Source organism: Aquabacterium sp. (assembly GCF_041909175.1).
Classification (GTDB): Bacteria; Pseudomonadota; Gammaproteobacteria; order Burkholderiales; family Burkholderiaceae_C; genus Aquabacterium.
In genome coordinates this window covers 1-43,312 of the sequence record NZ_JAYRDZ010000015.1, presented here as the reverse complement: position 1 = coordinate 43,312, position 43,312 = coordinate 1, and the positions used below count along the sequence as shown (strand labels likewise).

At 60.5% G+C, this 43,312-nt stretch carries 39 protein-coding genes and 2 tRNA genes; 24 read left to right on the top strand and 17 right to left on the bottom strand.

What is annotated here, in order from left to right; translation table 11 throughout:
• Positions 1–132 precede the first annotated feature (132 nt).
• The 7 genes from ACE3PH_RS15865 (at position 133) to ACE3PH_RS15835 (ending at position 7,642) form a co-directional block, all read left to right on the top strand.
• Positions 133–492, top strand: a complete 360-nt coding sequence (locus ACE3PH_RS15865) for a hypothetical protein (RefSeq protein ID WP_374320849.1) — start codon at positions 133–135, stop codon at positions 490–492.
• 163 nt (positions 493–655) lie between these two features.
• Entirely contained in the window at positions 656–1,066 is a 411-nt protein-coding gene (locus tag ACE3PH_RS15860) for a hypothetical protein (RefSeq protein ID WP_374320847.1), read from the top strand.
• Between the two features lie 49 nt (positions 1,067–1,115).
• Positions 1,116–2,051 (top strand): LD-carboxypeptidase, encoded by a 936-nt coding sequence (locus tag ACE3PH_RS15855; protein WP_374320845.1) that lies wholly within the window; start codon positions 1,116–1,118, stop codon positions 2,049–2,051.
• A gap of 30 nt (positions 2,052–2,081) precedes the next feature.
• On the top strand, positions 2,082–3,902 hold the full coding sequence (locus ACE3PH_RS15850; protein WP_374320843.1) for an extracellular solute-binding protein: 1,821 nt from the start codon (positions 2,082–2,084) through the stop codon (positions 3,900–3,902).
• A 1-nt stretch (position 3,903) separates the two neighbouring features.
• Positions 3,904–4,944, top strand: a complete 1,041-nt coding sequence (locus tag ACE3PH_RS15845; protein ID WP_374320841.1) for a microcin C ABC transporter permease YejB — start codon at positions 3,904–3,906, stop codon at positions 4,942–4,944.
• The gene (locus ACE3PH_RS15840; protein WP_374320839.1) at positions 4,944–6,005 is read left to right on the top strand and encodes an ABC transporter permease; all 1,062 of its coding nucleotides are present in this window, start codon (positions 4,944–4,946) and stop codon (positions 6,003–6,005) included. The genes ACE3PH_RS15845 and ACE3PH_RS15840 overlap by 1 nt, the downstream gene beginning before the upstream one ends.
• Positions 6,002–7,642: an ABC transporter ATP-binding protein gene (locus ACE3PH_RS15835; protein ID WP_374320837.1), complete on the top strand. Its 1,641-nt coding sequence runs from the start codon at positions 6,002–6,004 to the stop codon at positions 7,640–7,642. Before ACE3PH_RS15840 ends, ACE3PH_RS15835 begins: the two co-directional genes overlap by 4 nt.
• Here the strand turns inward: ACE3PH_RS15835 and ACE3PH_RS15830 are convergent.
• The 8 genes from ACE3PH_RS15830 to cydP are packed head-to-tail and all read right to left on the bottom strand — an operon-like array spanning position 7,585 to position 13,683.
• Complete coding sequence (locus ACE3PH_RS15830; protein ID WP_374320835.1) at positions 7,585–8,529, bottom strand: alpha/beta hydrolase; 945 nt, start codon at positions 8,527–8,529, stop codon at positions 7,585–7,587. The genes ACE3PH_RS15835 and ACE3PH_RS15830 overlap by 58 nt on opposite strands.
• Complete coding sequence (locus ACE3PH_RS15825; RefSeq protein ID WP_374320833.1) at positions 8,526–9,665, bottom strand: NAD(P)/FAD-dependent oxidoreductase; 1,140 nt, start codon at positions 9,663–9,665, stop codon at positions 8,526–8,528. The genes ACE3PH_RS15830 and ACE3PH_RS15825 overlap by 4 nt, the downstream gene beginning before the upstream one ends.
• 22 nt (positions 9,666–9,687) lie before the next feature.
• A complete protein-coding gene (locus ACE3PH_RS15820; protein WP_374320831.1) occupies positions 9,688–9,966 on the bottom strand; it encodes a cyd operon YbgE family protein in 279 nt (92 codons plus the stop codon).
• Positions 9,963–10,073 carry a cytochrome bd-I oxidase subunit CydX gene (gene cydX / locus ACE3PH_RS15815; RefSeq protein WP_374320829.1) on the bottom strand — a complete coding sequence of 37 codons (111 nt, stop codon included), beginning with the start codon at positions 10,071–10,073 and terminating at the stop codon, positions 9,963–9,965. Before cydX ends, ACE3PH_RS15820 begins: the two co-directional genes overlap by 4 nt.
• A gap of 17 nt (positions 10,074–10,090) precedes the next feature.
• The gene (gene petA, locus ACE3PH_RS15810) at positions 10,091–10,720 is read right to left on the bottom strand and encodes a ubiquinol-cytochrome c reductase iron-sulfur subunit (protein ID WP_374320827.1); all 630 of its coding nucleotides are present in this window, start codon (positions 10,718–10,720) and stop codon (positions 10,091–10,093) included.
• Between the two features lie 14 nt (positions 10,721–10,734).
• Entirely contained in the window at positions 10,735–11,874 is a 1,140-nt protein-coding gene (cydB, locus tag ACE3PH_RS15805; RefSeq protein WP_374320825.1) for a cytochrome d ubiquinol oxidase subunit II, read from the bottom strand.
• A gap of 22 nt (positions 11,875–11,896) precedes the next feature.
• The gene (locus ACE3PH_RS15800) at positions 11,897–13,468 is read right to left on the bottom strand and encodes a cytochrome ubiquinol oxidase subunit I (RefSeq protein ID WP_374320823.1); all 1,572 of its coding nucleotides are present in this window, start codon (positions 13,466–13,468) and stop codon (positions 11,897–11,899) included.
• Positions 13,465–13,683 (bottom strand): cytochrome oxidase putative small subunit CydP, encoded by a 219-nt coding sequence (gene cydP, locus ACE3PH_RS15795; RefSeq protein WP_374320821.1) that lies wholly within the window; start codon positions 13,681–13,683, stop codon positions 13,465–13,467. The genes ACE3PH_RS15800 and cydP overlap by 4 nt, the downstream gene beginning before the upstream one ends.
• A gap of 188 nt (positions 13,684–13,871) precedes the next feature.
• Here cydP and ACE3PH_RS15790 point away from each other — a divergent pair, with 188 nt between their 5' ends.
• On the top strand, positions 13,872–15,197 hold the full coding sequence (locus tag ACE3PH_RS15790) for a sigma-54 interaction domain-containing protein (protein WP_374320819.1): 1,326 nt from the start codon (positions 13,872–13,874) through the stop codon (positions 15,195–15,197).
• Positions 15,198–15,230: 33 nt separating this feature from the next.
• On the opposite strand, the gene fabI is transcribed toward ACE3PH_RS15790, so the two are convergent.
• Positions 15,231–16,019: an enoyl-ACP reductase FabI gene (gene fabI, locus ACE3PH_RS15785; RefSeq protein WP_374320817.1), complete on the bottom strand. Its 789-nt coding sequence runs from the start codon at positions 16,017–16,019 to the stop codon at positions 15,231–15,233.
• A gap of 226 nt (positions 16,020–16,245) precedes the next feature.
• On the opposite strand from fabI, the gene rimP reads away from it, so the two are divergent.
• The 8 genes from rimP (at position 16,246) to dusA (ending at position 27,257) form a co-directional block, all read left to right on the top strand.
• Positions 16,246–16,836 (top strand): ribosome maturation factor RimP, encoded by a 591-nt coding sequence (rimP, locus tag ACE3PH_RS15780; RefSeq protein WP_374320815.1) that lies wholly within the window; start codon positions 16,246–16,248, stop codon positions 16,834–16,836.
• Positions 16,837–18,312: a transcription termination factor NusA gene (gene nusA / locus ACE3PH_RS15775; RefSeq protein WP_374320813.1), complete on the top strand. Its 1,476-nt coding sequence runs from the start codon at positions 16,837–16,839 to the stop codon at positions 18,310–18,312.
• A gap of 66 nt (positions 18,313–18,378) precedes the next feature.
• Positions 18,379–21,360, top strand: coding sequence for a translation initiation factor IF-2 (infB, locus tag ACE3PH_RS15770; RefSeq protein ID WP_374320811.1), 2,982 nt, complete (start codon positions 18,379–18,381; stop codon positions 21,358–21,360).
• A gap of 95 nt (positions 21,361–21,455) precedes the next feature.
• A complete protein-coding gene (rbfA, locus tag ACE3PH_RS15765) occupies positions 21,456–21,839 on the top strand; it encodes a 30S ribosome-binding factor RbfA (RefSeq protein ID WP_374320809.1) in 384 nt (127 codons plus the stop codon).
• Positions 21,836–22,840, top strand: coding sequence for a tRNA pseudouridine(55) synthase TruB (gene truB, locus ACE3PH_RS15760; protein ID WP_374320807.1), 1,005 nt, complete (start codon positions 21,836–21,838; stop codon positions 22,838–22,840). Before rbfA ends, truB begins: the two co-directional genes overlap by 4 nt.
• 21 nt (positions 22,841–22,861) lie before the next feature.
• Positions 22,862–24,694, top strand: coding sequence for a translational GTPase TypA (typA, locus tag ACE3PH_RS15755; protein WP_374320805.1), 1,833 nt, complete (start codon positions 22,862–22,864; stop codon positions 24,692–24,694).
• Positions 24,695–25,031: 337 nt separating this feature from the next.
• Positions 25,032–26,171, top strand: a complete 1,140-nt coding sequence (locus ACE3PH_RS15750) for an enoyl-CoA hydratase/isomerase family protein (protein WP_374320803.1) — start codon at positions 25,032–25,034, stop codon at positions 26,169–26,171.
• A gap of 6 nt (positions 26,172–26,177) precedes the next feature.
• Complete coding sequence (gene dusA / locus ACE3PH_RS15745; RefSeq protein ID WP_374320801.1) at positions 26,178–27,257, top strand: tRNA dihydrouridine(20/20a) synthase DusA; 1,080 nt, start codon at positions 26,178–26,180, stop codon at positions 27,255–27,257.
• On the opposite strand, the gene ACE3PH_RS15740 is transcribed toward dusA, so the two are convergent.
• The 3 genes from ACE3PH_RS15740 to earP form a co-directional block, all read right to left on the bottom strand.
• Positions 27,240–28,232, bottom strand: coding sequence for a diguanylate cyclase domain-containing protein (locus tag ACE3PH_RS15740; protein WP_374320799.1), 993 nt, complete (start codon positions 28,230–28,232; stop codon positions 27,240–27,242). The two genes, dusA and ACE3PH_RS15740, sit on opposite strands and share 18 nt — an antisense overlap.
• Before the next feature lie 109 nt (positions 28,233–28,341).
• Entirely contained in the window at positions 28,342–28,896 is a 555-nt protein-coding gene (gene efp, locus ACE3PH_RS15735) for an elongation factor P (protein ID WP_374320797.1), read from the bottom strand.
• A 49-nt stretch (positions 28,897–28,945) separates the two neighbouring features.
• Positions 28,946–30,082: an elongation factor P maturation arginine rhamnosyltransferase EarP gene (gene earP / locus ACE3PH_RS15730; RefSeq protein WP_374320795.1), complete on the bottom strand. Its 1,137-nt coding sequence runs from the start codon at positions 30,080–30,082 to the stop codon at positions 28,946–28,948.
• A gap of 38 nt (positions 30,083–30,120) precedes the next feature.
• Between earP and uvrC the strand changes: the two genes are divergently transcribed.
• From uvrC to ACE3PH_RS15690, 8 genes are all read left to right on the top strand, one after another.
• Positions 30,121–32,100, top strand: a complete 1,980-nt coding sequence (uvrC, locus tag ACE3PH_RS15725) for an excinuclease ABC subunit UvrC (protein ID WP_374320793.1) — start codon at positions 30,121–30,123, stop codon at positions 32,098–32,100.
• A complete protein-coding gene (locus tag ACE3PH_RS15720) occupies positions 32,087–32,620 on the top strand; it encodes a hypothetical protein (protein ID WP_374320791.1) in 534 nt (177 codons plus the stop codon). Before uvrC ends, ACE3PH_RS15720 begins: the two co-directional genes overlap by 14 nt.
• 30 nt (positions 32,621–32,650) lie before the next feature.
• Entirely contained in the window at positions 32,651–33,217 is a 567-nt protein-coding gene (gene pgsA / locus ACE3PH_RS15715) for a CDP-diacylglycerol--glycerol-3-phosphate 3-phosphatidyltransferase (protein WP_374320789.1), read from the top strand.
• A 196-nt stretch (positions 33,218–33,413) separates the two neighbouring features.
• Entirely contained in the window at positions 33,414–33,686 is a 273-nt protein-coding gene (locus ACE3PH_RS15710; protein WP_374320787.1) for an HU family DNA-binding protein, read from the top strand.
• 26 nt (positions 33,687–33,712) lie between these two features.
• Positions 33,713–33,788, top strand: a tRNA-Val gene (locus tag ACE3PH_RS15705).
• 98 nt (positions 33,789–33,886) lie between these two features.
• Positions 33,887–35,830 (top strand): peptidylprolyl isomerase, encoded by a 1,944-nt coding sequence (locus tag ACE3PH_RS15700; RefSeq protein ID WP_374320786.1) that lies wholly within the window; start codon positions 33,887–33,889, stop codon positions 35,828–35,830.
• Positions 35,831–35,866: 36 nt separating this feature from the next.
• Positions 35,867–35,942 (top strand) — tRNA-His (locus ACE3PH_RS15695).
• Positions 35,943–36,058: 116 nt separating this feature from the next.
• Positions 36,059–37,363 carry a DUF6538 domain-containing protein gene (locus ACE3PH_RS15690; protein WP_374320784.1) on the top strand — a complete coding sequence of 435 codons (1,305 nt, stop codon included), beginning with the start codon at positions 36,059–36,061 and terminating at the stop codon, positions 37,361–37,363.
• A 62-nt stretch (positions 37,364–37,425) separates the two neighbouring features.
• Here ACE3PH_RS15690 and ACE3PH_RS15685 read toward each other — a convergent pair whose 3' ends face one another.
• From ACE3PH_RS15685 to ACE3PH_RS15665, 5 genes are read right to left on the bottom strand one after another with little or no spacing between them, the layout of a single operon-like run.
• Positions 37,426–38,109 (bottom strand): hypothetical protein, encoded by a 684-nt coding sequence (locus ACE3PH_RS15685; protein ID WP_374320782.1) that lies wholly within the window; start codon positions 38,107–38,109, stop codon positions 37,426–37,428.
• A 24-nt stretch (positions 38,110–38,133) separates the two neighbouring features.
• Positions 38,134–40,143, bottom strand: a complete 2,010-nt coding sequence (locus ACE3PH_RS15680) for a hypothetical protein (protein WP_374320780.1) — start codon at positions 40,141–40,143, stop codon at positions 38,134–38,136.
• A gap of 21 nt (positions 40,144–40,164) precedes the next feature.
• Positions 40,165–41,751, bottom strand: a complete 1,587-nt coding sequence (locus tag ACE3PH_RS15675) for a hypothetical protein (protein WP_374320778.1) — start codon at positions 41,749–41,751, stop codon at positions 40,165–40,167.
• Between the two features lie 18 nt (positions 41,752–41,769).
• On the bottom strand, positions 41,770–42,291 hold the full coding sequence (locus ACE3PH_RS15670) for a hypothetical protein (RefSeq protein ID WP_374320776.1): 522 nt from the start codon (positions 42,289–42,291) through the stop codon (positions 41,770–41,772).
• A 9-nt stretch (positions 42,292–42,300) separates the two neighbouring features.
• A complete protein-coding gene (locus ACE3PH_RS15665; protein ID WP_374320774.1) occupies positions 42,301–42,594 on the bottom strand; it encodes a hypothetical protein in 294 nt (97 codons plus the stop codon).
• Positions 42,595–43,312 lie beyond the last annotated feature (718 nt).

The window sequence follows — 43,312 nt, the reverse complement described above, 5'->3', positions numbered from 1 at the left end:
GTTGATGGGGCCACTTGGTAATGTCCCGCCCGCAGAGTTCGAGGCAAACTACCACCAACAACGCGCTGGTCAGGCCGCGACCGTCTGACTTAAACCAACTGGCCTCTGCGAAACCCGGGGCGCTTCACATTGATGAACACCCATCTGGTCGAGCATGCCGTGGTGTGTGGTGATGGGCGTCACTATGTGACGGCCTTGCTGACCCTGATGCCCGACGCGCTGGCGGCATTCGCGAAGCACCACCACCTGTCTGGCGCCGACCTGTATCACCACCCCTTGGTGTTGGCCGAGTTGCAAAAAGGGGTTGATCACGTGAATGCCAGCAGTGCGCGGGTGGCGCAGATCCGCAAGTTCTCGGTGCTGATGCAGTCGTTTTCGATCGAGTCCGGTGAGCTGACGCCGACCATGAAGGTGAAGCGCCGCGTGGTGCTGGATCGCTACAAGGAGGTCATCGACACCATGTACAGCGAGACACCTCCCGAGCACGCCTGAAACGGGAGAACCCGCGGGTGCTGGCTGTGATGTTTTTCACACTTCATGTAGCCACCCTGCGGGGCGTTTTCAAACGCTCACAGTTCTTGCGCTTGTACCTCTGCCTGGCTTGTGGGGTGCTCCGATAACTTGAGGGTGTCGTCCTACCCTGTTGGAGTTCATCATGAGTGCAAATGGTGTCTGGTTCGGAGTGCTTGCTGTGACGTCCATGTTCGTACAGAGTTCGGCTCGAGCCGAGGTCATGGACGAGTCCCGTCGCCACTACGCGGCTGAGGTGTACAGCGCCTCGCCCGAGTGGGTGCACGACCGTCGTCCGCAACCGTTGCTGCGTGCTGTGGTGGTGCTGCGCAACAAGCTGGATGCCTCGGGCCACTGGCGCACCGAAGTCATGCGGGGCAATGAGCAGCAGCCTGAGATGGTGGCTCGTGCGATTGAATCAGCTCACCGCGTTCACCCGGAAAGGCTGCCTGACTCGGTGCGAGAAAAGCTCATGCGCGAGGGCGTCATCGAAACCTGGTTGTTTGATAACGACGGCCGCTTTCAGGTGCGCACACTCGCCAAGGCACAACAGTGAGCAAACGCTCGTAGACTCAGGGTTTTGCACCTGAGTTTGCGAGGGTTTTGTGGGTCAATCCGTTGTCCTCTTCAGTCCGGCCGGTATCGTTGCCAAGCCGCCCGCGGTCAGACGCGCCGCCAAGCGCCTGAAAGCGCTGGGTTTCGAGGCCAGCATTGACGAGTCGGCGTTGGCCCGCTCGCAGCGTTTTGCCGGTGACGACGAGGTGCGCCTGGCAGCCCTGCATCGCATCGCCGATGCGGCTCCTGACATCGCCTTGGCCACCCGGGGTGGCTATGGTCTGATGCGGCTGCTGGACCGCATTGACTGGAAGCGCATGGCGCGCAGCGTCGAGAAGGGCGCAGCCTGGGTTGGCCACAGCGATGTCACCGCCTTGCAACTGGCGGCACTGGCGCACGATGCCGCAGGCCCGGCGAAGGTAGAAGAGGGCGTGACAGCCGGTTTCTGGGCCGGCCCCATGGCCTGCGATGATTTCGGTCGTGATGACAGCCCGGAGGGCGGTGATGACGTCACCCAGGACTGTTTCGTTGAAGCCATGACCGGCGAATTGGAGGCCATTGGCTTCCGCACCGAGGCCGGTTTTGACGGTCTGGATGTGTCTGGTCGACTGTGGGGCGGCAACCTGGCCATGGTGCAGGCGCTGCTGGGTACCCCACACTTCCCCAAGATCAAGAATGGCGTGCTTTTCCTGGAGGACGTCAATGAGCACCCTTACCGCATCGAGCGGGCGCTGCTGCAATTGCATCAGGCTGGCGTGCTCGACAAGCAGAAAGCCATCGTGCTGGGGGCCTTCACGGACTTCAAGCCGTCTCCGCTGGACCATGGCTACAAGCTGAAGACCGCCATCGACTATCTGCGCACGCAGACCACAACGCCCATCCTGACCGGGCTGCCGTTCGGCCATGTGCCGGTGAAACTGTGCCTGCCGCTGGGCCGCAAGGTCGAGTTGGTGGTGCAGGGCCGCGACACCATGATGTTCTGGTAGCCTGTGGTGGTGCGAAGCGTGAAGGGTGTCATGGGGCGATTCGGTGTCTTGCGTTGGCTGGGCGTTGCTTTGCTGGCTTTGGCATGGCTGCCCGCGGCGTGGTCGGCCCATGCCTATGCGCAGTTTGGCGACATCAAATACCCGGCCGGCTTTCACCATTTCGACTACGTCAACCTGAAAGCGCCCAAGGGCGGCGACTTTTCGCTGGTGGCACCGGTCATCGCCAACAACTTCGACAAGTACAACCCCTTCACACTCAAGGGCACCTCGCCACCCGGCTTGACCACCCTGATGTTCGAAACCCTGCTGACGGGTAATTTCGAAGAGCCGAGCACCGCCTATGGCCTGCTGGCTGATGATGTGGCGGTCGCGTCTGATGGTTTGTCGGTGACCTTTCACCTCAACACGAAGGCCCGCTTCAACAACGGGGATGCGGTGCTGGCTGCCGATGTGAAGCATTCCTTCGACGTGCTGACGAGCAAGCAGGTGTCACCCCAGTACCCAGCCTATTTTGGCGGAGTGTCGGCGGTGAAGGTGCTGGATGAGCGCACCATCCGCTTTGAATTCAAGCGCCCCGACAAGGAATTGCCCCTGATTGTGGGCAGCCTGCCGGTGTTCAGCCACAAGTGGGGGGTGGTCAATGGCAAGGCCAAGCCCTTCGACGAGGTGGTGATGGAAGAGCCCATCACCTCGGGTCCATACCGCATCGGCCCTGTCAACTCGGGGCGAGACATCACCTATGTGCGCGACCCCCAATATTGGGGCGCTGACCTGAACGTGCGCCGTGGCCAGTACAACTTCGACCGCGTGACCTACCGCATGTATCTGGACAATGTGGCCGCGTTTGAGGGCTTCAAGGCGGGCGAGTTCGATTTCATCGAGTCCTACGTGTCCAAAGACTGGGTGCGGCAGTACAAGGGGGCCCGTTTCGACAGCGGCGAGCTGGTCAAGAAGACCTTGCCGCATCGCAATGCTGCCAATTTCCAGGGTTTCATCTTCAATACCCGGCTGGACAAGTTCAAGGACCCTCGGGTGCGGGAAGCCATCGGTCTGGCCATGGACTTCGAGTGGATGAACCGCCAGCTGTTCTACGGCATCTACAAGCGCATCAACAGTTTCTTCACCAACAGCGATTACGAGGCCAAGGGCTTGCCCGGGCCGGACGAGTTGGCGCTGTTGGAGCCTTTGCGGGCCAAGCTGCCTGCAGCGGTGTTCGCCCAACCGGTGCCACAGCCACCCAATACCAACCCGCCCGGGTCCTTGCGGGACAACCTGAGACGCGCGCGCGACTTGCTGGCCGCAGCCGGCTGGACCTACCGCGACGGGCAGTTGCGCAACGCCAAAGGTGATCCTTTCACCATCGAGTTTCTCGATAACTCACCTAACATGGGGCGGGTGGTCACCCCCATGATCCGCAACCTCGAAAAGCTCGGCATCCAGGCGTCTTACCGGGTGGTCGATTACGCCGTCTACGAGAAGCGGATGAAGAAGTTCGATTACGAGATGGAAAGCCTGGCCTTGCCAGGACAGGAAGTGCCAGGGTCTGAGTTGCGCCAGTACTACCACTCGTCCATGGCGAATGTGGAGGGTTCGGACAACCTGATGGGGGTGTCTGACCCTGCCGTGGATGCGCTGATCGAGAAGGTGACCACGGCCCGCAACAAGCCGGAGCTGATCGTCGCCACCCGCGCGCTTGACCGTGTGCTTCGGCACAAGCACCTGGCGGTGATGCACTGGTACTCGAACACCTTCCGGGTGGCATGGCGTGGCGGCCGTTTTGGTCAGCCAGCCGTGATCCCGCCGCATTACCGTCCCGAGGCCTGGGCCTTGAGCTGCTGGTGGAGGCAGTGACATGTTCGCCTACATCCTCAAACGCATCCTGTTGATGATCCCGACCCTGCTGGGCGTGCTGCTGGTGACCTTTGCGGTGATCCAGTTCGTGCCCGGCGGCCCGGTCGAGCAGGTGATGTCTCAGCTCAATGCCCGCACCACGGGCGGCGAGGGGGGGGCAGGGCCCAGCAGTGCCTATCGCGGTCGACAAGGTGTAGACCCGGCCCAGGTGGAAGAGCTCAAGAAGCTCTATGGTTTTGACAAGCCAGCGCCCGAGCGCTTTGTGCGCATGGTCATCAACTACGCGCGCTTCGACCTGGGGCAGAGCTTCGTCCACCACAAGGATGTGCTGGAACTGGTCAAAGAAAAACTGCCGGTGTCCATTACCTTGGGGCTGTGGACCTTCATCCTCAGCTACCTGGTGTCGGTGCCGTTGGGCATTGCCAAGGCGGTGCGGGCAGGCTCCCGGTTCGATTTCATGACCAGCCTGCTGGTGCTGATCGGTTTTGCCATTCCGGGCTTTGTGCTGGGGGTGGCCTTGCTGGTGTTGTTTGGCGGGGGCTCGTTTGTGCAGTGGTTTCCGCTGCGTGGCCTGACCTCTGCCAACTGGGCCGAGCTGAGCTGGTGGGGCAAGGTGACCGATTACCTCTGGCACATCACCTTGCCGGTCACGGCCAGCGTGATGGGCAGCTTTGCCATCATCACCATGCTGACCAAGAACTCGTTTCTCGACGAGATCCGCAAGCAGTACGTGATGACCGCCCGCGCCAAGGGGCTCGATGAACGCAAGGTGCTGTGGAAGCACGTGTTCCGCAATGCCTTGATCCCCCTGGTGACGGGGTTCCCTTCGGCTTTTGTCGGGGCGTTCTTCACTGGGTCGCTGCTGATCGAAACCCTGTTCACCCTGGACGGCCTGGGCTTGCTGAGCTATGAGTCGGTGATCCGCCGTGACTACCCGGTGGTGCTGGGCACCTTGTATCTGTTCACCCTGATCGGCCTGGCCACCAAGCTGATCAGTGACCTCTGCTATGTGTGGGTTGACCCCCGCGTGAAGTTCGACTGATGGGCACGCCGAGTTCTACCCCTTCCATCACGCCTTCGCTGTCGCCCTCGCGGCGGGCCTGGCTGCGGTTCAAGCAACACCGCCTGGGCTACTGGAGCATGGTGGTGTTCGTCGTGCTGGTCGTGCTCAGCCTGCTGGCCGAGGTGCTGTCCAACGACCGACCCATCCTGGCCCGCTACAACGGCCATTGGTATGTGCCCATCGTGCAGGACGTACCGGAAACCACCTTCGGTGGTGACTTCCAGACACCCACGGATTACCTCGACCCCTTCATCCAGGCGCAGTTCAGGAAGCCGGGCAATGTCGCCATCTATCCGCCCAACCGCTTCCATCACCGCACGATCAATTACTTTGCGTCGCAGCCCAACCCGGCTGCGCCGTCTTCCGAAAACTGGCTGGGCACCGATGACCGCGGGCGTGATGTGCTGGCGCGCTTGCTCTATGGCTTTCGGGTGTCGGTGCTGTTCGGCCTGGCGCTGACGGTCATCGGGGTTGTGGTGGGTGTGGTCACCGGGGCCCTGCAAGGCTTCTATGGCGGGCGTACCGACCTGGCCATGCAGCGCTTCATCGAGGTCTGGAGCTCCATGCCAGAGCTCTACCTGCTCATCATCTTCTCGGCGGTGTTCTCGCCCGGCATCGGTCTGTTGCTGCTGCTGTTGAGCCTGTTTGGCTGGATCGGTCTGTCTGACTACGTGCGGGCAGAGTTCCTGCGCAACCGCCAGTTGGACTACGTGCGTGCGGCGCGCGCCATGGGCTTGTCGAACTGGCAGATCATCTGGCGGCACATCCTGCCCAATAGCCTGACGCCGGTGGTGACCTTCCTGCCATTTCGCATGAGCGCGGCCATCCTGGCCTTGACCTCGCTCGATTTCCTGGGGCTGGGCGTGCCGGCCGATGTGCCGAGCCTGGGCGAGATGCTCTCGCAGGGCAAGGCCAACCTGGATGCGTGGTGGATTTCCTTGTCGACCTTCATCGTGCTGGTGCTGACCTTGTTGCTCTTGACCTTCATGGGTGATGCGCTGCGCGATGCCCTGGACCCCCGCAAGGAGATGCAGGAATGAATGCCAGGCAAGCCTTGCTGGATGTCCGTGACCTCTCCGTGCGGATTGGCGCCAAGGACATCGTCAAGCGTGTGAGTTTTCAGATTGCGCCCGGTGAGAAACTGGCGTTGGTGGGCGAGTCAGGCTCGGGCAAGACGCTCACGGCGATGAGTTTGCTCAAACTGGTGCCGCAGGCGCAGGTGAGCGGGCAGGCCGTGCTGGCTGGGCGTGGTGAGACTGCCGCCACCGACCTGATGCAGTTGAGTGAAAGGGCGCTGCGCGGCGTGCGCGGCCAGGACGTGGCCGTGATCTTCCAGGAGCCCATGACGGCGCTCAACCCGCTGTTCACCATCGGTGACCAGATTGCCGAAGTGGTGGAGTTGCATGAGCTGGCGTCGAAGGCGCAAGCGTGGGCACGTGCCATCGAGCTGCTGAGTCTGACCGGCATTCCCGAGCCGGAGCGGCGCGCAAGCAGCTATCCGCACCAGTTGTCAGGTGGACAGCGTCAGCGCGCCATGATCGCCATGGCACTGGCCTGCAAGCCCAGGCTGCTGCTGGCCGACGAGCCCACCACGGCGCTCGATGTGACCTTGCGGGTGCAGATTCTGGACCTGCTCAGTGAGTTGCAGCGCACACAGGGCATGTCGGTGTTGATGATCACGCATGACCTTCATCTGGTGCGGCGTTTCGCCGACCGCGTGGCCGTGATGGAGCAGGGCGAGTTGGTGGAGCAAGGCCCGGTGGCGGAGGTGTTTGCCAACCCGCAGCACGCCTACACCCGCAAGCTGCTCGACAGCCGTCCGGTGCGTGATGTGGTGGCTGCGCATGAGCTGGGCGATGTCAGCCCGGTGGTCCGCGCCGAGGGCTTGCAGGTCAACTACCCGGTTCCCTTGCATGGTTTCAAGGGCTGGTTCCGCAAAGGCCAATTCGAAGCGGTCAAGCAGGCCACTTTCGAGGTCCGTACGGGGCAGACACTGGCCCTGATCGGCGAGTCTGGTTCGGGCAAGTCCACCACCGCTCTGGCGGTATTGGGCCTGCAGCCCAAACAAGGCGAACTGCAGATTGACGGTCGGAGCTGGCAATACCAGGCCAAGGCAGACCGCCCCCTGCGCCGCATTGTGCAGGTGGTGTTCCAGGACCCGTTTTCTTCGCTGTCGCCCCGGATGACGGTGGAAGAAGTGGTGGGGGAAGGGCTGCTCGTTCATCGGCCCGAACTCGACGCGGCCGCCCGGCAGGCGCAGGTGGTCACCGCACTGGCTGACGTCGGTTTGACCGAAGCGCAGTTCCCGCGCTTGCTGAGCCGTTATCCGCACGAATTTTCAGGCGGCCAGCGGCAGCGACTGGCACTGGCTCGCGCACTGGTGGTCGAGCCACAGCTCATCGTGCTTGACGAACCAACCAGTGCCCTGGATGTGACGATCCAGAAGCAGATCCTGGCACTGCTCCAACGCCTGCAGCGCGAACGCCGCCTGAGTTACCTGCTCATCACCCACGATGTGGAAGTCGTCGCAGCCATGGCCCATGAGGTGCTGGTGATGAAGGACGGGAACATCGTGGAAAGGGGCGCTGTAGACCAGGTTCTGGAGCGTCCATCTCACCCCTATACACGGGCTTTGGTGGCGTCGAGCGCCCTGGTCAGTCCTGCTGCGCCGAACTGAGTCGGGCTGGTTGCGCTGTCGGCGGCACTGGCCATGAAGGCCAGCACCTCTCGCATGACCGCATCCATGTGCTCAAAGTGTTCATGGTCGCCCGGCGCCTCGATCAAGGTGACGCGTGCTGCGCCTTGATGGGCATGGATGGCGCGAGCGTCCTTCACGGGCACTGTCGGATCCTGCTGGCCGTGGACCAGGAGCACGGGGCAGGTGATGCGTGACACCGTGTGAATCGGCGCGATGTCATCAAAGCGCCATCCGATGACCTGCTCGACGTAGCGGTTGACCAACCAGCCCAACGGCATATAGGGAATGTGGCGCCCCTGCAGCCAGCGGCGCATCATCCACTCCGGATGGGCAAAAGCCGATACGCTGACGACGGCGCACAGATCGTGCCGACTGGATGCACTCAGCAGTACCGCCGCACCGCCAACCGAGTGGCCAAGGGCATAGACGCGAGCGGGGTCGATATCCGGTCTGGAAGTGACCCATGCCAGGGCCCGGTCCAGATCGCGGGCGAATCGCGGCATCGAGCTGTGGTCTTCCTCGTCGCTGCGTCCGTGGTTGAGCGCATCGACAGCCAGCACGGCGTAGCCCGCCTGGTGGAGCGCCTGCGCCGCCGGCAGCAAGGTGCCAGCATCTCCGCCCCAACCATGCAGCAGCACGGCAACCGGTGTGCGCTGCAAGGTGGTACGGACCGGTATCCACCAGGCAAACATCTTGCCGGGAGGTGTCGAGCCGATGGTGATGGCCTCGGCGGCAAGGCCCAACTCGGACGGCTGCATGCCATCTGCGAGGCGTGTGGGTGCCAGTCCTTTGTGCAAGCCCCAGCGAACCACCCCCAACAGCACCACGATCAACAGCAAACCCGAGAGGGTGACCAAGGCGCTCATCGGTAGGGCAGCAGGTACAGGTGCTCGAAGAGCCGTTTGGCCCAGTGCGCCAGGCGGGTGGCTGGCAGCATCACGTTGCGTCGCTCGGACCGGTAGATCACGGTGCCTTTCGACAGGCTGTCGACAATGCAGAACAGCTCTGTCTTGAACGTTTCGTTCGGGCTGGATCCATTCAGTTCGGCCAGCAGGTTGTGTGCGGCTGCCGTGGCCTGCAGGTCCGCCATGTGGGCTTGCTTGGGCATCCAGTCGGGACCAGGGTAGCTCCCCGAGTCACCCGCCACGTACACAAGCGGCTTGCCCACTACGCGGCATTGCGCGTCTGCCTGTAGCAGGCCTCCAGGCGAGCGGGGCAGATCGGTATGGTCGAACCAGGCATTGCCGGTCAGGCCAGGCATGAACACGATCAGGTCTGCGGCGAACTGACCACCTTCCGTTGTCACCGAGCGGGCATCAAACTGGACGAGCTTGTGGCCGAGGTGGATGTCGATGCCGCGGCGAGCCATGTCGGCCAGCAAGTGGGCCACGGCTTGACCGCCCAGGCGGTTGCCTGGCTCCTTGGCTGGGCTGAAAAAGACCAGTTTGAACTGTTCTCGTCGGCCCTCCCGACGCAACTGTTCGTCCAGCCCGAAGAGGAATTCAAAGATGGGCCCGCCTCGCACCGAGGTGGGCTCCTGGGGATTGCCGGCAAAGCCCAGTGCGATCGTCCCCCCTTGCATGGCGGCGACCCGATCGCGTATTTGCTCCGCCACGGTGATGCCTTCACAAGGGGTCAGCGCATGTTCGATGCCCGGAAGCTTCTTGATGAATCGGCCGCCACTGGCAATGATCAGACCATCGTTGCTGACTTCGCCACGTTCGGTGAGCACGGTGCGCCCATCGCTGCTGATCGTCTGAACCGTACCCTGGTGGAACTGCACGCGATGTCGCCCGAAAAAGGCGGTCAGCGGGATGACCAGATCCTTCCTGGTGCGCAGGCCGCTGGGAATCCAGATGATGCTCGGCAGGTAATGCAACTCTGCACGCGGGGCAATGAGCGTGATCTCGCAGTCAGGATCGGTTTCGCGCAGCACGCGGATGGCGCGCAGGCCGGCAAAGCCGGCACCTATGATCGAAATGCGGTGTCGATGGCGGGCCAAGGTCAGCTTTCAGTTAAGGCAGTCAGTGTGTCCACATCCAGGCGATTGCCAGCACGCACATCAGGGCGCAGGTCCAGCCGGAAAACAAGGCCCGCCAGACAGCGTGCCGGGGAATGAATCCGACCCCTCTGATGAAGCCGGCTGCCATGGCGCTCATCCACAAGGCCGCCAGCGTGTGGTCGGCTTGACCGTGGGCGTTGGCCAGGATGGGCGGGTAAACCGTGACCAGCACCATCACGGCCAGTGCACACAGCAAGGCCGGCCAATGCAGGCCGCCAGATGACGGGACGGTGTCCGTCATTCGCCGCTGTCGCCGGCGCGAGCTTCTTCATGCTCGCCCCACATGGCGTTGAGAATGGCCAGCAGCACGGCAAAGCCAATGCCGAGAACCCAGGCGAAGTACCACATGTGTCTTGTCCTTTCGTTCAGGCGGCCACGCCGTTGGCGTCTTCACCAATCAGCAGCCGGGTGGCGCTGAGGTAGCGGTGTGGCGGAATCTCGAGGTTGGTCGGAGCGGGCTTGTTCTTGAACACCCGGCCAGCCAGATCAAAGGTGGAGCCGTGGCAGGGGCACAGGAAGCCGCCTTGCCAGTTGGCGGGCACGCTCGGGTTGCCGCTGTTGGCCTTCACCATGGAGGGCGAGCAGCCCAGATGGGTGCAGATCCCTACCGCTACAAACACATCGGGTTCAATCGAGCGGTACGGATTGGCCGCGTAATCGGGCTGCTGCTTGCGCTCTGATCCCGGGTCGACCAGTTCAGGGTTCGCGGCCTTCAGGGCAGCGATCATGTCCGCAGTGCGGCGCAGAATCCACACGGGCTTGCCTCGCCACTCGACGATGCGCAACTCACCGGGGGCGAGGTTGGCGATATCGACTTCCACGGGCGCGCCAGCCGCTTTCGCGCGTTCGGACGGTGCCAGCGTGGACACAAAGGGCACCGCGGTGCCAATGGCCGCAGCACCCGCTGCACCGGTGGCCACCGTCAACCACAGTCGCCGCTGGGCATCGGGCTCTGAGCCCATGGGGGTCGGGCCCGGCATCACATGGTCATTCATGATGAACTCCTTGTTCAGTAGGCTGTGTGGTCGTTCGCCCGGATGTGAGCTACCGTCACCTTGCCGCGCATGACGCTGTAGGCCCAGCCGGTATAGGTGATCACGATCGGGGTGAAGATCATCGTGGCCCAGAACATGATGCCCAGCGTCAGGTGACTGGACACACTGTCCCACACCGTCAGACTGCTGCGTGGATCAGTGGAGGAGGGCATCACGAAGGGGAACATGGCGAAGCCCGCAGTGGTGATCACACCGGTCATGGCCAGCGAAGATGCCACGAATGCGCTCAAGGTCTTGCCACTGCGCACCAGCAGGGCGGCCAGCGCAGCACCCACGAAGCCCAGGGCAGGCAGCGCCCACAGCACAGGTGTTTGCTGGAAGTTGTGCAACCACGCGCCGGCTTCTCGCACCACGGTCTTGCTCATGGGGTTGGGCAGGGCAGCCTGGTTCACCGCCGAAGTGATACGGAAGCCATCAATGCCCTGAGTCAACCAGATACCTGCTCCGGCAAAGGCCAGGATCATCACCACGGCAGCCCAGGATGCAAAGCGGGCGGCACGTTGCTGGATCACCCCTTCCGTGCGGTGGGCCAGATAGACGCCACCGTGCATGGTGATCATGGCACTGCTGACCACACCTGCGACCAAGGCGAATGGGTTCAACAAGGCCCAGAAACTGCCGGTGTAGTACGACATCAGGTTGTCGTCGAAGTGGAATGGGACGCCTTGCAGCAGGTTGCCAAAGGCGACACCAAAGATCAGCGGTGGGACCGCTCCGCCGATGAAGAGGCCCCAGTCCCACGTCTTGCGCCACGTCGGGTTGGCAATCTTGCTGCGGTAGTCGAAGCCTACGGGGCGGAAGAACAGGGCCCACAGCACGGCGAGCATGGCCCAGTAGAAGCCGGAAAAGGCCGTGGCGTAGACCAGTGGCCAGGCGGCAAAGATGGCGCCGCCGCCCGTGATGAACCAGACCTGGTTGCCGTCCCAGTGCGGTCCGACCGTGTTGATCACGACGCGGCGTTCTTCATCGCTCTGACCGGCAAAAGGCAACAGGGTGCCGACGCCCATGTCGTGCCCGTCCATGATCGCGAAGCCGATGAGCAGCACGCCCACCAGCAGCCACCAGATGATCTTGAGAGTTGGATAGTCCAGCATGTTGGTGCTCCTGTTGATGGGGTCAAGCGTGGCCGTGGGCAGATTCGCCCTCATAACGGCCTGTTCCAAGGCTGGCGGGACCCAGCCGTGCGAACTTCACCATCAGGAACATTTCGACGCAAAGCAGCACGGTGTAGAAGCCGACGAAGCCGAACAATGAGCCATACAGGCTTTCGACCGTCAGGGTGGACACCGACATGTGGGTCGGCAGCACGCCATAGATCGTCCAAGGCTGACGGCCATATTCCGCCACAAACCAGCCCAGTTCACAGGCCAGCCACGGCGCCGGCAGCATCCACAGGGCCCATCTCAGCAACCAGCGGCGCTGCAGCAGCTCCCGGCCTTTGGTCTTGAGCGTGCTCCAGAACGACAGGCCGAACAGAGCCAGCATCAGGAAACCGAGCCCGACCATCAGTCGGAAGGACCAGAACATGGGGGTCACGCGGGGAATGGTGTCACGAGCCGCCTTGTCCATGATCTCGGGCGTGGCCTGGCGAACATCGATCACATACTTGCGCAGCAACAAGCCGAAACCCAGATCAGCCTTATGTGCATCGAAAGCGGCTTTGGCTTCGGCGTTGTCAGGCTGCTTGCGCAGGGCTTCCAAAGCGGTCACGGCCTGCACGCCGCGCTCGATGCGGGCACGGTTGATGGCCAGAATGTCCTTGATGCCAGGAATCTGCTTGCTCACCGAGCGGGTGCCGATCAGGCCCATGACCCAGGGCACTTCAACTTCCCAGTCATTCTTCATCTGCTGTTCGTTGATGCCGGCAACCAGCTTCAACCCGGCAGGTGCCGGCTCGGTATCCCACATGGCTTCCAGGGCGGCCATCTTGGTTTGCTGTGCTTCGCCTACCGTGTAGCCAGATTCGTCACCCAGCACGATCGCAGACAGGATGGCAGCCAGACCGAAGGCCGAAGCCACCCGGAAGCTGCGCAAGGCAAATGGCACATGGCGATGCTTGAGCAGGTACCAGGCCGAGATCGACAGCACGAACATGGCGCCTGTCACATAGCCGGCAGATACCGTGTGCACAAACTTGGCCTGGGCATCGGGGTTGAAGATCACCGCCCAGAAATCAACCATTTCCATCCGCATGGTCTCGTAGCTGAACTCTGCGCCCACGGGGTTCTGCATCCAGCCATTGGCCACGAGAATCCACAGCGCAGACAGGTTGGTGCCGATGGCCATGAGCACGGTCACCAGCAAATGCCGTGTCTTGGGCAGACGGTCCCAGCCGAAGAAGAACAGGCCGATGAAGGTCGACTCCAGGAAGAAGGCCATCAGGCCCTCAATGGCGAGCGGGGCACCGAAGATGTCCCCCACATAGTGTGAGTAGTAAGCCCAGTTCGTGCCGAACTGGAATTCCATCGTGATGCCGGTGGTCACCCCGAGGGCAAAGTTGATGCCGAACAGCTTGCCCCAGAAGCGGGTCATGTCTTTCCAGATGACCTTGTTGGTCATCACATAGACGCTTTCCATGATGACCAACATCCAGACCATGCCCAGAGTGAGGGGCACGAAGAGGAAGTGGTACAGCGCCGTGGCGGCGAATTGAAGCCGCGACAGGTCAACCAGTTGCTCTGAAATCATTGAGGGAGTCCTTTGACAGCAGTACGAGAGGGCTCGGGAGCTTGCCGTGTCGAGGCGGCGGGTGCATGACCCACCAGAGCGTTGGCGACATCCTGTTGTTCGACTTGAGCCCGTTCAGGGCGAACCAGCACAAACCACAACAGAGCGAGGACCAACACCTTCACCAACACGATGGATGTCAACTTGCGAAGCAGGTGACGGTCGTCTTTCAACACGGGAGGCTCCAGATTCCTTTTTGATCTAGACCAAGTTTCGTGCCAACCGCACCCTTTTGGAAAAGTACTTTTGAATCAAATGTTTACAAGCCCCTGACGGCAGCATTGGTATGTCGCTATGCTGTCATGTTTGTCAAAATGGCTCATTTGCTGCCAAAATGGCAGAAATTTGGAGCATTGCTGACACCATGGCCGATGAACTGCCGCCGCCCGCCGAGTTGATCTCGTTTATCGAGGGGTTGGCAGAGCCGCACATCCTGTTTGATCGGCACTACCGCATCCTGTCGGCCAATGCGGCCTATCGCAACCGCTTCAGCACCGAGCGCAGTGTCGTCGGTCAGACTTGCTACGCTGCGTCCCACCGCTACAGCGTGCCGTGCGACCAGGCCGGCGAGTCCTGCCCCTTGGCCAGGGCGCGTGAGTCAGGACAGAAGGAGCGCGTACTCCACCTGCATCACACATCGCATGGCGAGGACTACGTGAACATCGAGCTCACGCCCGTGCTGGATGCGCAAGGCGAGCAGGTCTATTTCATCGAGAAAATGGAGCCCCAGCCGCTGGCATCGGGTCGTTCACAGGCGCAAGGGCTGGTGGGGCGCGCCGAGTCATTTCAGCGCATGCTGGAGTTGGTTTCTCGGGTTGCCCCCTCTCGCGCAGCTGTCTTGCTCCAGGGGGAATCGGGCACCGGCAAGGAGTTGGTGGCGCGGGCCTTGCACGAGGCCAGCGAGCGGGCAGAGCGCCCGCTGGTGGTGGTGGATTGCACCGCCTTGCCTGAAACCCTCTTTGAAAGCGAGTTGTTCGGCCACGAACGGGGTGCTTTCACTGGCGCAACCACGGCCAAGCCCGGGTTGGTTGAGGCAGCCAATGGGGGTACCCTGTTTCTCGACGAGGTGGGTGACATCCCGTTGACCATGCAGGTCAAGCTGCTGCGGCTGCTGGAAACCGGCACCTACCGGCGTGTGGGCTCCACGGAATTGCGGCACTCTGACATCCGGCTGATCTCTGCCTCCCACCGTGACCTGCGACGCATGGTTGCCGACGGCACCTTCAGGCAGGACCTCTATTACCGGCTGAGTACCTTCCCCATTCGGCTGCCCAGTCTGCGTGAACGCCGCAGTGACATTCCATTGCTGGCGCAGACCCTGTTGCAGCGGCTGGCGCCCGAACGCCGCTTGCGCTTGTCCAAGGAGGCGCTGGACTACCTTCAGTCACGTCAGTTGCCGGGCAATGTGCGGCAGTTGCGCAACCTGCTGGAGCGGGCTGTGCTGATGTGCGATGGCGACACCCTGCAGATCCAGCATTTCGAGATACCAGGCTGGGAAGAAGAGGCGCAGCTTGCAGACGCAGGCGTCAGTACGGATCACGCCGCGCGCTTGGCGCCTGTGCCTTTGTCTGAGCTGGAAGAATCGGCCCTGCGTCAGGCCCTGGCTTCGCACCAGGGCAGCAAGGCCGATCTGGCCAGGCAGCTCGGTATCAGCGAACGCACGCTGTACCGCCGCCTGAAGGCCCTCTGAACCATTCAGGCCGAGAGCCGGGTTGGTCTGTCGTCAGGCGATGTCGCCCACGCCGCCCATCACCTGGCTGAAGCCTCCATCCACGTAGGTGATTTCGGCCGTCACCCCCGAAGACAGGTCGGACAGCAGGAAGGCTGCCACGTTGCCCACATCTTCAATGGTCACGTTGCGACGCAGTGGCGCGTTTTGCTCGACCACATCCAGGATCTTGCTGAAACCCTTGATGCCGGACGCGGCCAGCGTCTTGATCGGGCCGGCCGAAATGCCGTTGACGCGGATCCCCTTGGGGCCCAGGCTGGCAGCGGTGTAGCGCACGCTGGCTTCCAGCGAGGCCTTGGCCAGCCCCATCGTGTTGTAGGCCGGCACAATGCGCTCCGCGCCCAGGTAGGACAGCGTCAGCAAGGCGGCCTGTTCGTTCAGATAGGGCAGGGAGGCCTTGGCCATGGCGGGGAAGCTGTAGGCCGAGATGTCGTGCGCAATGCGGAAAGCCTCGCGTGACAGGCCTTCCAGGAAGTCGCCTGCAATGGCCTCGCGGGGTGCAAAGCCGATCGAGTGAACAAAGCCGTCAAACTTGGGCCAGACCTGCGACAGGTCGGCGAACAGTTTGTCGATCTGCTCATCGCTGCCCACGTCGCAGTCGAAAATCAGGTCCGAGTCGAATTCCTTGGCGAACTCGGTGATGCGATCCTTGAAGCGTTCCCCGACGTAGCTGAAGGCCAGTTCGGCCCCCTCGCGCTTGCAGGCCTTGGCGATACCATAGGCAATGGAACGGTTGGACAGAAGGCCCGTGATCAACAGGCGTTTGCCAGCGAGAAATCCCATGCAGTCTCCAATGAGAGGTCTAATCGAATCGCGGATTTTGGCACGGCGTTGCACGAAAACGCGAAATTCAGGCACAGCGCTTGCTGAGGGCGCCAGCTGAGGCTAGAATACCGGCTTCGCTGATATCGTAAGGTGGGCAGGGAACTTCCAGCCCATTTTTTTTGCTTGTCATTTTTTTGATCGGTTGTCACAGGCCGGTCTTCATGCTGAAACGCGTATCGAGTTGATGAGTTGGGTCAAAGCTGTTGAAAGCACCGTAACCGGTCTGGGTTATGAATTGGTGGACTGCGAACGCAGTTCCCAGGGCTTGCTTCGTGTGTACATCGACCGGCTTCCAGGTGGGGCCTACGATCTCCCGGGTGAGTTCATCACGGTCGACGACTGCGAAAAGGTGACCCGTCAGCTGCAATACGCGCTGGAAGTGGGCAATGTCGATTACAGCCGCCTGGAAGTGTCGTCCCCCGGGCTGGATCGCCCTCTGCGCACCGCTGCTCATTTCGAGCGTTTCGCGGGCACCGAGGTCGAGATCACCCTGAAGGTGGCATTCCAGGGTCGAAAGAAATACCGTGGCGTGCTCGAAGCCGTTGCTTCACCTGAAGGCGAGGCTGCCCCTGAAGGGGGTGCCTGGCAACTGGTGTTCAAGGTGGGCGAGGGCAAGAACGCTGTCGAGCAAGCACTGGGTTTCACGCTTGACGAGATCCGCGAGGCGCACCTGGTGCCCGTCGTCGATTTCAAGGGGCGTGGCCGCAAGGCTGACAAGCCTGCTGAAAAACAAGTTGCCGTAGATGAGGCGCAAGATCTCGGAGGTCAGAAATAAATGAACCGTGAACTGTTGATGCTGGTAGATGCGATTTCCCGCGAAAAGAGCGTGGATCGCGACATCGTGTTCGGCGCCGTCGAATCGGCCCTGGCCTCTGCCACCAAGAAGCTCTATACCGGTGAAGTCGACATCCGTGTGTCTATCGACCGCGAAACCGGTGATTACGAAACCTACCGTCGTTGGCACGTGGTGCCCAACGAGGCTGGCCTGCAACTGCCTGATTCTGAAATCCTGCTGTTCGAAGCTCAGGAACAAATCGCCGACATCGAAGTGGACGACTTCATCGAGGAATCGATCGAATCCGTGCCCATCGGCCGTATCGGTGCACAGGCTGCCAAGCAGGTCATCCTGCAAAAGATCCGTGATGCCGAGCGCGAGCAGCTGCTCAACGATTTCCTGTCGCGTGGCGACAAGATCTTCGTGGGCACCGTCAAGCGCATGGACAAGGGCGACGTGATCGTCGAGTCCGGTCGTGTCGAAGGTCGCCTCAAGCGCGGCGAGATGATCCCCAAGGAAAACCTGCGCACGGCAGACCGTGTGCGCGCCTACATCCTGGGTGTGGACTCTGCTGCACGCGGCCCGCAGATCATGCTGTCGCGCAGCGCCCCTGATTTCATGATCGAGCTGTTCCGTCAGGAAGTGCCCGAAATCGAACAAGGCCTGCTGGAAATCAAGAGCTGCGCCCGTGACCCCGGTTCGCGCGCCAAGATTGCCGTGCTGTCGCACGACAAGCGCGTCGATCCGATCGGCACCTGTGTGGGTGTGCGCGGTTCGCGCGTGACGGCCGTGACCAACGAGCTGGCTGGCGAGCGTGTTGACATCGTGCTGTGGTCGGAAGACCCTGCCCAGTTTGTGATTGGCGCGCTGGCTCCTGCCAACGTGCAATCGATTTTTGTTGATGAAGAAAAGCACGCCATGGACGTGGTGGTTGACGAGGAAAACCTCGCCATTGCCATTGGTCGTGGTGGTCAGAACGTGCGCCTGGCGTCCGAACTGACCGGCTGGCGCATCAACATCATGACGGCGGAAGAATCGGCCCAGAAACAGGCCGATGAAACCGACGTGATCCGCAAACTCTTCGTCGAGAAGCTCGACGTGGACGAAGAGGTGGCCAATATCCTCATCGCCGAAGGTTTCACCAGCCTCGAGGAAGTGGCGTACGTGCCGCTGCAGGAAATGCTGGAGATCGAATCCTTTGACGAAGAAACGGTCAATGAGTTGCGCAACCGCGCCAAAGACTCTTTGTTGACCATGGAAATCGCCAAGGAAGAAAAAGTCGAGTCGTTGTCGGAAAATCTCAAGGGATTGGAAGGGCTCAGTGCCGAACTGATCGCCAAACTGGCGGAAGCAGGCATCAACACCCGTGACGACCTGGCCGATCTGGCCGTGGACGAATTGACCGAGATCAGCGGCCTGACCGAAGAGCAGGCCCGCGCCATGATTCTCAAGGCCCGTGAGCACTGGTTCGCCTGATCCTCACCGCATCGCCCTCGACTTCATCGAACTCTGTAATAGCAAGACATCTCAAGGATTGAAACAATGGCCGTGACCACCGTCGCACAATTCGCTGCGGAGCTGAATCGCCCGGCTGCGACACTGCTGGAGCAGCTCCAGGCAGCTGGCGTGCCGAAGGCTTCGCACGAGGATGTGCTCACGGAGGCCGACAAGGAGCGCCTGCTGGACCATCTCCGCTCAGCCCACGGCTCAGCCGGGGCTGAGCGCAAGAAGATCACGCTGACCCGCAAGTCGACCACCGAAATCAAGCAAGCCGATGCCTCAGGCAAGGCACGCACCATCCAGGTGGAGGTGCGCAAGAAGCGCGTGTTCGTCAAGCGTGACGACGAGTTGCCGGGTTCGGCTGCCGCTCCTGAGGTTGACGAGGCTGAACTCAAGCGCCGCGAAGAGCAGGCGCGCCTGGAGGCTGAAGAACTGCGCAAGCAGGAAGAAGCCCTGGCAGAGCAGCGTCGCCAGCGTGAAGAGCAAGAGCGTGCCGAGCGTGAAGCCGCCGCAGCCAAGGCCAAGGAAGAAGCCGAACGCGCTGCAGCTGAAGCTGCCGAGCGTGAAGCTGTTGCACGTCGTGCAGCTCAGGAAGCTGCGGCGCGTGCCGAAGCTGCTGCGCTGACTGAGGCTGCACAACGCTCGTCCAAGGCCGCGAAAGCCGCTGCCGTTGCCGAAGTGGCAGCGGTAGAGGCGCCGGCTGCCGCAGCACCTGCACCCGCCCCTGTGGTGGCTGCAGAAGCTCCGAAGCCTGCTGCCGATGCGCCCAAGGCACCGACCGTGCGCGTGATCAAGGCCGGTGCGGCCGAGGCTGAAGAAAAGCAACGCCTGGCTGAGCTGGAGCGCCGCCGCAAGGCCGCCGAGGCTGAAGCTGCCGCGATCCGCGCCATGATGGCGGCTCCCCGCAAGGTCATGACGGCTCCCAAGAAGGAAGAGCCGAAGCCTGCAGAAACCGCATCCAAGGACGGCATCAAGGGCACGATCCACAAGCCCAAGGCCGGAGCCCCGGGGGCGCCTGGTCAAGCGGCAGCACCTGCTGGTGGTGCCGGTGCCAAGCCTGGTGACAAGAAGTCGGTCAAGTCCGAGAAGCTGTCGTCGAGCTGGGCCAATGAAGACAAGAAGCGTGGTGGCACGACGCCTCCCAAGGGCCGTGGCGGCAACGATGCTGCTGGTGGCCGTAACGCCTGGAAGGCTCCGGGCGGCAAGGGTGGTCGCCGTGGCGACCGTGGCGACAGCCATTCCAACTTCGTGGCACCGACCGAACCTCAAGTGATCGAGGTGCACGTGCCTGAAACCATCTCTGTGGCCGATCTGGCTCACAAGATGTCGGTGAAGGCATCCGAAGTCATCAAACAGCTGATGAAGCTGGGTCAGATGGTGACCATCAACCAGCAACTGGACCAGGAAACCGCCATGATCGTGGTGGAAGAAATGGGCCACAAGGCATTTGCCGCCAAGCTGGATGATCCGGAAGCCTTCCTGGTGGAAGAGCATGAACAGCAAGCCACCGAGGCCCTGCCACGTGCGCCGGTCGTGACCGTGATGGGTCACGTTGACCACGGCAAGACCTCGCTGCTGGACTACATTCGCCGTGCCCGTGTGGCTGCTGGCGAAGCCGGTGGCATCACGCAGCACATCGGTGCGTACCACGTGAACACGCCGCGCGGCATGATCACCTTCCTCGACACCCCGGGTCACGAGGCCTTCACGGCCATGCGTGCTCGTGGTGCGAAGGCCACCGACATCGTCATTCTGGTGGTGGCGGCCGACGACGGCGTCATGCCGCAAACCAAGGAAGCCATCCACCACGCGAAGGCAGCTGGCGTGCCCATCGTGGTCGCCATCAACAAGGTGGACAAGCAAGGCGCCAACATTGACCGTGTGACCCAGGAGTTGGTCGGCGAGCAGGTGGTGCCGGAAGCCTACGGTGGTGATTCTCCGTTCTGCCCGGTGTCGGCCAAGACAGGTCAGGGCGTTGATGAGTTGCTGGAAAACGTCCTGCTGCAAGCCGAAGTGCTGGAACTGACCGCACCGAAGGATTCGATGGCCAAGGGTTTGGTGATCGAAGCCAAGCTGGACAAGGGCCGCGGCCCTGTGGCGACCGTGCTGGTTCAATCCGGCACGCTCAAGCGCGGTGATGTGGTTCTGGCTGGCGCCAGCTACGGCCGCGTGCGCGCCATGCTGGACGAAGATGGCAAGCCCGCGACCGAGGCCGGCCCGTCTATCCCGGTGGAAATCCAGGGGCTGACCGAGGTGCCTGCTGCTGGTGACGAGTTCATGGTGCTGGGCGACGAACGCCGTGCCCGTGAAATCGCTACCTTCCGTCAAGGCAAGTACCGCGACGTCAAGCTGGCCAAGCAACAAGCCGCCAAGCTCGAAAACATGTTCGAGCAAATGGGTCAGGGCGAAGTGCAGACGCTGCCCCTCATCATCAAGGCCGACGTGCAGGGCTCGCAGGAAGCATTGGCTTCTTCGCTGCTCAAGCTGTCGACCGACGAAGTCAAGGTGCAGATCGTTCACGCAGCGGTCGGTGGCATCTCCGAATCCGACGTCAACCTGGCCATTGCCTCGAAGGCCGTCATCATCGGCTTCAACACCCGTGCTGACGCCAATGCCCGCAAGGTGGCTGATGGCAACGGCGTGGATGTGCGCTACTACAACATCATTTACGACGCCGTGGATGATGTGAAGGCAGCGATGGGTGGCCTGCTGGCTCCCGAGCAGCGCGAAGAAGTCATCGGTACCGCCGAGATCCGCCAGGTCTTCATGGCCTCGAAGATTGGTGCCATCGGTGGTTGTATGGTCACCAGCGGTTTTGTCCGTCGCAACGCCCGACTGCGTGTGCTGCGCGAAAACGTGGTCATCTACACCGGCGAGCTCGACAGCCTCAAGCGCTTCAAGGACGACGTCAAGGAAGTCAAGGAAGGCTTCGAGTGCGGTCTCAACATCAAGGGCTACAACGACATCAAGGAAGGCGATGTCCTGGAGTTCTTCGAGATCAAGGAAGTGGCCCGTACGCTGTAAGTCGCTGTACTGGCTTCTCCCCCACGCAACCCCGCCTGAGCCCAGGCGGGGTTTGCGCTTGAGAGGGCCGACAGTCAACATGGCAGGAATTCACCATGCGCCATAAACGTTCCATCCCCAACCGCGGCGTGCGCGTCGCGGACCAGATCCAGCGCGATGTCTCCGAGCTCATCCGTGAGTTGAAGGACCCTCGCATTGGCATGGTCACCATCACCAATGTGGAGGTGACTCCCGATTACGCCCACGCCAAGGTGTTCTTCTCGCTGTTGGTTGGCAACCCGCAAGACACCGAAGAGGGTCTGAACGAAGCCGCCGGTTTCATCCGCAATGGCCTGTTCAAGCGGTTGCAGATCCACACGGTGCCGACGCTGCACTTCCACTTTGACCGCACCACCGAGCGTGCGGCAGAGTTGAGTGCCTTGATCAACCGCGCTGTGGCGGACAAAGCCAAGGACGACGACGAGGGTGCTGCTTCGTGAGCAAGCCGCCTCGTCAGCCTCGTCGCCAATTGCACGGCGTCATCTTGCTGGACAAGCCGCTCGGTCTGTCCAGCAATGACGCTTTGCAGAAGGTACGCCGGCTGATGCGTGCAGAAAAAGCAGGCCATACCGGCACGCTTGACCCGCTGGCCACCGGTTTGTTGCCGCTGTGCTTCGGTGCTGCCACCAAATTTTCGCAAGTCTCGCTGGACGCGGACAAGCGCTACACCGCCACGCTCAAGCTGGGTCAGACCACGACCACGGGCGATGCCGAGGGCGAACTGGTCCAGACCCGTCCGGTGACGACCGAGGCCGTGAACCCCCAATCTGTCCGTGCGGCCTGCGACGCATTTCTCGGCGATATTGAACAGATTCCCCCGATGCATTCGGCGCTCAAGCACCAGGGGCGGGCGCTCTACGAGTATGCTCGCGAAGGTGTGGAGATCGAGCGCGCCGCGCGTCAGGTCACGATTCATGCCATTGACATCCTGCGCTGCGACGATGACGTTGTCGAGCTGGATGTGCGCTGCAGCAAAGGCACCTACATTCGCACGTTGGCTGAAGACATCGGTGAGCGACTTGGATGCGGTGCTCACCTGATCGCCTTGCGTCGCACCGGCAGTGGTGGTGTCACCCTGCAAGGCGCAGTGACCCTCGAGGTTTTGCAAGGCATGTCAGAATCCGACCGTGACACGTGCTTGTTGCCGGCAGATGTGCTGCTGAGTGACTGGCCCGTGGTGACTTTGACCGAACCCGAGGCGGCGCGGTTTCTCACGGGCTTGCGTCGCCGGGTGAAGTTGCCCGATGCCGCGCAGGTGCGTGTTTATGGCCCGCATCCCGTCCATGGTGACGACCCTGCCTGGCGCGTGTTGCTGGGTAGTGCCCATATCAAGGCAGGCGAGTTGATCCCGACGCGCTTGCTCAGTCCGGCTGAAGTGCAGGGCATGCTGACGCAGTCGGCGCCTGTTGCACCGGAAGCCGAGGCTTCCCCCGCTATTTGATTTCAGACCAGAGAGCTTTTCATGAGCACCCAAATCCGCAACATTGCGATCATCGCCCACGTTGACCATGGCAAGACGACCATGGTGGACCAACTGCTGCGCCAGTCGGGCACCTTTGCCGAACACGAGAAGGTGGTCGACACCGTGATGGACAACAACGCCATCGAACGTGAGCGTGGCATCACCATCCTGGCCAAGAACTGCGCCGTGAGCTGGAAGGGCACCCACATCAACATCGTGGATACCCCGGGGCACGCGGACTTCGGTGGCGAAGTGGAACGTGCACTGTCGATGGTCGACGGCGTGGTGCTGCTGATCGACGCGCAAGAAGGCCCGATGCCGCAAACGCGCTTCGTGACCAAGAAGGCGCTGGCCCTGGGCCTCAAGCCCATCGTGGTGGTCAACAAGGTGGACAAGCCGGGTGCCAAGCCGGATGCCGTGATCAACGCTGCTTTCGACCTGTTCGACAAGCTGGGCGCGACCGACGAGCAGCTGGACTTCCCCGTGGTGTATGCCTCGGGCATCAACGGCTGGTCGTCGCTGGAAGAAGGCGAGCCGGGTGCCCAATGGGGCCCCGACATGTCGGCTCTGTTCGAAACCATCCTGAACCACGTGCATCCGCACAATGGCAGCCCTGAAGCTCCGCTGCAACTGCAGATTTCGGCTCTGGACTACAACAGCTTCGTCGGCCGTATCGGCGTGGGTCGCATCAACGCCGGCAAGATCAAGCCGGGTATGGACGTGGTCGTGATGGAAGGGCCGGAAGGCAAGTCCATCAAGGGTCGCATCAACCAGGTGCTGACCTTCCAGGGTCTGGACCGCGTGCAAGTGACCGAAGCCGGTCCCGGCGAAATCGTGCTGATCAACGGTATCGAAGACATCGGTATCGGCGTGACCATCACCGACCCCGCCAACCCGACGCCGCTGCCCATGCTGCGTGTCGACGAGCCCACGCTGACCATGAACTTCTGCGTGAACACCTCGCCGCTGGCTGGCCGTGAAGGCAAGTTCGTGACCTCGCGTCAGATCTGGGACCGCCTGCAAAAGGAACTGCAGCACAACGTGGCCCTGCGTGTGAAGGAAACCAGCGAAGACGGTATCTTCGAAGTGTGTGGCCGTGGTGAACTGCACCTGACCATCCTGCTGGAAAACATGCGTCGTGAAGGCTACGAACTGGCTGTGTCCAAGCCGCGCGTGGTGTTCCAGGAAATCGACGGCGTCAAGTGCGAGCCGATGGAACTGGTGACCGCCGACGTGGAAGAAGAACACCAAGGTGGCGTGATGCAGGCCCTGGGTCTGCGCAAGGGCGAAATGGTCAACATGGAACCCGATGGCCGCGGTCGCGTCCGTCTGGAATACCGCATCCCGGCCCGTGGCCTGATCGGTTTCAGCAACGAATTCCTGAACCTGACCCGTGGCTCTGGCCTGATCTCGTCGATCTTCGACGGTTACGAGCCTTTCAAGGGTGAAATCGGTGGCCGCAAGAACGGCGTGCTGATCTCCATGGACGACGGTGAAATCTTCACCTACGCCCTGGGCAAGCTGGACGACCGTGGTCGCATGTTCGTGAAGGCCGGTGACCCGGTCTACGAAGGCATGATCGTGGGTATCCACAGCCGCGAAAACGATCTGGTGGTCAACGCCACCCGTACCAAGCAGCTGACCAACTTCCGTGTCTCCGGCAAGGAAGACGCGATCAAGATCACGCCGCCGATCGACCTCACCCTGGAATACGGTGTGGACTTCATCGACGACGACGAACTGGTCGAAATCACGCCCAAGAGCGTTCGTGTGCGTAAGCGCTTCCTGAAGGAACACGATCGCAAGCGCGCTTCGCGCGAATCTCAGGCCTGATTGGTCTGAGTCCGTCGATCTGTGTGGTGGCCCTGAAGTTCACGGGCCCCGCAGCAGATCGATGAATGAGGCTGCCTGTTTCAGGGTAGCCATGTCTGACAGTGTCTTTCCGTGGCAGATATCGCGGGCAAGATCTCTGTCAGCCAGTCCGCTTGCACGAGGTGGGCCGCAATGGCCTCCATGCCCATGAACATGGGTCACACGTGGCGGCAGACTTTTCCAGAACAAGATGACGGTTGGCTCGGCTTTCGGCCATGGCGCGTCAGCGCCGTTGGCGGTCTCGGTTATGCTCGACCGCCAAGTCTTTTGTCTTCCGTTTTAGTTCGTGGAGTTTCTGATGCATCAAGGCAATGCCAGTCCGATTCTGACCGAGGTGGCCGGTGGCTTGGGCGTGATCACGCTCAACCGTGCCAAGGCGCTCAATGCCTTGTCGCTGGAAATGGTGCGTGAGTTGACGGTGGTGCTACGCGGTTGGGCGACGGACCCGGCTGTGCAGGCCGTCTTGCTGTGCGGTTCGGCGCGTCCAGCCGTAGAAGGCAAGCAGTCGGCGACCCACTTCTGCGCCGGGGGCGATATCCGCTACCTGCACGATGCATCGCTGGCGGGTGATTTCGGGGTGGACGACTTCTTCACGGAAGAATATGCCCTTGATCATTTCATCCACACCTACCCCAAGCCCACCATTGCCTGGATGGAGGGGATCACGATGGGTGGCGGCATGGGCCTGGCCCAGGGCTGCAAGCTGCGCGTTGCGACTGAAACCTTGCGCATGGCCATGCCTGAAACCCGCATCGGCCTGTTTCCTGACGTCGCTGGTGGCTATTTTCTGTCCCGCTGCGCAGGTTCTGTAGGCGAATACCTGGGCATCGTGGGGCCTCATCTGCATGTCACCGATGCCCTGACGCTGGGCCTGGCCGATGCGCACGCGAAAGGGGGCAGCCTGCAGGGGCTGCTGGATCAGTTGCGGCAGGTGCCCTCGCATGGGGCCGATGAACTGATGGGGCGTGTGCATGCCTATGTCGATCAGCAAGGGCTGACGACCCTGCCTGATGCCACCATCACGGCCCACCTGGAACAGATCAACCGCCATTTTGGTCAGGAGACTGTTCAGGATATGGCGGCTTCATTGGCCGAAGACGCGAGTGACTGGGCCCGGCAAACGCTGGCGCAAATGGCAGGGCATTCACCACTGATGATGTGCGTGACGCTGGAGCAGATCCGCCGCGCGCGCAGCATGCCGCTGGCTGATGAGTTCCGCATGGAGCGCTCCATGGTGCGCCACTGTTTCCAGCTGCGCAAGGGCGCGGCCAGTGAAACGGTAGAAGGTGTGCGCGCCCTGGTGGTAGACAAGGATAATCAGCCCCGCTGGAACCCGCCAAGCCTGGCCGAGGTCGAGCCCGCCATGGTGGAGGCGTTTTTCGAGCCTGCCTGGCCAGCTCACGCACACCCCCTGCGTGATCTGATTGATCCCAACTGATGATTCATGACTGCACAACTGATTGACCCGGCAACGGGGCTGAGCCCCTGGCGCGCTTGCGTGGCGCCGATGCTGGACTGGACTGACCGCCATTGCCGCTACCTTCACAGGCTGCTGAGCCCGCATGCACGCCTGTACACCGAGATGCTGACTACCGGTGCGCTGGTGCACGGCAACATGCTGCGGTTTCTGGAATACAACCAGGAAGAGCATGCCGTGGCCTTGCAGCTGGGCGGCAGCGAGCCGGCAGATCTGGCCCATTGCGCCAAGCTGGCTCAGCAGTGGGGCTACGATGAAGTCAATCTGAACTGCGGTTGCCCAAGCGAGCGCGTGCAGCGCGGTGCCTTTGGCGCATGCCTGATGAACGAAGCCACGCTGGTGGCTGATTGCGTCAAGGCCATGATCGATGCCGTCGGGGGGGACCCGAAGGTGCCCATCACGGTCAAGCACCGCATTGGCATCGATCAGATCGAGAGCTACGACTTCGTTCGCGATTTCGTCGGCACCATTGCCGATGTGGGTTGCCAGGTGTTCATCGTGCATGCGCGCAATGCCTGGCTCAAAGGTTTGAGCCCGAAGGAAAACCGTGAGATCCCGCCGCTGCGTTACGAGTTCGCACACCAGCTCAAGCGCGATTTTCCGCATCTCACCATCGTGCTCAACGGTGGGCTGGCTGACAACGCCGCGTGCGTGTCACAACTGCAGCCTGATGCTATGTTGCCTGGCGTGACGCTGGATGGGGTGATGGTGGGGCGCGCCGCGTACCACACCCCCTGGATGATGGCCGATTGGGATGAGTTGCTCTTTGGGCAAGCGTCTCGCGAGGTGCCGCTCACCCGTGAGCAGGTCGAGGAGGCCATGGTGGCTTACACCGAACGAGAGATGGCACGGACCAAGGGCTGGGAGCACGGTGAGGTGCGTTGGCCCCAGGTCATTCGGCACATGTTGGGTTTGTATAACGGCTTGCCCGGGGCGCGCCGTTGGCGTCAGGTCTGGTCGGACCACAAACTCAAGGACCTGCCGCCCTCCGAGGTGATGGCCATGGCGAGGCAACGCCCGCCTGGCGGATCACGCAGCCCCGAGTGAGGTGTGGTTCTGCGGAGCCTGATCGATCGAATCCTGCTGCATCTCGAAGCTGAAGAAACGATCACGTCCGCGGGTCTTCGACAGGTACAGGGCCTCGTCGGCTCGCATGAGCATGCTGCGTGCCGAGGTGTCGTCATCTGGCACGCAGGTCGTGATGCCACCTGAAATGGTCACGTAGCGGCTTGTCGGTGAATCCGGGTGAACCAGTCCGCGGTTGCGCAGCATCTGCTGCAGTGCGCGCACAAAGGTCATGGCGCCTGATTTGGGCGTATTGGGCAGCACCAGGCCGAACTCTTCCCCGCCGTAGCGCGCGGCATAGTCTGTCGGGCGTCGGCAGCACGCCTTCAGTAGCGCGCCGACTTCCCGCAGGCATGCATCACCGGTGACGTGCCCGGCGGCATCGTTCAAGCGTTTGAAATGGTCAATGTCGCAAAGGATGAGCGTCAGCGGCTGGCCGGTGCGTTTGGCCTGTCCGATCTGTCGGTGCAGTTCTTCGTTGAAGCCACGCCGGTTGGCCAAGCCTGTGAGGTCATCATGCGTGCTGATGTGTGCCAGCCGTTCATTGGCCTGGCGCAATTCCTCGGTGGCCTGGATCAGCTCGTTGCGCATGGCCAGCAGGCGGCTCATGGCGTGCACCTTGGCGCGCAGCACCACCTCTGAAACCGGTTTGACCAGGTAATCGTCGCCGCCGGACTCGATGCCTTGCCATAGATCCAGATCCTGGTCCTGGCCGGACAGGAAGATGATGGGTGTCCAGCGGCCGCCTTCCATGCCGCGAATCTGGCGTGCGACCCAATAGCCATCCTCGTCGGGCAGGATCACATCCAGCAGGATCAGATCAGGTTTGAACGCCTGGAATTGAGCCAGGGCCTCTGCCGCATCGGCGGCTTCAATGACTTCGTAGCCGTGGGTTCGCAACTGGAGGCCCAGGGCCTGCCTCAGCGATGACTGGTCGTCGACCACAAGAATGCGCATGACTGTTCGCCGTCTGTACAACTGGAACAGTTATCGACCGCCGATGTGTTTACTAAAGAAAAAAGGACACCAAAGGTGTCCTTTTGTCACACGAATGTGAAGACGTCGATCAGACGCGCTTCTTGTACTCGTGGGTGCGGGTGTCGATTTCGATCTTGTCGCCGTTTTCGACGAACAGGGGAACCGAGATTTCGAAGCCGGTGCCGACGATGCGAGCGGGCTTCATCACCTTGCCGGAGGTATCACCCTTGACGGCCGGTTCGGTTTCGATTTCACGCACGACGGAGGTCGGCAGTTCAACGGAGATGGCGCGGCCATCGTAGAACACCACTTCGACTTCCATGCCGTCTTGCAGGTAGCTGATGGCGTCGCCCATGTTCTCGGCTTCGACTTCGAACTGGTTGTATTCGGAGTCCATGAACGCGTACATCGGGTCGGCGAAGTAGGAGTAGGTGCACTCCTTCTTGTCGAGGATGATCTGGTCCATCTTGTCGTCAGCCTTGAAGACCACTTCGGCGCCAGCGCCGTTCAGCAGGTTCTTCATCTTCATGCGGACGGTGGCAGCGCCACGGCCGCCGCGGCTGTATTCAGTCTTCAGCACGACCATCGGGTCCTTGCCCTGCATGATCACGTTGCCAGCGCGGATTTCTTGTGCGAGTTTCATGGTGGAGTCCCGATGTCTGATCTGGGGGAAATATCCAAAGCTTTCGATTCTAGCTCGACTGGGTGACAAAATCACCAAGCTGGGTGACCAGATCGGGCATTTCTGCCAGGGTTTTGACAGACTGGCGCCCGAATTCCGCCCACCTGGGGTCATCCAGCAAGGAAATCAAGTCCTGCAGGTCATTGGCCGGGCCGAGCGCATTCCATGCCTTCCACACGCGGGTGAGCCGGCTTTGGAGGTCTGGTGGCCAATGCGCTGTCCAGCGCTCCAGAAAAGCATCGAGCTTGTAAGCGTGCACGCCATCGTCTTGCGGATAGATGTTCCAGATGTGCGGGCGGTCGGCCCAGATGGCGCGCACGGCCGAGTCTTCTCCGCGGACCAGGTTCAGATCGCAGGCCCAGAGCAGCTTGTCGAATGCCGTCTGGGGCAGGTGGGGCAGGTAATGCAGATGAACGGCCCCGGTGTCCGCCCGGCCGTCTTGCCAGGCCTGGGCCAATTGGCTGGCAGGGCCCGGTGTCAGCATGACCCGGTAAGGCGTTGGCGCGGCCGCCAGTTGGTCGAGCAGCGATGCCATCGGCGCGTGGTCGTAGCAAAACACCGAGACCAGTCGTTCGCCATCGGCCAGCGGCGCTGCACCGAGTTGCCGAAGCCAGTTGGCTTTGGCTGAGGCAGACTGGGTGAAGGCCGCGCGTTCTGCCAGGAGCCCTGGTTCACGCAACAGCCCGCCTGTGGCGCGAGTGAAGCCAGGGTAGTAGAACCATTTGGTCAGGCCGACGCCCGGACCGTTGAAGACGGGCGAGGGCAGGGCATGACAGCGCTCAACCCAGTCTTCTGCGCTCAGGTATTCCAGGTTGATCCACTTGGGGGCGTCTTCACGCAGCAGCATGGCGGCCACGAAGGCATCGGGCGGGTTGCAACCAAAGGCCTCGATCACCACTTCACCCGGGGTAACTTCCACAGGTTGCCCTTGCTGGTCAAGGTAGCGCATGTCCTGCGCATCAGCCCAGTCCAGTACCGAGATCGCAGACGGGCGGCTTTCTTCCGGCGCCATCCAGCTCAGTGCGCAGGCGTCGTCCACCCACAGGCGCACGGTGTGCCCTCGGTCGGCCAAGTCGCGACACAGGCGCCAGCACACGCCAATATCTCCAAAGTTGTCGATGACTCGACAGAAAACGTCCCACAGCATGGTGTCGATTATGGTGAGTTGTCCGCGACAATCGCGGCATGACGTCATCAGTCGAACACGAATCTGATTCCGGCGCCACACTGCCAGATCAAACCAGCGCAGAGGAGCGCGCCAAGGTCTGGGAGCGCCTGCTCACCGAGGTGGCAGCCTTGCCTGGCTTGCCGGGGGTCTACCGCTATTTCGATGCCCGCGGCGACGTGCTCTATGTCGGCAAGGCCAAAGACCTCAAGCGCCGGGTCTCCAGCTACTTTCACAAGAATCACGGTGGTACCCGCATCGGCCACATGGTGTCGCGCATTGCGCGCATGGAAACCACCGTGGTGCGCAGCGAGGCCGAGGCCTTGCTGCTTGAAAACAACCTGATCAAGACGCTCAATCCGCGGTTCAATATTCTGTTTCGCGATGACAAGAGCTACCCCTATCTGAAAATTTCAGGGCATCAGTTTCCGCGGTTGGCTTACTACCGTGGGGCGGTCGATCGCAAGCACCTTTATTTCGGCCCATACCCCAACGCCTGGGCGGTCAAGGAAACCATCCAGTTGCTGCAGAAGGTATTTCAGCTGCGCACCTGTGAAGATTCGGTTTTCAATAACCGCTCCCGGCCTTGCCTGCTGTTTCAGATCAAGCGTTGCAGCGGCCCTTGCGTCGGCATGATCAGCGACGAGGACTATCGCCGCACCGTCGGGCAGGCTGAGAAGTTCCTGCTGGGCGAGCAGCAGGAGGTGATGGCAAGCCTGCAGGCACAGATGATGTCGCACGCCGAGCGGCTCGAATACGAGAAGGCGGCCGAGATCCGTAATCAGATCAGCGCGCTGTCTGCCGTGCTGCACCAACAGTCCATTGAAACCGTCATGGACAAGGATGTGGATGTGCTGGCCGTCAAGGTGCACGGTGGCCGAGCCTGCGTCAACCTGGCCATGGTGCGCGGTGGGCGTCACCTTGGTGACCGCGCCCATTTCCCCGTGCATGTGCAAGACCATGTCGCGGTGCGCGATGACCTCGATGGGGACATGCCGGCCGAACCCGCTGTGTCAGGTGATGACTTGGTGCACGCCACCGAGGTCAATGTGCTGGAGGCCTTCCTGGCGCAGCATTACCTGGGTGGCGCCGTGCCGTCCTTGCTGATTCTCAGCCATCCGGTTGACCCGGAGCTCGTCGAGGCCCTGAGCGAGGAAGCCGGCCACAAGGTTCACATCGTCACCCAGCCGAGGGAGGAGCGCCGAGCGTGGCTGGACATGGCCATCAAGGGGGCAGAGCTGTCTCTGGCCCGACTCTTGAGCGAAGAAGGTTCGCAGCAGGCGCGCACCCGCGCCTTGGTCGACTCGCTGGACCTGGCGCTGGAGCCGGACGGGCAGGGCGGTGACCCGCTTGCAAAGCTTCGTATCGAATGTTTCGACATCAGCCACACGGCCGGCGAAGCAACCCAGGCATCATGCGTGGTCTACGAACAGCACAGCATGCAGCCCTCTCAATACCGCCGCTACAACATCACAGGCATCACGCCGGGCGATGACTACGCTGCCATGCGGCAGGCGCTGGAGCGGCGCTACGGCGCTATGAAGCCCGAGCAGTTGCCCGGGCTGGTGCTGGTCGATGGTGGCAAAGGGCAGGTGGCCATGGCGCGCGAGGTTTTCGAGTCGCTGGGCCTGGATCTGTCCATGATCGTCGGCGTGGAAAAGGGCGAAGGTCGCAAGGTGGGCCTGGAAGAGCTGGTCTTTGCCGATGGCCGATCCAAGCTTCAACTTGCACCGACCTCTGCGGCGTTGATGCTCGTGGCCCAGATTCGAGACGAGGCGCACCGGTTCGCCATCACCGGCATGCGGGCGAAGCGAGCCAGCGTGCGCACCGGCAGCAGCAAACTGGAAGAAATTCCTGGGGTTGGCCCCAAGAGGCGAGCCAAGTTGCTGCAACGCTTTGGTGGTGTGCGTGGCGTTGCATCGGCCAGCGTGGATGAGCTGGCCACTGTCGATGGCATTTCAAAAGATTTGGCTGAGGAGATATACCGTGCCTTGCGTTGAAACTTCTTCGTGGCGCCGTGCGCTGGTCGTGGCATCGACCGTGCTGGTGTCGGGCGTGTCGGGTTGGCTGGCGGGCTGCGCCACCCAGGAAACCCCGGCGGGTACGCCGGCAGGCAAAGGCGTTCAGAAAGAAAGCCGGGACACCGGTTCCCGGGCGGCTGGCGGCGGCATCCTGCCTGCGCCGGCTTCGCCTCGCAGCATGGCCGATGCACGCTTGCAGGCGGCCAAGCGTCTGGTTGCAGCCAACCCGGACATGACCTACACCGGCAAGCCGCCCGATATCCTGAAAGCCATTCCCGTGCTGACCATCGAACTCAACGGCGATGGCAGCATTCGGCATATTGAAGTGATGCGCTACCCAAGCCAGGCACGCGAAACCGTGGACATGGCCATCAAGGCGGTCAAGCGTGCGGCGCCGTTTGGCGACGTGTCCCGCCTGCCCAAGCCATGGCGCTTCAATGAGACCTTCCTGTTCAACGATCAATACAAATTCAAGCCCATGACGCTCGATCAGCGTTGAAGCATGCACGCTTCACGGCACAATGGGGGCATGTTTCTGACCTTGCCAACCTTGCTCACGTGGGCGCGCATTGTGGCGATCCCACTGATCGTCGGGCTGTTTTACCTGCCCCTGCCCATGGCCCAGATTAATCTGCTGGCCTGTGGTTTGTTCATCATCGTCGCGCTGACTGACTGGGCAGATGGCTGGTTGGCTCGGCGGCTCAACCAGACATCGTCATTCGGGGCATTTCTCGACCCGGTGGCAGATAAATTCCTGGTATGCGCGTCCTTGTTGATCCTGCTGCAACTGGGGCGGGTCAATGCCCTGGTGGCGCTCATCATCATCGGGCGTGAAATTGCCATTTCTGCCTTGCGGGAATGGATGGCTCAAATTGGCGCCTCACGCAGCGTGGCTGTGCACATGCTGGGCAAAGCCAAGACGGCGGTGCAGATGGCAGCCATTGTGTTGCTGCTTTACGACGCACCTGTCCTGGGTTTGATTGACGCCCATGTCTGGGGTACCTGGCTGATATACGCTGCCTGTGGGTTGACCATCTGGTCGATGGTGTATTACCTGCAGAAAGCACTTCCGGCTATCCGTGCCAAAGCGGGTTAATCAAGCGAATTCATCAGCTTGTGTCAAGCGTGCATACACGCTGCACCTGAGAGCAGAAGCGGTCTAGATTCCGCATAGAATGAACTTTCGAATTCCTGCAGTGGAGATTACGGTGAGGCCATTCCCGGCTTCGTCGCTGTGAGTACACACAGGTTTGTGGAACAGGTTTTGTGGCACCTTCAAGAGGGGATTTTTCGTGAACAAGTCCGAGTTGATTGAACACATTGCTAAGCAAGCTGACATCTCCAAGGCAGCAGCCGGTCGCGCACTTGACGCGGTGATCGGTGGCGTGCGCACCACCCTGAAGAAGGGCGGCACGGTTTCTCTGGTTGGTTTCGGCACTTTCGCCGTGACCACCCGCGCTGCGCGCACGGGTCGCAACCCCCGCACGGGCGCTGCCATCAAGATCAAAAAGGCCAAGGTGCCTAAGTTCCGTCCGGGCAAAGCCCTGAAGGACGCCGTGAACTGAAGTAGAATCTCGGTTTCCGGTCTGTCGGGTGCTTAGCTCAGTTGGTAGAGCGGCGCCCTTACAAGGCGTAGGTCGGGGGTTCGAGCCCCTCAGCACCCACCACCGATAGAACAAGAAGCAAAGGCGAACACAGGTTCGCCTTTGTGCTGTTTGCCTATCGGTTTTTTGAACCAGCCAGCCGGTTCGCCCGGCGTCATCTCATGTTTGATTTTGTTCGCAAGCACAACCGCATCCTCCAGGGCGTTCTGTTGCTGCTGATCCTGCCCTCGTTCGTCGTTTTCGGTATCCAGGGCTACTCCCGCTTCATGGATGACCAGGCGACCGTGGCGAAGGTGGCAGGGCAGAGCATCTCCCAAAATGAATGGGACCAGGCTCAGCGCCGCATCGTCGAACGCGAGCGTGCACAGCGCCCTGACGTTGACGCATCCTTGTTTGACAAGCCCGAGTTCAAGCAACAGGTGCTGGACTCGCTGGTTCGTGAGTACGTATTGAGCGTGTCTGCGCGTGACCAGGTTCTCGCGGTGCCTGACTCGCGCATGATGCGTCTGTTCTCGCAAGACCCGCAATACGCGTTCTTGCGCAAGTCTGACGGCAGCCTGAACAAGGCCTTGCTGCAGGCCCAGGGGATGAGCGCCGCGCAGTTTGCTGACCGTCTGCGCCTGGACCTGTCGGTGTCGCAGGTGCTGGGTGGCGTGGCATCCAGTGCGCTGCCCTCCAAGGAGGCCAACCGCCAGGCTGTGTCGGCCCTGCTGCAAACCCGCGACGTGCAATGGGTCAAGATTGATCCGAAGTCGTTCGCTGCACAGCTGAACCCGACGGTGGACCAGTTGAAGGCCTTCTTTGCTCAACCGGCCAACGCCAAGCAGTTCACCATGCCTGAAAAGGCGGATGTCGAATACGTGGTGCTGGACGTGGACTCCCTGAAGTCTCAGGTGACGGTCAACGAAGATGATCTGCGTCGTTCGTATCAAGAGAACATTTCTCACTACACCACGGCAGAAGAGCGCCGTGCCAGCCACATCCTGATCAAGGCTGAAAAGAGTGAGCCGGCTGCCAAGCGTCAGGCTGCCAAAGCGAAGGCCGAGCAACTGCTGGCCGAGCTGCGCAAGAACCCAGGCGAGTTCGCCGAGCTGGCCAAGCGCAACTCCGATGACGAAGGCTCGGCTGCCAATGGCGGTGATCTGGACTACTTCGGTCGTGGCGCCATGGTCAAGCCGTTCGAAGATGCCGTCTTTGGCATGAAGAAGGGTGAAATCAGCGGCGTGGTGGAGAGCGACTTCGGCTACCACATCATCAAGCTGACCGATGTTCGTGGCGGTCAGGCTCAGCCCTTTGAAGCTGTGCGTGCGCAACTGGAAGAAGATGCACGCAAGCAACTGGCTCAACGTCAGTACGCTGACGCTGCCGAGAAGTTCACCAATGGTGTGTACGAACAGTCTGACTCTCTGAAGCCGATCGCTGATGAGCTCAAGCTGAAGGTGCAGGTCGCCAAGGATGTGCTGCACAACCCGGGCAAGGCCGATCAGGGCGTGCTGAGCAACGCTCGCCTGTTGCAGGCCTTGTTTGACGAAGCCAATCGCGCCAAGGGCCGCAACACCGAAGCGATTGAAGTGGCCCCGAACAAGATGGTGTCGGCCCGCATCGTGAAGTACAGCCCGGCAGCCGTGCCGTCTTTCGAGCAGGTTCAAGCCCAGGTGCGTGAGCGCTGGATTGCTGCCGAGTCGCTGAAGCTGGCCCGAAAGGATGCCGAGCAGAAGATGGCTGCCTGGAAGCAGGCGCCTGACAAGGCCGTGCTGCCTGCTGCGGTGCAGATGTCTCGCCGCACCATGTTCGCTCAACCGCCCGCTGTGCTGGATGCCGTGCTGCGCACGCCTGTGCCTGCTCAAGGCCCGGCCTGGACGTTGGTGGACCTGGGCGCCGAGGGTACGGCGCTGGTGAAGATCAACAAGATCCTGCCGCTGCAACTCACTCCGCAAGAAGTGGCCGAGAGCGAGAACCAGTACGCTGCCTACTGGGCACGTGCCGAAGCTGAGGCCTACTACCAGTCGCTCAAGACCAAGTACAAGGCCGAACTGTTGCACGAAGGCAAAGCCATCAACGACAAGGTGCAATCTGCACAAAAAACCGCATCGGCCTCGCAATAAGCTGAAAAACGCGCTATACTTTATGTCTCTTCTGCGGTGGCTGTAGCTCAGTTGGTAGAGTCCCAGATTGTGATTCTGGTTGTCGTGGGTTCGAGTCCCATCAGCCACCCCACCGCATATTGACCTCGTGTCCAAGTGCCTGATTTCTAACGGAATCAGGCACTTTTTGTTTTGAGCTTCCCATAAGTTGTCACACAGGCTGCCACACAGCACGGTGTCACAACTGCAATGAAAGCTATCGGCGAACTCATCTACGAACGCGGCCAACGCGCTACCAAGTACCTGCGCATGCGCATCCCCGCCGATGTCCGCTCAGGCTTTCCTGTCGGCAAGACCCATATCACCCGAAGTCTGGCCACCTCTGACCTGCATCAAGCCAAGCAGCGTGCGCGCCTGCTGCTGGCCACACTCGAGCAAGACTTCAGCCGAATTCGCTGGCAACAGACCCAGCGAGCCCAGCGCTTGATCTCTCCAGGGCTGACCTCAGAAAACCATCGGCAGCCCCTGCCTGAGTGCCTTGCCAACAGCTCAACCGTGCATGCCCCCAACCAGGGGCGCTGGCCCCTCTTGGCGGCGCCACTCATACAGCCCTCGCCACCGCCAAGCACCCACGAGCCTGCATCCAACGCCTTGTGTGCTCACGTCATGTCCTTGATGCAGCAAGCTCGGCTGGCTGAGGCGCTTGAGGTTCTCCAGAGCGCACTTGCGCCACCGACCGCGCCCCCCGCGCCCGTGTTGCACCTGAGCGCCCCGGCTTGTGTGCCTCCCGATCCTGCTGCACAGCAGACGTTGCCCGCTGAACCTACAGTGCCGCCTGGCTGGGATGAAGTCTTCGCGAAGTGGCGCGACTTTGTGCCAGAGCGCCCCCGATCAACTGCCATCGCCGCACAAACGCCATGGAGAGCGCTGCAGCGCTTCATGGATGAACGGCTACCGTCAAAAGCCTGTGCTTCTCCAACCCTGGTGACCGCCGAGGACACGACAGCCTTTGCAGAGCACATGCGCACCAGCGGCCTGGCCGTGGACACCATCAACGAGCGACTCTCCAAGATCAAGGCAATCTACAAAATAGCCGTCGGCCGTCATCTGCTGCCTCACAATCCGGCAGCGAATACGCTGGGCTTCAAGGAGAGTTCTGCCCAGCGACGCCGCAAACGCCGCCTGCCCTTTGACGTGGCCGACCTGCAGTTGATATTTGGCTCAGCTATCTACACAGAGCACGTGCGCTCATCCGGTCAGTCGGGCGAAGCCAGCTTCTGGCTGCCACTGCTGCTCTTCTACACCGGGGCTCGCCCCGAAGAGGTGGCCGGTCTGGCCATAGCCGATGTGGTGCATGACAAAGCGCATGGTTGGTACTTCAACATCATCGACCGTCCCACGTCGGAAGATAGCCAACTCTTCGATGCCGTGCCGGTCAGCCATCGACGTACCCTGAAAAACGGTCACTCGATCCGCCGCGTGCCAGTCCGCAGAGCACAAGGCGCTGTTCGAGCCGTGGTGCGACTCAATAACGAAAAAGCCCGCGATGTTTGATTTCGCGGGCTTGATGCAGAGTGGATGAGCATCCTGTGCTTCAGGATGCTTTGCACATGGGGTTATTCACCATCAACTTGTGCAACTTGCTTTGGCTTTTCATCCTTGGAGGCCGGTGCCTTTACCCCAACCGCAGTGAAGATTGCGGGCATCTTGCCGGCGATGCTAGATGCGGTCGACACTTGATTGGTCAGGCTGGACATCGAATCCTTGACGCCGCTTACCTTGGACATATTCATCGGATTAGATGAAAGGCTGCTGACCAGGCCTTGCCCCTGCTCAAGCAGTGCTTTGTCCTTCAAGAGTGCCAGCATGAAGTTGTAAGCGGAAGCGGCCAGCGTGTCTCGTTGTTGGCCCCCCATCTTCTTGATGTTGGCATCCGTGTTGGAGTTGTTCATGGCCTCATTGACCGCGGCGGCTTCGGACTTGTGCAACTCAGTCATCTTGGCCTGCTTTTCGGCAGAGTCTGTGACAGCGTTTGCAGCCTTGCGTTGTGCCTCAAGTTCAGCAGCCTTTTCCTTGGAAGAGAGTGAAACAGCGAGCAACGCCAGTGAGTTGTTCATCAGCTTCTCTGCGGACTGAGCGGACTTGATGAATTCTTGGGGATCCGCGGAAGCGGTTGTACTGCTGCTGTTACTGCTTCCACCAAGGCCGCCCATCATCTTGCCCAACTGAGCATTGGCAGAAGAGGTCGTCAATACGCCCAGGGCACTTGCGACGAGAATGGCCAAAACCTGTTTTTTCATAATGTGCGATCTCCTGTAATAGGATCATTGAGGGGGGAGTGAGAGTTTGTCGACAGCTTTTTCAAGAACACCGCGTGCCTCATCAAGCACATCTGCTTGGAACAAGCGGTTGGTGTCATCGGGCGAAGTAGTCGTCGCGTAATAGCCAGTGCTCTTGAACTGACTTTCGAATGTGATTCGGGCTTGAACTTCTTCAGCTTTTTTCACGCGCAAGGTATAGCGGGAGACGATGGGGCGTTCGCACTGTTGGCTGCATTGCTCAGCGCCAACATTCACCCGCTCGACAGGCTGAATGCAATAGGTGACGGCAGGGACATCCCAAGGAAACCGCCCAGAGAACCCGCTTTGAAGTCCGATGATGCCTTCTGTCAGCTGTGATGCATCAGGTGCGTACAGCATTGCTGGCATCTTCTGCCCCAATAGCCAACCAGTCATCTCCATCAGCGCTGGCGTGCGCATGTTCCCAAGCGTTTCGACAGGCCCACATGCAGCAACCGAAACAGCGCTTCGTGCCGGCGTGCCTAATTGCTGCACTTCAAACAGATCACCGGCGGCAACCTTGTCATGCCCTGCATCAACCGGAAGCCCCTGCTTGAGCGTCGTCGGAGACTGGCCTGTGAATATGTCAACGCTGGCCTCGACCGTTGGCAGGAAGATGTCTTTCGTTTCCTTGCCGAGGCGTGCCTTGGACTTACGCAAGATCACGCCTGACTGGTGTTGACCATACACTCGTCCTTGGCTGTTGACCTGATAGGTGTCGCCACTGCTACCAACAATCTCTGCACGAACGCGCTTGAGCTCCCCGACATGCGCGAGCTTCTTGGCCAGGTCAGCCAAGGCATTCTTGATGCTGACTTCGCGGCGCTCCTCGAACCCAGCACCAATTCCTCGGATGATCTTGTCGTTAATGACATCGACACCAACAGCGCTAAAGACAATACGGCCGCTGTTGTCAATCACGTCCGCAAATGCTCGGGTCTCGTAGCGGCGCAGTTTCTCGAAATCGAGGTTGGTGCCTGCTTCGTAGTAAAGCGTGTCGGGTATACGCACGCGCACGATCAAGCTCGGTGGGCGGCGCCCTGCAGACTGTGATGTGCTTAACTCGACTCCGTCTTGCTCACGTACGGTCTGCAGCAACTGTGTAAATCCGGTATTGATTTGCACGACCGATAAGGGGGCCACATCCCCAAGCAACTCTGAGAACAGGCGGGCGATGTAATCCTTTGCATAGCCAGTCGGAAGCTTTTCGACCATGACTGCGACACTTGGACGGTCCTGTCCAGAGGCTGGATGTGCACTGAACTTGTGAAAGGCCGCGCCCAGGTTCAGGTTGGATGCAAGTACCGGCTTCGCTACCGAGTAGTTCTCAGCTGCATAAACGACCTGAATCAAATTGTCTGCACTGTCCTCAATGCTGTCGCCTGCAGCCAGTCCCTGACGGTAGCCTGCGTCTAGTACCAGCAATTCGCCAGAGCGGTCGGTTAGATGGGTCTCAATCGTTACCGGTTGGAACTGCTTGGGGGCTGCTGACATCAGGTCCTTGATCAGTGTGTCCAGTGCTTGCTGAAACAACTGACTCCGTTCCCCATTCAGATCACTGTTGTTGGCTGCCACCGCTCGGCTGATGATGGTGCGTGTCAGCGTAGTCAGGATCTCACCTGAAACCACATTTGTGAAATACACACTACCAGTGAGCGTGGCGACAACGTCGCTATTGCCATTGCCTTTGTCGACCACGAAGCTGTTGGCGCGTGTGACGTGAAACGACACTGCAAAAGTGTTGCCTGCGGTGCTCTGATTGAGGTTGCCTACGCGCGGACCGAAAGCCTGGGCCAGCGCATCATGGATCTGTCCACTAAGTGCTCCAGCAGATTGCCCTTGGACCAACTGTCGAAACAGTGGATCCAGCTTGGAGTCGGTGCTGGCGTCGTAGAAGAATCCACGCACAGGGAATACCTTCGCTTCCTGCCCACTCATGCAGGTAAGTGGAATCAAGATGGCAAGCGAACTCAGCAAACGCGGGTAGGTACGCATGATCAGATATCCACTGTGGACTTACTTTTTGCCTCGGGCTGGTGCAGGGGCGGCGCAGCTGTTCAGGCACAGAACCACGGTCTCACCTTGTGTTGTTCCGTCCAATGTTCTGGCAGCAAAGGCGGGTTGGCTTGAGACAGCGCCGTAGACCTGCTCCATTGCGTCGACCTTGCCCTTGAGGGTTAGCGTGGCGCTGATGAGAGCGTCAGAACTTTCCTTGGTTTCAACGTCGGTTGCGCCAGGGATCTGCTGAAGTGCCTTGGCAAAGGCCATCCGCAGTGGCAGAGTGAGTCCCGGGCCCTTGAATTCGACTGTGTACTGGCGTCCTCGTGCTGCGCGGTCGGCCCAGTAACCCAGGGTGCGGTTCGCAAACTCTGGGGCCAACATGTTCGCAATTTTTGTGGATGCGCTGGCAGCGCAGTCTTCGATGTTGCGGCCTGCAGCTTCGGTGCTTTGTGCTGCTGAGGAGATTTGTTCAGAGCCGGCTGTCGCAAAAACTTTCAGTTCAGCTGTCACCGTGCATGTCTGCATTCCCGTTGCTGGATTGATCTCTCCACCGACCACAGTGGACGAGCCCACCATCAGGAAGTCTGCTTTTGACTTGCGAGCGAACTCCGCAAAATTCGCCATTTCAGCGCTATTGCTGAGGGTGCTCAGCGTAATCTTTCGATCACCAAAGAACTTGCTTCGGGTGATGGATGAGTCGAGCAAACGCATGTCGTAGTCACGCAGATGCCCGCTGAACGCGGCCAAGAATACCGAGTTTGGCGTAGGCTTCGAGGTGTCTTGATATTCGACCAGCTTGCGATAGGACTCCTTCTCATGGCTTTGCGCACTGACGTTCGCTTGATAGCTTGACGCGCTTGCTGATTTCGCCGAGGAAGATGCAGCTAAGCTGTCTTTGGCGTTGTAGCTGGCCGCGTTGGAGCTCTTGCCATTGAAGTTGCTACTGGCGGAAGCTGCACCCGCGCCATAGGAATCCTGAACGGCAACTGCGCTTCTCGATGCACCTGCGACCTGAGTAGATGACGCTTGCGCTGCGTTCACACTTGAAGAGGCCGCTACAGCAGACTGACGCGAAGCGGAGCTTGCGCTCGCGGCGCGAGTCGTGTCTTTGTATGAGGTCCCGGCATCATATGAATACTCGGTCAGCTCACGGAGGGGTACCTTCAAATCTCGAGTACTGGTGACGAACTCGTCAACCAGCATCAGAATTGAAAAGCTACGGTCATTGAGCTTGTCTAGCTCGGTGCCGCGAATAGCATTCTTGATCTGGCGACGGTCGACATTGGCCTCAATACGGGTAACAAAGTCAGCCCCTTCGCGGACTTCTTCGCGCACACGCACATCGCGCAATTGCTTGGCTACTTCGTTGACAATTGGCGCGTAGCGGCTGTCACTTGCATCTAGTGCGGTGGCATCTTTGATTGCCTTGATGACCGCGTCACGCATGGCCTCTTGCTTGGCAGCATTTCGGATCGATGCTGCGTCGCCTGCACCAATAGCCGTACGGCCCTCGCCAACGACCAGATTCTGCGCTATAGCGGAAACTGAGGCCAAGGTTGCAGCCAACGCCAGGCTGAGTGCATGTAGGGGCATTTTCTTCATGGCTTTTTGTCCTGTTGGTTACTTATTCGCAGGCATCTGAATAACAACGTCACCTGCGCGCAGAACTTGCTGCCCGTCCTTTTCTTGGATGGACACTTCCGCTGTGTCGCTTTTGACCTCCTGCGCGCTCTCCTGTTTGGCTTTGCGATCAGGGAAGTGGGTTTTCATCAAGGACTCGTAAGCAGACATCCCCTTGATCGGCTCGAGGTTTGTGTTGCCGTCAATCTGCGTGTCGTCCTTGAGGCCCTTATTGATGGCTTTTTCAAGTGCGCCTAGCGCGGCGTTCTTGTCGCCAGCCTGTGCCTGTGCTTGTGCCAATACGAAGAATGCTTCGTAGTGGTCAGGGGCTTTCTCGCTCCACTTCTGTGCAATCTGTGCTGCGCTGCTGTAGTTCCGGGCCGTCAAGGCAGCGGTTGCATCTGTCTTGAGTTTGTCTGCGCTAACGAACATGTCGCAGGCACCGAGCGCGAAGCACAGGCAGAGCACGGCCGCAGCGCGGCCAACGATACGTCCGGAGACGTCGTTGAAAGAGTATTTCATGGGGGATCCTCAGTGAGGGAACAACTGGATGGTGTAGGCGCGGCCGTACTGGCTCTGGCACACGCCGGACAAGGTCTGCAAGCCATAGCCCACAGCGGTGTCGTTGCGCACCGGCACGATACAACTCAGGGTTGCACCAAATGCCTGAAGGCGCCCGTTGATCGTGAAGCGGCGTTCGCAAGCGGCACTGGGGTCATCCCGGCATTCATCTGGCTGGACATGCAGTCGTCCTGCTGTCGAGCCATCTGCCCTGTTTACTTCAAATTGAGCTTGCCCACGCGCGAACTGCGCTTGCAGTTGCAAGGGAAGTTCACTCTGTCCGGCATTCTGTGCATATAGCTCAATGCGCACGTACGGCGACAGATCGGGGGTAGTCGAGAGAACCGGCCCAGGTGGCGCAGGAGGAGGTGCTTGCACCTGCGGTGCGGGAGGGGTAGAACATCCCGCCCCAAAAACGCTGAAGGCGACAGCGGTTGCCAATTTGAATTTCATTTTTTCCAACCTGATTTCATTTTTTTAGTGGTGAAAATGTAAGCGACTTTCACAACTGGAAACAGTCAACTAGTTCACATTTTTTGTCTTTTGCGATGTCAGATGACCTGGTGAATGCTCCTTTGTCCGAATTTGCGACATGTTTCGTTGAGGAAAGACTCTTGAAGTACTTCGTTGAATTGCGCACACGGCTAAACGTCATTTGCGCTCGTTTATAGGCAATGCGGATGCCTGATTTATCGCTTATCAGATTATTTGATTTTTAATCATGGCATACGCGTAATGTTGTGTAAAGGTAGGGTTGCTTCGCTATGGCTATTTGCTTCTCAGATGTACTACTTTGACCAAGATGACTGAATTTCCGAATCTGTCGTGCTGATAAGACTCATCTCTGAGTCGCCATGAAGCGCCCCGGGTTTCGCAGAGGCCAGTTGGTTTAAGTCAGACGGTCGCGGCCTGACCAGCGCGTTGTTGGTGGTAGTTTGCCTCGAACTCTGCGGGCGGGACATTACCAAGTGGCCCCATCAAC

Coding starts and splice junctions, on each gene's coding strand:
- ACE3PH_RS15865 (WP_374320849.1), top strand. CDS start 133: ATGAACACCCATCTGGTCGAGCATGCCGTGGTGTGTGGTGATGGGCGT.
- ACE3PH_RS15860 (WP_374320847.1), top strand. CDS start 656: ATGAGTGCAAATGGTGTCTGGTTCGGAGTGCTTGCTGTGACGTCCATG.
- ACE3PH_RS15850 (WP_374320843.1), top strand. CDS start 2,082: ATGGGGCGATTCGGTGTCTTGCGTTGGCTGGGCGTTGCTTTGCTGGCT.
- ACE3PH_RS15845 (WP_374320841.1), top strand. CDS start 3,904: ATGTTCGCCTACATCCTCAAACGCATCCTGTTGATGATCCCGACCCTG.
- ACE3PH_RS15840 (WP_374320839.1), top strand. CDS start 4,944: ATGGGCACGCCGAGTTCTACCCCTTCCATCACGCCTTCGCTGTCGCCC.
- ACE3PH_RS15835 (WP_374320837.1), top strand. CDS start 6,002: ATGAATGCCAGGCAAGCCTTGCTGGATGTCCGTGACCTCTCCGTGCGG.
- ACE3PH_RS15830 (WP_374320835.1), bottom strand. CDS start 8,529: ATGAGCGCCTTGGTCACCCTCTCGGGTTTGCTGTTGATCGTGGTGCTG.
- ACE3PH_RS15820 (WP_374320831.1), bottom strand. CDS start 9,966: ATGACGGACACCGTCCCGTCATCTGGCGGCCTGCATTGGCCGGCCTTG.
- cydX (WP_374320829.1), bottom strand. CDS start 10,073: ATGTGGTACTTCGCCTGGGTTCTCGGCATTGGCTTTGCCGTGCTGCTG.
- petA (WP_374320827.1), bottom strand. CDS start 10,720: ATGAATGACCATGTGATGCCGGGCCCGACCCCCATGGGCTCAGAGCCC.
- cydB (WP_374320825.1), bottom strand. CDS start 11,874: ATGCTGGACTATCCAACTCTCAAGATCATCTGGTGGCTGCTGGTGGGC.
- ACE3PH_RS15800 (WP_374320823.1), bottom strand. CDS start 13,468: ATGATTTCAGAGCAACTGGTTGACCTGTCGCGGCTTCAATTCGCCGCC.
- ACE3PH_RS15790 (WP_374320819.1), top strand. CDS start 13,872: ATGGCCGATGAACTGCCGCCGCCCGCCGAGTTGATCTCGTTTATCGAG.
- fabI (WP_374320817.1), bottom strand. CDS start 16,019: ATGGGATTTCTCGCTGGCAAACGCCTGTTGATCACGGGCCTTCTGTCC.
- rimP (WP_374320815.1), top strand. CDS start 16,246: ATGAGTTGGGTCAAAGCTGTTGAAAGCACCGTAACCGGTCTGGGTTAT.
- nusA (WP_374320813.1), top strand. CDS start 16,837: ATGAACCGTGAACTGTTGATGCTGGTAGATGCGATTTCCCGCGAAAAG.
- infB (WP_374320811.1), top strand. CDS start 18,379: ATGGCCGTGACCACCGTCGCACAATTCGCTGCGGAGCTGAATCGCCCG.
- rbfA (WP_374320809.1), top strand. CDS start 21,456: ATGCGCCATAAACGTTCCATCCCCAACCGCGGCGTGCGCGTCGCGGAC.
- typA (WP_374320805.1), top strand. CDS start 22,862: ATGAGCACCCAAATCCGCAACATTGCGATCATCGCCCACGTTGACCAT.
- ACE3PH_RS15750 (WP_374320803.1), top strand. CDS start 25,032: ATGCATCAAGGCAATGCCAGTCCGATTCTGACCGAGGTGGCCGGTGGC.
- dusA (WP_374320801.1), top strand. CDS start 26,178: ATGACTGCACAACTGATTGACCCGGCAACGGGGCTGAGCCCCTGGCGC.
- ACE3PH_RS15740 (WP_374320799.1), bottom strand. CDS start 28,232: ATGCGCATTCTTGTGGTCGACGACCAGTCATCGCTGAGGCAGGCCCTG.
- efp (WP_374320797.1), bottom strand. CDS start 28,896: ATGAAACTCGCACAAGAAATCCGCGCTGGCAACGTGATCATGCAGGGC.
- earP (WP_374320795.1), bottom strand. CDS start 30,082: ATGCTGTGGGACGTTTTCTGTCGAGTCATCGACAACTTTGGAGATATT.
- uvrC (WP_374320793.1), top strand. CDS start 30,121: ATGACGTCATCAGTCGAACACGAATCTGATTCCGGCGCCACACTGCCA.
- pgsA (WP_374320789.1), top strand. CDS start 32,651: ATGTTTCTGACCTTGCCAACCTTGCTCACGTGGGCGCGCATTGTGGCG.
- ACE3PH_RS15700 (WP_374320786.1), top strand. CDS start 33,887: ATGTTTGATTTTGTTCGCAAGCACAACCGCATCCTCCAGGGCGTTCTG.
- ACE3PH_RS15690 (WP_374320784.1), top strand. CDS start 36,059: ATGAAAGCTATCGGCGAACTCATCTACGAACGCGGCCAACGCGCTACC.
- ACE3PH_RS15685 (WP_374320782.1), bottom strand. CDS start 38,109: ATGAAAAAACAGGTTTTGGCCATTCTCGTCGCAAGTGCCCTGGGCGTA.
- ACE3PH_RS15680 (WP_374320780.1), bottom strand. CDS start 40,143: ATGCGTACCTACCCGCGTTTGCTGAGTTCGCTTGCCATCTTGATTCCA.
- ACE3PH_RS15675 (WP_374320778.1), bottom strand. CDS start 41,751: ATGAAGAAAATGCCCCTACATGCACTCAGCCTGGCGTTGGCTGCAACC.
- ACE3PH_RS15670 (WP_374320776.1), bottom strand. CDS start 42,291: ATGAAATACTCTTTCAACGACGTCTCCGGACGTATCGTTGGCCGCGCT.